General features: G+C 70.7%; 55 protein-coding genes and 1 tRNA gene (1 of these 56 only partly in view). 29 read left to right on the top strand and 27 right to left on the bottom strand.

Features of this window, described 5'->3' with window-relative positions; translation table 11 throughout:
* Positions 1-1,037, bottom strand: the 5' portion of a protein-coding gene (locus OHB21_RS02030) for an FAD-binding oxidoreductase (RefSeq protein ID WP_067510523.1). Its footprint begins 322 nt before the window's first position; the window shows 1,037 of its 1,359 coding nt (coding positions 1-1,037); the start codon lies at positions 1,035-1,037; its stop codon lies off the left edge, out of view.
* A 195-nt stretch (positions 1,038-1,232) separates the two neighbouring features.
* Here OHB21_RS02030 and OHB21_RS02025 point away from each other — a divergent pair, with 195 nt between their 5' ends.
* Together OHB21_RS02025 and OHB21_RS02020 are read left to right on the top strand one after the other, a co-directional pair.
* Entirely contained in the window at positions 1,233-1,547 is a 315-nt protein-coding gene (locus OHB21_RS02025) for a hypothetical protein (RefSeq protein WP_195125453.1), read from the top strand.
* Between the two features lie 167 nt (positions 1,548-1,714).
* Complete coding sequence (locus OHB21_RS02020) at positions 1,715-2,221, top strand: GtrA family protein (protein WP_195125452.1); 507 nt, start codon at positions 1,715-1,717, stop codon at positions 2,219-2,221.
* A 146-nt stretch (positions 2,222-2,367) separates the two neighbouring features.
* Here the strand turns inward: OHB21_RS02020 and OHB21_RS02015 are convergent, their stop codons facing one another.
* Genes OHB21_RS02015 through OHB21_RS02005 form a run of 3 tightly spaced genes read right to left on the bottom strand, consistent with a single transcriptional unit; the run spans position 2,368 to position 4,296 of the window.
* Positions 2,368-3,006 (bottom strand): Type 1 glutamine amidotransferase-like domain-containing protein, encoded by a 639-nt coding sequence (locus OHB21_RS02015; protein WP_195125451.1) that lies wholly within the window; start codon positions 3,004-3,006, stop codon positions 2,368-2,370.
* Between the two features lie 4 nt (positions 3,007-3,010).
* On the bottom strand, positions 3,011-3,850 hold the full coding sequence (locus OHB21_RS02010; RefSeq protein WP_084537788.1) for a maleylpyruvate isomerase family mycothiol-dependent enzyme: 840 nt from the start codon (positions 3,848-3,850) through the stop codon (positions 3,011-3,013).
* Positions 3,847-4,296, bottom strand: a complete 450-nt coding sequence (locus OHB21_RS02005) for an HIT family protein (RefSeq protein ID WP_195125450.1) — start codon at positions 4,294-4,296, stop codon at positions 3,847-3,849. Before OHB21_RS02005 ends, OHB21_RS02010 begins: the two co-directional genes overlap by 4 nt.
* Before the next feature lie 408 nt (positions 4,297-4,704).
* On the opposite strand from OHB21_RS02005, the gene OHB21_RS02000 reads away from it, so the two are divergent.
* From OHB21_RS02000 to OHB21_RS01985, 4 genes are all read left to right on the top strand, one after another.
* A complete protein-coding gene (locus tag OHB21_RS02000; protein WP_067510514.1) occupies positions 4,705-5,820 on the top strand; it encodes a Re/Si-specific NAD(P)(+) transhydrogenase subunit alpha in 1,116 nt (371 codons plus the stop codon).
* Positions 5,820-6,137: an NAD(P) transhydrogenase subunit alpha gene (locus OHB21_RS01995; protein WP_195125449.1), complete on the top strand. Its 318-nt coding sequence runs from the start codon at positions 5,820-5,822 to the stop codon at positions 6,135-6,137. Before OHB21_RS02000 ends, OHB21_RS01995 begins: the two co-directional genes overlap by 1 nt.
* A 3-nt stretch (positions 6,138-6,140) precedes the next feature.
* Complete coding sequence (locus OHB21_RS01990) at positions 6,141-7,559, top strand: NAD(P)(+) transhydrogenase (Re/Si-specific) subunit beta (protein WP_067510510.1); 1,419 nt, start codon at positions 6,141-6,143, stop codon at positions 7,557-7,559.
* A gap of 125 nt (positions 7,560-7,684) precedes the next feature.
* On the top strand, positions 7,685-8,812 hold the full coding sequence (locus OHB21_RS01985; RefSeq protein ID WP_084537787.1) for a DUF5925 domain-containing protein: 1,128 nt from the start codon (positions 7,685-7,687) through the stop codon (positions 8,810-8,812).
* A 329-nt stretch (positions 8,813-9,141) separates the two neighbouring features.
* Here OHB21_RS01985 and OHB21_RS01980 read toward each other — a convergent pair whose 3' ends face one another.
* A complete protein-coding gene (locus OHB21_RS01980) occupies positions 9,142-10,389 on the bottom strand; it encodes an MFS transporter (protein WP_232331782.1) in 1,248 nt (415 codons plus the stop codon).
* Between the two features lie 146 nt (positions 10,390-10,535).
* On the opposite strand from OHB21_RS01980, the gene OHB21_RS01975 reads away from it, so the two are divergent.
* The 5 genes from OHB21_RS01975 (at position 10,536) to OHB21_RS01955 (ending at position 14,167) form a co-directional block, all read left to right on the top strand.
* Positions 10,536-11,519: an AraC family transcriptional regulator gene (locus OHB21_RS01975; RefSeq protein WP_067510509.1), complete on the top strand. Its 984-nt coding sequence runs from the start codon at positions 10,536-10,538 to the stop codon at positions 11,517-11,519.
* Positions 11,520-11,568: 49 nt separating this feature from the next.
* Entirely contained in the window at positions 11,569-11,961 is a 393-nt protein-coding gene (locus tag OHB21_RS01970) for an acyl-CoA thioesterase (RefSeq protein WP_067510627.1), read from the top strand.
* A gap of 59 nt (positions 11,962-12,020) precedes the next feature.
* Entirely contained in the window at positions 12,021-12,380 is a 360-nt protein-coding gene (locus OHB21_RS01965; protein WP_195125448.1) for a caspase family protein, read from the top strand.
* A gap of 465 nt (positions 12,381-12,845) precedes the next feature.
* Positions 12,846-13,439 carry an alpha/beta fold hydrolase gene (locus OHB21_RS01960; protein WP_195125447.1) on the top strand — a complete coding sequence of 198 codons (594 nt, stop codon included), beginning with the start codon at positions 12,846-12,848 and terminating at the stop codon, positions 13,437-13,439.
* 167 nt (positions 13,440-13,606) lie between these two features.
* Complete coding sequence (locus tag OHB21_RS01955) at positions 13,607-14,167, top strand: GNAT family N-acetyltransferase (protein WP_067510504.1); 561 nt, start codon at positions 13,607-13,609, stop codon at positions 14,165-14,167.
* Positions 14,168-14,176: 9 nt separating this feature from the next.
* Here OHB21_RS01955 and OHB21_RS01950 read toward each other — a convergent pair whose 3' ends face one another.
* Together OHB21_RS01950 and OHB21_RS01945 are read right to left on the bottom strand one after the other, a co-directional pair.
* The gene (locus OHB21_RS01950) at positions 14,177-14,980 is read right to left on the bottom strand and encodes an SDR family oxidoreductase (RefSeq protein WP_067510502.1); all 804 of its coding nucleotides are present in this window, start codon (positions 14,978-14,980) and stop codon (positions 14,177-14,179) included.
* A gap of 47 nt (positions 14,981-15,027) precedes the next feature.
* Positions 15,028-15,522 (bottom strand): Lrp/AsnC family transcriptional regulator, encoded by a 495-nt coding sequence (locus tag OHB21_RS01945; RefSeq protein WP_067510500.1) that lies wholly within the window; start codon positions 15,520-15,522, stop codon positions 15,028-15,030.
* Between the two features lie 136 nt (positions 15,523-15,658).
* Between OHB21_RS01945 and pdhA the strand changes: the two genes are divergently transcribed.
* The 3 genes from pdhA to OHB21_RS01930 are packed head-to-tail and all read left to right on the top strand — an operon-like array spanning position 15,659 to position 19,050.
* On the top strand, positions 15,659-16,771 hold the full coding sequence (gene pdhA, locus OHB21_RS01940; protein ID WP_195125446.1) for a pyruvate dehydrogenase (acetyl-transferring) E1 component subunit alpha: 1,113 nt from the start codon (positions 15,659-15,661) through the stop codon (positions 16,769-16,771).
* Complete coding sequence (locus tag OHB21_RS01935) at positions 16,768-17,742, top strand: alpha-ketoacid dehydrogenase subunit beta (protein WP_067510496.1); 975 nt, start codon at positions 16,768-16,770, stop codon at positions 17,740-17,742. The genes pdhA and OHB21_RS01935 overlap by 4 nt, the downstream gene beginning before the upstream one ends.
* A gap of 24 nt (positions 17,743-17,766) precedes the next feature.
* Complete coding sequence (locus OHB21_RS01930) at positions 17,767-19,050, top strand: dihydrolipoamide acetyltransferase family protein (protein ID WP_067510625.1); 1,284 nt, start codon at positions 17,767-17,769, stop codon at positions 19,048-19,050.
* On the opposite strand, the gene OHB21_RS01925 is transcribed toward OHB21_RS01930, so the two are convergent.
* A complete protein-coding gene (locus tag OHB21_RS01925; RefSeq protein WP_067510495.1) occupies positions 19,028-20,236 on the bottom strand; it encodes a benzoate/H(+) symporter BenE family transporter in 1,209 nt (402 codons plus the stop codon). The two genes, OHB21_RS01930 and OHB21_RS01925, sit on opposite strands and share 23 nt — an antisense overlap.
* A gap of 171 nt (positions 20,237-20,407) precedes the next feature.
* On the opposite strand from OHB21_RS01925, the gene OHB21_RS01920 reads away from it, so the two are divergent.
* The gene (locus OHB21_RS01920; protein ID WP_067510623.1) at positions 20,408-21,214 is read left to right on the top strand and encodes a sulfurtransferase; all 807 of its coding nucleotides are present in this window, start codon (positions 20,408-20,410) and stop codon (positions 21,212-21,214) included.
* A 150-nt stretch (positions 21,215-21,364) separates the two neighbouring features.
* Here the strand turns inward: OHB21_RS01920 and OHB21_RS01915 are convergent, their stop codons facing one another.
* Both OHB21_RS01915 and OHB21_RS01910 read right to left on the bottom strand, forming a co-directional pair.
* Complete coding sequence (locus tag OHB21_RS01915) at positions 21,365-22,072, bottom strand: HNH endonuclease family protein (RefSeq protein WP_407675132.1); 708 nt, start codon at positions 22,070-22,072, stop codon at positions 21,365-21,367.
* Positions 22,073-22,185: 113 nt separating this feature from the next.
* Positions 22,186-22,548 (bottom strand): hypothetical protein, encoded by a 363-nt coding sequence (locus OHB21_RS01910; protein WP_067510490.1) that lies wholly within the window; start codon positions 22,546-22,548, stop codon positions 22,186-22,188.
* A gap of 231 nt (positions 22,549-22,779) precedes the next feature.
* Between OHB21_RS01910 and OHB21_RS01905 the strand changes: the two genes are divergently transcribed.
* Positions 22,780-25,566, top strand: coding sequence for a DEAD/DEAH box helicase (locus tag OHB21_RS01905; RefSeq protein ID WP_195125445.1), 2,787 nt, complete (start codon positions 22,780-22,782; stop codon positions 25,564-25,566).
* Complete coding sequence (locus tag OHB21_RS01900; RefSeq protein ID WP_067514309.1) at positions 25,563-26,330, top strand: SWIM zinc finger family protein; 768 nt, start codon at positions 25,563-25,565, stop codon at positions 26,328-26,330. Before OHB21_RS01905 ends, OHB21_RS01900 begins: the two co-directional genes overlap by 4 nt.
* 261 nt (positions 26,331-26,591) lie before the next feature.
* On the opposite strand, the gene OHB21_RS01895 is transcribed toward OHB21_RS01900, so the two are convergent.
* Positions 26,592-27,101 (bottom strand): LIC_13387 family protein, encoded by a 510-nt coding sequence (locus OHB21_RS01895; protein WP_067514308.1) that lies wholly within the window; start codon positions 27,099-27,101, stop codon positions 26,592-26,594.
* Positions 27,102-27,191: 90 nt separating this feature from the next.
* On the opposite strand from OHB21_RS01895, the gene OHB21_RS01890 reads away from it, so the two are divergent.
* Together OHB21_RS01890 and OHB21_RS01885 are read left to right on the top strand one after the other, a co-directional pair.
* Positions 27,192-27,719, top strand: a complete 528-nt coding sequence (locus tag OHB21_RS01890; RefSeq protein WP_113975318.1) for a TetR/AcrR family transcriptional regulator — start codon at positions 27,192-27,194, stop codon at positions 27,717-27,719.
* Complete coding sequence (locus OHB21_RS01885; RefSeq protein WP_369123287.1) at positions 27,716-28,510, top strand: helical backbone metal receptor; 795 nt, start codon at positions 27,716-27,718, stop codon at positions 28,508-28,510. The genes OHB21_RS01890 and OHB21_RS01885 overlap by 4 nt, the downstream gene beginning before the upstream one ends.
* Positions 28,511-28,527: 17 nt before the next feature.
* Here OHB21_RS01885 and OHB21_RS01880 read toward each other — a convergent pair whose 3' ends face one another.
* Complete coding sequence (locus OHB21_RS01880; protein WP_195125444.1) at positions 28,528-30,024, bottom strand: flavin-containing monooxygenase; 1,497 nt, start codon at positions 30,022-30,024, stop codon at positions 28,528-28,530.
* A 108-nt stretch (positions 30,025-30,132) separates the two neighbouring features.
* Positions 30,133-31,200 (bottom strand): amidohydrolase family protein, encoded by a 1,068-nt coding sequence (locus tag OHB21_RS01875; protein ID WP_195125443.1) that lies wholly within the window; start codon positions 31,198-31,200, stop codon positions 30,133-30,135.
* Between OHB21_RS01875 and OHB21_RS01870 the strand changes: the two genes are divergently transcribed.
* A complete protein-coding gene (locus OHB21_RS01870) occupies positions 31,199-31,600 on the top strand; it encodes a Dabb family protein (RefSeq protein WP_195125442.1) in 402 nt (133 codons plus the stop codon). The genes OHB21_RS01875 and OHB21_RS01870 overlap by 2 nt on opposite strands.
* 25 nt (positions 31,601-31,625) lie before the next feature.
* On the opposite strand, the gene icmF is transcribed toward OHB21_RS01870, so the two are convergent.
* Complete coding sequence (gene icmF / locus OHB21_RS01865) at positions 31,626-34,844, bottom strand: fused isobutyryl-CoA mutase/GTPase IcmF (protein WP_067514303.1); 3,219 nt, start codon at positions 34,842-34,844, stop codon at positions 31,626-31,628.
* Between the two features lie 186 nt (positions 34,845-35,030).
* On the opposite strand from icmF, the gene OHB21_RS01860 reads away from it, so the two are divergent.
* Complete coding sequence (locus OHB21_RS01860) at positions 35,031-35,177, top strand: hypothetical protein (RefSeq protein ID WP_195125441.1); 147 nt, start codon at positions 35,031-35,033, stop codon at positions 35,175-35,177.
* 56 nt (positions 35,178-35,233) lie between these two features.
* Here the strand turns inward: OHB21_RS01860 and OHB21_RS01855 are convergent, their stop codons facing one another.
* From OHB21_RS01855 to OHB21_RS01820, 8 genes are all read right to left on the bottom strand, one after another.
* Positions 35,234-36,049 (bottom strand): enoyl-CoA hydratase, encoded by an 816-nt coding sequence (locus OHB21_RS01855; RefSeq protein ID WP_269749376.1) that lies wholly within the window; start codon positions 36,047-36,049, stop codon positions 35,234-35,236.
* Positions 36,046-36,945 carry a 3-hydroxyisobutyrate dehydrogenase gene (gene mmsB / locus OHB21_RS01850; protein ID WP_067514302.1) on the bottom strand — a complete coding sequence of 300 codons (900 nt, stop codon included), beginning with the start codon at positions 36,943-36,945 and terminating at the stop codon, positions 36,046-36,048. Before mmsB ends, OHB21_RS01855 begins: the two co-directional genes overlap by 4 nt.
* Positions 36,942-38,027: an enoyl-CoA hydratase/isomerase family protein gene (locus tag OHB21_RS01845; protein WP_067514301.1), complete on the bottom strand. Its 1,086-nt coding sequence runs from the start codon at positions 38,025-38,027 to the stop codon at positions 36,942-36,944. The genes mmsB and OHB21_RS01845 overlap by 4 nt, the downstream gene beginning before the upstream one ends.
* Entirely contained in the window at positions 38,024-39,163 is a 1,140-nt protein-coding gene (locus OHB21_RS01840; protein ID WP_067514300.1) for an acyl-CoA dehydrogenase family protein, read from the bottom strand. The genes OHB21_RS01845 and OHB21_RS01840 overlap by 4 nt, the downstream gene beginning before the upstream one ends.
* A 5-nt stretch (positions 39,164-39,168) precedes the next feature.
* Positions 39,169-40,668, bottom strand: coding sequence for a CoA-acylating methylmalonate-semialdehyde dehydrogenase (locus OHB21_RS01835; RefSeq protein ID WP_195125440.1), 1,500 nt, complete (start codon positions 40,666-40,668; stop codon positions 39,169-39,171).
* A gap of 204 nt (positions 40,669-40,872) precedes the next feature.
* On the bottom strand, positions 40,873-41,829 hold the full coding sequence (locus OHB21_RS01830) for a DUF2157 domain-containing protein (protein WP_067514298.1): 957 nt from the start codon (positions 41,827-41,829) through the stop codon (positions 40,873-40,875).
* Between the two features lie 27 nt (positions 41,830-41,856).
* Positions 41,857-42,909, bottom strand: coding sequence for an Hsp70 family protein (locus tag OHB21_RS01825; protein WP_067514311.1), 1,053 nt, complete (start codon positions 42,907-42,909; stop codon positions 41,857-41,859).
* A 126-nt stretch (positions 42,910-43,035) separates the two neighbouring features.
* Positions 43,036-43,584 carry a MarR family winged helix-turn-helix transcriptional regulator gene (locus OHB21_RS01820; RefSeq protein ID WP_228790579.1) on the bottom strand — a complete coding sequence of 183 codons (549 nt, stop codon included), beginning with the start codon at positions 43,582-43,584 and terminating at the stop codon, positions 43,036-43,038.
* Between the two features lie 97 nt (positions 43,585-43,681).
* Between OHB21_RS01820 and OHB21_RS01815 the strand changes: the two genes are divergently transcribed.
* Positions 43,682-43,756, top strand: a tRNA-Cys gene (locus OHB21_RS01815).
* 105 nt (positions 43,757-43,861) lie between these two features.
* Here the strand turns inward: OHB21_RS01815 and OHB21_RS01810 are convergent.
* Together OHB21_RS01810 and OHB21_RS01805 are read right to left on the bottom strand one after the other, a co-directional pair.
* The gene (locus OHB21_RS01810; protein WP_324192053.1) at positions 43,862-45,139 is read right to left on the bottom strand and encodes a metallophosphoesterase; all 1,278 of its coding nucleotides are present in this window, start codon (positions 45,137-45,139) and stop codon (positions 43,862-43,864) included.
* Between the two features lie 287 nt (positions 45,140-45,426).
* The gene (locus tag OHB21_RS01805) at positions 45,427-46,098 is read right to left on the bottom strand and encodes a TetR family transcriptional regulator (protein WP_067514295.1); all 672 of its coding nucleotides are present in this window, start codon (positions 46,096-46,098) and stop codon (positions 45,427-45,429) included.
* A 200-nt stretch (positions 46,099-46,298) separates the two neighbouring features.
* Here OHB21_RS01805 and fabG point away from each other — a divergent pair, with 200 nt between their 5' ends.
* The gene (gene fabG, locus OHB21_RS01800; protein WP_228790576.1) at positions 46,299-47,069 is read left to right on the top strand and encodes a 3-oxoacyl-ACP reductase FabG; all 771 of its coding nucleotides are present in this window, start codon (positions 46,299-46,301) and stop codon (positions 47,067-47,069) included.
* Between the two features lie 137 nt (positions 47,070-47,206).
* Here fabG and OHB21_RS01795 read toward each other — a convergent pair whose 3' ends face one another.
* The gene (locus tag OHB21_RS01795; RefSeq protein ID WP_084538095.1) at positions 47,207-48,460 is read right to left on the bottom strand and encodes a PucR family transcriptional regulator; all 1,254 of its coding nucleotides are present in this window, start codon (positions 48,458-48,460) and stop codon (positions 47,207-47,209) included.
* A gap of 249 nt (positions 48,461-48,709) precedes the next feature.
* On the opposite strand from OHB21_RS01795, the gene OHB21_RS01790 reads away from it, so the two are divergent.
* The 6 genes from OHB21_RS01790 to OHB21_RS01765 are packed head-to-tail and all read left to right on the top strand — an operon-like array spanning position 48,710 to position 54,634.
* Positions 48,710-49,471 carry an ABC transporter ATP-binding protein gene (locus OHB21_RS01790; RefSeq protein WP_195125438.1) on the top strand — a complete coding sequence of 254 codons (762 nt, stop codon included), beginning with the start codon at positions 48,710-48,712 and terminating at the stop codon, positions 49,469-49,471.
* Entirely contained in the window at positions 49,468-50,187 is a 720-nt protein-coding gene (locus OHB21_RS01785; RefSeq protein WP_067513400.1) for an ABC transporter ATP-binding protein, read from the top strand. The genes OHB21_RS01790 and OHB21_RS01785 overlap by 4 nt, the downstream gene beginning before the upstream one ends.
* Positions 50,184-51,071: a branched-chain amino acid ABC transporter permease gene (locus tag OHB21_RS01780; protein ID WP_232331888.1), complete on the top strand. Its 888-nt coding sequence runs from the start codon at positions 50,184-50,186 to the stop codon at positions 51,069-51,071. Before OHB21_RS01785 ends, OHB21_RS01780 begins: the two co-directional genes overlap by 4 nt.
* Positions 51,068-52,108: a branched-chain amino acid ABC transporter permease gene (locus tag OHB21_RS01775; protein WP_228790573.1), complete on the top strand. Its 1,041-nt coding sequence runs from the start codon at positions 51,068-51,070 to the stop codon at positions 52,106-52,108. The genes OHB21_RS01780 and OHB21_RS01775 overlap by 4 nt, the downstream gene beginning before the upstream one ends.
* Positions 52,101-53,351, top strand: coding sequence for an ABC transporter substrate-binding protein (locus OHB21_RS01770; RefSeq protein ID WP_067513402.1), 1,251 nt, complete (start codon positions 52,101-52,103; stop codon positions 53,349-53,351). The genes OHB21_RS01775 and OHB21_RS01770 overlap by 8 nt, the downstream gene beginning before the upstream one ends.
* Before the next feature lie 26 nt (positions 53,352-53,377).
* Positions 53,378-54,634, top strand: coding sequence for a PucR family transcriptional regulator (locus tag OHB21_RS01765; protein ID WP_195125437.1), 1,257 nt, complete (start codon positions 53,378-53,380; stop codon positions 54,632-54,634).
* 59 nt (positions 54,635-54,693) lie between these two features.
* On the opposite strand, the gene OHB21_RS01760 is transcribed toward OHB21_RS01765, so the two are convergent.
* The gene (locus OHB21_RS01760) at positions 54,694-55,164 is read right to left on the bottom strand and encodes an SRPBCC family protein (protein ID WP_195125436.1); all 471 of its coding nucleotides are present in this window, start codon (positions 55,162-55,164) and stop codon (positions 54,694-54,696) included.
* Between the two features lie 67 nt (positions 55,165-55,231).
* Positions 55,232-55,660 (bottom strand): hypothetical protein, encoded by a 429-nt coding sequence (locus OHB21_RS01755; protein WP_147265950.1) that lies wholly within the window; start codon positions 55,658-55,660, stop codon positions 55,232-55,234.
* Positions 55,661-55,818 lie beyond the last annotated feature (158 nt).

The raw sequence follows: 55,818 nt of genomic DNA, 5'->3' as shown, positions 1-55,818 counted from the left end.
AGGTCGCCGAGGCGGGGCAGCGGCACCCCCACGTCCTCCAGCAGCAGCGGCCCGATCCGTTCCACGGCCGGGATGGCGAAGCGCCGCGCCGCCGTGAAGGCCTCGCCCTCCTCCGGGTCCTCGGTGTGGAAAACCTCGGTGGCCCCGGCCTTTTCGCACGCGGCGACCATGATCTCGGCCTCGCGTGCCGCGAACTCGCCCGGCGCGTCGGAGCGCGCGACCAGCAGCGCGGCCGCCGCGCGGTCCAGGCCCATGCGCATCTCGTCCTCCACGGCGTTGATGGCGACGGTGTCCATGAACTCGAGCATCGAGGGGCGCAGCGTTCCGGTGATGGCGAGGATGGCCTCGGTGGCGGCGGTCAGCGTCGCGAAACCGGCCACCACCGTGCTCTGGCGCGGTTGGGCGGGCAGCAGGCGCAGGGTGAGTTCGGTGATCACGCCGAGCGTGCCCTCGCTGCCGACGAACAGCTTGGTCAGCGAAAGTCCCGCGGAGTCCTTCAGGCGCGGTCCGCCGAGGCGCACCGGGGTGCCGTCGGCGAGCACGACCTCCATGCCCAGCACGTAGTCGGTGGTCACGCCGTATTTCACGCAGCACAGCCCGCCCGCGTTGGTCGCGGCGTTGCCGCCGATCGAGCACATCTCGAACGACGACGGGTCCGGGGGATACCAGAGCCCGTGCTCGGCGACGGCCCGCTTGACCTCGGCGTTGAGCAGCCCGGGCTGCACGACGGCGGTGCGGGTGACGGGGTCGACGGCGATGGCGCGCATCCGTTCGGTGCTCAGCACGATGCCGCCGTCCACGGCGGTCGCGCCGCCGGACAGGCCGGAGCCCGCGCCGCGCGGCACCACTGGGACGCGATGCGCATGGGCCCAGCGCAGGGTGGCGGCGACGTCGTCGGTGCTGGTGGCGCGCACCACGGCCAGCGGTGTACCCGCGTCGGGATCGCGGGCCCAGTCCTGGCGGTAGCCGGTCAGCAGGTCGGGATCGGTGAGTACGGCGCCCTCGGGCAGCGCGGCGGCGAGTTCAGGCAGGTCCACGCCCGTCAACGCTAGCGTTACCGGCCCGTAGGACGGTGGCGATTGGCGATTCACCCCGCGCGGGACCAGAATCGGCGGGGCAGGGGCTCGCCGCGCGCGGATCGGCCGTTGTCCGGACGGCGGACGGGTGCGGTGCACGGATCGTCGGGGTCCATTGTCCGGGGTCCTGCCTGATTCCCTACGGAGGATGACCGCATGGGGGATGTGACACCGGAGTACCGCGAGCTGGTCGCGGCCACGTTTGCCGGCGACTACGCCGATGGCGCCGTCGATCACGACGCGCTGCGCCGGATCCACGCGGGCGCGTTCGACCCGTGGTTGTCCGTGCTGGACCGCTCGGGCCTGTTCGACGCCCACGCCCTGGCCAACCTCGCCGAGCGCTGGCGCGCCGACCCGCGCGTCCTGATCGACGCCCTGCTGGCCGACGCCGACGACGTGACCCGCCGCCGCTGGCTGAGCGCGTGGAGCGCGCTGAACCAACCGTCGGAGTCGGCGAAGGACTACGCGTAGAAGTTGCGTACCGCGGTCGGACGCCTGCGATCTGGACGCATCAGGTTCCGGATGGCTGTGTTCGATCCGGTCCGGCGGGTCGGTGTGATGCGGCCGCACGGACGCGCCCTGCTCCCCGTTCGCTCACCGCTCACTTGCCCGACACCTGGCGCTGGCACGCTGGCCGCGTGCGCGATCTAACCGCCGCGACGGAGCTCGTCGCCGACCGCTTCACCCGGTGGTGTGAGCGCGTCGTCGCCCGTCTGCCGTGGGGGCTGGACCGGATCGTCGCGCCGACGTTCCTCGGTTTCGCTCTGCTCAACAGCTTCACCTTCGGCGTCGATCTGGTGCTGCTGACCCTGTTTCGCAGCGGGTTCGGCTGGCCGGTGCCGCTCTCGTTCACCGTCGCCTACGTCTGCGCGTTCTCGCTCGCCTTCGTGCTCAACCGCACCTTCAACTTCCACTCGCACGCGCCGGTCGGCCGCCAGGCCGTGGTGTACGCGGTGGTGGTCGCGATCAACTACGCCGCGTTCATCCTCGGCGTCGGCGGCGGTCTCGCCGCCCTCGGCGTGCCCTACCACCTCGCGCGCCTGGTGGCGGGCGGGTGCGAGGCGATCTACATGTACAGCTGTATGCGCTGGGTGGTGTTCCGGAAACGGGCACCGTACCGCGAGCCGGTCGGCGATCGCGCCTGACGCCGAGCCTGGCCGGCCACCGAGGTCCACGCCAGGGACGTTCGACGGCATACGCGTCAAACCTGCTCGCCGCCGGGCACTTTCGCGCGGACGGCCACATGGGTGACCGGCGCGGATGCCGCCGGCGCATCGCGCGCGATCCCGGCTCAGCGCAACAACTCCACCCGATCTCCCTCCACCACGACCACCTCCTCATCGGTGAGCGCCCAGTGCGGCACGCCCGCCGCCCGGTACTCCGCGGCGAGTGCGTTGCCCACCCCGTCGGGGTCGGTGGGGGAACTGATGTGCGGCACGATCCGGTGATCGACCAAACCAAGTCCGTCCCACCGGGGTTCGACACCGCACGCGGGCAGCACCTCCCCCGGATCGTCGGCCGTCTCCAGCCCGTGCAGATCGGGCGTGAGCACGCACGCCCCCGCGCTGTACCCCGCGTAGCAGAGCGCGTCGTCGGCCAGCAGCCGGGCGAACGCGAGATCTGCTCCGCTGCGGGCGAATTGGGCCCGCAGCACGAACGTGTTGCCGCCCCGCACCCACGCCAGCGGAAAGGATGACAGTCTGCGCTCCAATTCCGCACCGCGCCCGACGTATTCGCGCAGATCCAGCACCTCGGGCCGATACCCGAGGCGGCGCAACGGCACCAGGTCGCTGGTCACCGCCGACGACCACGCGGCCGGCCAGGCGTCGCAGGCGTTGGGAATCACCGCCACCCGTCCGCGCCCACCGGCCAGTTCGGCGAGCCGTTCCTCGTGCCCGCCGAACCGGTAGGACGCCAGGAAGAGTCGCACGGCGTCAGATGGTGAAGGCGAGGTTGCGCACCAGTCGCAGACCGAAATCGCCGTCGCCGGTGATCGCGATCCGGTCCAGGTGCTCGTCGGCCGTCGTCCGTCCGCCGCCGAGCCGCACGAAAAGCCCGGAGTCCAGGGTGATCTCGGTGTCGGCGGCGCCGTCGAAGCTGTCCACGTACGACGCGCGCTCGTCCACCGCGATGCGCAACGTGCGAGGCAGCGCGCCAGTCAGCTCGAACGCGATCCGCGAACCCTTCGGCGCCCGACCGCGTTTGACCACCACGCGCGGAATCGACGTGGCGAGTTCCTCGAACGCGAGCGCGGCGCGTGGACCGCCCTCCTCGACATCCGCGCCGAGCGCGTCGGCGATGTCGAGCTCGTGCATCCAGCAGTCGAACAGCCGCACCCGCATGAAACGCCCGTAGGGCACGCGCCCGATCGGTGAGACGGTCGGCACCGCCCACGCCTCGTCGTCGAGGTCGGCCAGTGCGGCCCGGCGCCGCTCGGTGACCTCGGCGAACACGTCGAGCAGCCGCGCGCCGGAGACCGGCCGGAACCGGTCCACCCAGATCTCGTTGAGCACGCCGACTTCGTTGCGCACGTGCGGGAGTTCGCGCGCGTCGCGCTCGGGTGCGAGCGGGTCGCGCGGCGGCGGTTTCTCCCCGAGCAACCACGATTCGGTGCCCACCACGTGCGCGAGCACGTCGAAGACGCTCCAGCCGGGCAGGGCCGTCGGCGTGCGCCAGCGGTCTTCGTCCAGCTCGGCGACCAGTGCGGCGAGCGCGTCCCACTGGCGGGAGAGCAGCCCGGTCAGTTCGGCCCGGTCGGGCGGCTGCTCGGTCACGCGCCGGGCTCCCCGTCGGTGGCCGCGAGCGCGGCGAGCCCGTCGCGGATGGCGAGCGCGGTGCTCTCCGGATCGTGCGGACGGCGCAGCAGCAGGCCCTTGGCGAAGGAGATCTTGTCGCCGTGGCGGCGCGGCACCACGTGCAGGTGCACGTGGCCGACGGTCTGGAACGCCGCCTTGCCGTCGTTGAGCATGAGGTTGGCGCCGTCGGCGCGCAGGGTGCTGCGGCGCACGGCCAGCGCGATCCGGTGCCCGGCCCGGAACAGGTGCGCGCCGAGTTCGGCGTCCAGGTCCTCCAGTTCGGTGGCGTGGCGCTTGGGGATGACGAGGGTGTGCCCGCGCGTGACCGGACGAATGTCCAGGAAAGCGCACAGGGTTTCGTCCTCGAAGACCTTCGTCGCGGGGGCCTCGCCCGCGACGATCCGGCAGAAGACACAGTCGTTCACACCCGCGACCATACGGCGCGCGAGTGATATGGAACACCCGGATCCCCCGCCCGAGCATGATGCACGTCACTCCGTCGCGGCTGGTCGGGCGGCTGACCAGTTCACTGACGTGGCGGTGCGCTACCCGCGCGTAGGTGCGTTCTGGACGCGCTCACCTGGGCCGACGACGATCATCTCGACCGGGTTCGCGAGGGTGACAGCCACGCGCCCGGTCGGCGGCGGGCGGCGGGCTCGGTGCGAATCCGGCATATGGCCGGAAACGGGCTCGGCGGTGTGACCGCCATCTCAACTAGGCTCACCGCAAGCCAGGTACAGTTGCGAGGATTTCAGGCCAACTTACTCGCGAGTAACTTAGCCTGATCGTCCCGTCGGTGGCCCTACAGCCAGCACGAGAAGGAAGTCTGACAAGTGGAGACAACGCAAAACGTCGGCGATTCGTCGCCACGCGGAGCGCGTGTCGGAGTCGTTCGCGAGTCCAACGCGGGCGAGCGGCGTGTCGCATTGGTGCCGAAGATCATCCCGACCCTGACCAAGCAGGGTGTGGAGGTGATCGTGGAAGCCGGTGCCGGACTGGGTGCGCTCATTCCCGACGAAGCTTACGCCGAAGCGGGCGCCACCATCGGTGATCCGTGGTCGGCCGAGGTCGTGGTGAAGGTCGCGCCGCCCAGCGACGCCGAGGTGGCCAAGCTGTCCGAGGGACAGACGCTCATCGGGTTCCTGGCCCCGCGCAACGCCGACAACCAGATCGGCAAGCTGAAGGCCGCCGGTGTGCAGGCGTTCGCCGTCGAGGCGATCCCGCGCATTTCGCGCGCGCAGGTGATGGATGCCTTGTCCTCGCAGGCCAACGTGGCCGGGTACAAGGCCGTACTGCTCGCGGCCGAGGAGTCGACCCGGTTCTTCCCGATGCTCACCACCGCCGCGGGCACCGTGAAGCCGGCGACGGTGCTGGTGCTCGGCGTGGGTGTGGCCGGGTTGCAGGCGCTGGCCACCGCCAAGCGTCTCGGTGGGCGGACCACCGGATACGACGTGCGCCCCGAGGTGGCCGACCAGGTGCGTTCGGTCGGTGCGCAGTGGCTGGACCTGGGGATCGACGCCGCCGGTGAGGGCGGCTACGCCCGCGAGCTCACCGACGAGGAGAAGGCCCAGCAGCAGAAGGCGCTCGAGGAGGCCATCAAGGGCTTCGACGTGGTGATCACCACCGCGCTCGTGCCGGGCCGTCCCGCGCCCCGGCTGGTCACCGCCGCCGCGGTGGAGGGCATGAAGCCGGGCAGCGTGATCGTGGACCTGGCCGGTGAGACCGGCGGCAACTGCGAGCTCACCGAGCCGGGCGAGACCGTGGTCAAGCACGGCGTCACCATCGCCTCGCCGCTGAACCTGCCCGCCACCATGCCCGAGCACGCCAGTGAGCTGTACTCGAAGAACATCGCGGCCCTGCTGGAACTGATGCTCGTCGAGGGCAAGCTCGCCCCCGACTTCGACGACCAGGTGCTCGCGGACTCCTGTGTCACTCGTGAGGTGAACTGATGTATACCGAGCTGCTCGCGAATATCGCGATCCTGGTGCTGTCCGGGTTCGTCGGTTTCGCCGTGATCTCCAAGGTCCCCAACACGCTGCACACGCCGCTGATGTCGGGCACCAACGCCATCCACGGCATCGTCGTGCTGGGCGCGCTGGTCGTGCTCGGCAAGGTGGAGGACCCCTCGATCGGGATCCAGATCATTCTGTTCGTGGCGCTGGTGTTCGGCACCCTGAACGTGGTCGGCGGCTTCCTGGTGACCGACCGGATGCTGGGCATGTTCAAGGGCAAGAAGCCCGCGGTGTCGGAGAAGGCGGGGCAGTAAGCCATGGACAATCTCGTCAACATCCTCTACATCGTCGCGTTCTCGCTGTTCATCTACGGCCTGATGGGCCTGACGGGTCCGAAGACGGCGGTGCGCGGCAACTGGATCGCGGCCGCCGGTATGGGCTTGGCCGTGGTCGCGACCCTGATCTCGGTGCGCGACACCGAGAACTGGATCCTCATCATCGCCGGTCTCGTGGTCGGTGTCGTGCTCGGTGTGCCGCCCGCGATGCGCACCAAGATGACCGAGATGCCGCAGCTGGTCGCCGCGTTCAACGGCGTGGGCGGTGGCACGGTCGCGCTCATCGCGTGGGCCGAATTCCTCGACACCACCGGGTTCTCCGCGTTCAAGCACGGCGAGGAACCGACCGTCCACATCATCATCGGCTCGCTGTTCGCCGCGATCATCGGCTCCATCTCGTTCTGGGGCTCGATCATCGCCTTCGGCAAGCTCCAGGAGATCCTGCCCGGCCGCCCGATCGGCATCGGCAAGCTCCAGCAGCCGCTGAACCTGCTGCTGCTGGTGGGTTCGATCGCCGCGGCCGTGGTGATCGGCATCGGCGCCGCCGACGGTGGCGCGCCCGCGTGGGTGATGGTCGTGCTGCTGGTGCTGGCCGGCATCCTGGGCCTGATGGTCGTGCTGCCCATCGGTGGCGCGGACATGCCCGTGGTGATCTCGCTGCTCAACGCGTTGACCGGTCTGTCGGCCGCCGCGGCGGGCCTGGCGCTGAACAACACCGCGATGATCGTGGCGGGCATGATCGTCGGCGCGTCCGGCACCATCCTGACCAACCTGATGGCCAAGGCCATGAACCGCTCCATCCCGGCCATCGTGGCCGGTGGCTTCGGTGGCGGCGGCACCGCGCCGGGTGCCGGCGGCGGTGAGCAGAAGCAGGCCAAGGCCACCTCCGCGGCCGACGCCGCGATCCAGATGGCCTACGCCAACCAGGTGATCGTGGTCCCCGGATACGGTATGGCCGTCGCCCAGGCCCAGCACGCGGTCAAGGAGATGGCGGCGCTGCTCGAAGCCAAGGGCGTCGAGGTCAAGTACGCCATCCACCCGGTCGCGGGCCGCATGCCCGGTCACATGAACGTGCTGCTGGCCGAGGCCGAGGTCTCCTACGACGCGCTCAAGGAGATGGACGACATCAACGGCGAGTTCTCCCGCACCGATGTCGCCCTGGTCATCGGTGCCAACGACGTCACCAACCCGGCCGCCCGCGAGGACTCCGCCAGCCCGATCTACGGCATGCCGGTCCTCAACGTCGACCAGGCCAAGAACGTGATCGTGCTCAAGCGGTCGATGAACTCCGGCTTCGCCGGCATCGACAACCCGCTGTTCTACGCCGATCACACCTCGATGCTGTTCGGCGACGCGAAGAAGTCGGTCGGCGCGGTCACCGAGGAACTGAAGGCGCTGTAGCTTTCTCGAAGGCAGTAGCGTTACTCGAAGGCACGGCCCTCCACCCGCTGGTGGAGGGCCGTTTCGGCGTTCTGGCCTGGTAATTCGGTGGACGCCGCGGCCACGGTGCGCCGATCATTGGCCAGATGTTGGAACGCAAGGAAGCCCTGCGGTTGATCGGTTCCGAGCCAGGCCCGCCCGATCCCGCCGACGAGCTGCGCTGGACCGTCTCGCTGGATTCGTCGTTCGTGCCGCGCGACGTGCTCGACGTGCTCGCGCTCTCGCCGTTCGTGCGGGGCGAGCAGTCGCGCAACCGGAAGCGGAACCTGGAGCGGGTGCGCGTCGACGCGCCGCTGTGCCCGCCCGGCGCGGTGATCGCGCGCAGTATCGACGACGGGGATTCCCGCTCCATCCTGGCGGTGGGGGAGGGCTGGACGCTGCGGGCCGACCGCTGGGCCGACCGGTCGGCGGTGCTCGAGGTCAACGCCGTCACCGACGAACTGGCCAATGACGTGCTGGACCGGGCGACCGAAGGCGCGGAGGAGCCGCAGGCGCGGTCCGACGGTATCGAGGTGGGGTTCTGGTACTTCCACCCGCAGGGGCCGCGCAGGCGTCCGCAGATGATCGACACCCCGGTCTGGCCGCAGATCCGGGACAACTACGCCGGGGCCGCCAGCGACGCGCTGGACCGGTTGATGGCATTGTCGCCGAAGGATATTCGCGGCCGGTTGCTGCTGCTGCACGGCCCGCCCGGCACCGGGAAGACGACCGCGCTGCGCGCGTTGGCTCGGGCGTGGTCGTCGTGGTGCCAGCTGGATTGCGTGCTGGACCCCGACATGTTGTTCAGTCAGCCCGGTTACCTGATGCGCGCCGCGACCGAGGTGGAGGGCGAGCCGCGCCGCTGGCGGCTGCTGGTGCTGGAGGACTGCGACGAGCTGATCCGCGGTGAAGCGAAATCATCGTCGGGGCAGGGGCTTTCGCGGTTGCTGAATCTCACCGACGGAATTCTGGGCCAGGGGCGCGACATCCTGGTCGCCATCACCACCAACGAGGACCTCTCCCGCTTGCATCCCGCCGTCACGAGGCCGGGCCGCTGCCTGGCGCAGCTGGAGATCGGCCGCCTGAACCCGGCCGAATCCGCCCGCTGGCTCGGCGGGGACCACCCCGCCGTGTCGGGCGACGGTGCCACGTTGGCCGAGCTGATAGCGCTGAGAGATGGGACTGATCCCATTGACTCCGTCGCTGAGACGCCCGACGCGGGGATGTACTTGTAGGGCGCGGCCCGCCCTCATCACGCTGTCGCCGAGGTTCTGCGCCGACCGCAACCGATGCGTGCCGCATATTTCGCGAGAAGCTCGCGCCAGACCGATCGAAGTCGAGTGTTCGGGGATGACGGCCGTCGGCGTGCGTCACGGTGGGCTGCGGCGGCTGTGCCGCAGGCGTGTGGCCGGAATGATCACTTCCCGTGTCGCGGTGAACGTGGGTCGGCCGGGCCATAGGCGGATGCTCCGGGTGAACTGGTCGGCGCGGGAGCGGGTGGCGTGGCGGCACTCGGTCGGGAAATACCTCACGATCCGCTGTGCGCACGGCGGACGCGCCGGACTCAGTGGACGTCGTCGGATACCCCTGCGTCCGTGACCTTTTCGGTCCGCGTCAACGCCTGCGCGGGTGCGACCACGTGGGCCTTCCACCCGGACAGCGCGATCGCGATCATCGGGACTCCGAAGGCGGCGGTGAGCGGAATCAGTTCCGTGAGCCAGCCGATGATCGCGGGCCCCGCCAGCAGGCCGAGGTAGCCGATCGCGAAGACCCGCGCCATATCCGTTGCCGCGGTGGATGTTCCGAGGTTGCCCGCGGCGGTGAAGATCTGCGGGACCATGCCCGAGAGGCCCAGCCCGCACAGCGCCCACCCGAGCAGGCTCAGCGGCACCCAGGTCGACAGCATGATGACGGCGAGCCCGAGGGCCGAGAACAGCGCCCCGTATCGGACGACCGCGACGGGGCCGAACCGCGCGCTCACCCGGTCGGCGGCGAAGCGGCCCACCGTCATCGTCACCGAGAACGCGCCGAACGCCAGGGCGGCGGTGGCGGCGCCCACCCCCAGATGCTCGCCCATCTGCAAGGTGCTCCAGTCGGCGGCCACGCCCTCGGTGAGCAGCGCGGCGAACGCGATCATGGCCAGCGCCAGCACCTTTCGCCTGCGCGCCGAGTCGGTGGCGGCGACCTCGTCGGGGTGCGGTTCGGCGACGTTGTCCGGCTCGGTCTTGGCCGTCGCGCGGGTGTCGGCGAGCAGGCGTGGCACACTCGCGGCCACCGCGCACAGGCACAGCGCGGACGCGGCGATGAGGGTCACGCGCACGTCCCAGCCCGCGCGCAGCGTGGCCGCGCCCACCAGGGAACCGACCAGCCCGCCGCAGGAGAACAGCGCGTGGAACGCCGACATGATGGGCCGCCGGTAGGCCCGCTCGACGTGCACCGCCTGCGCGTTCATCGACACGTCCAGCGCGCCGTTGCCGAATCCGAAGCCCGCCAACGCCAATGCCAGCCACACGGGTCCGGTGGCGAAGCCGGGCCCGAGCACGGCCAGCGACGCGGTGACGGCGGCCGCGCCCACCAGGCGTCTGCTGCCGAACCGGTCGGCCAGTGGCCCGGCCAGCCGCATTCCCACGATGCCCGCCCCCGCCATCACGAGGATGAACATGCCCAGGGTGGAATGCGACACCCCCGTCCGATCGGTGATGACCGGGATGTGGACCACCCACATGGCCAGCAGGAAGCCGTTCAACCCGAACACGGTGAACACGGCCGCCCGCGCCACTCGAACCCGTCGCTCGATCGAAGTAACCGGCACCGTTTCGACGGTACCGGGATGAATCGTGAGGCGCCGCGAACGGCAGGCCCCCCGAAATGATGGGCAGCCTGGCTGTCGCGGGTTCGAGTCGAGACGAATCGAAAACGAATCGCCCGCCGACATGCGCGCGCGTCTACCCTGGACACGTGGACGCCCTAGCCAGTCTGCTCGAAGGTCCCCGTGCCCGGGGCGCGTTCCTGATGTGTTCGCTGCTCGATCCGCCCTGGTCGCTGCGCATCCAGGACGAAGCCCCGCTCACGGTGCTGTCCATGGTCCGCGGCTCGGCCTGGGTCTTCCCCGATCCGCCCGCGAACCCCCGTGCGGCCCAAGCGGACTCGGCACCGTGCCGGCTGGAGGCCGGGGATGTCGCCATCTTTCGCGGCCCGCACCCGTACACCGTCGCCGACGATCCCGCGACGGCGCCGCAGATCGTCATCCATCCCGGGCAGGTCACCACGACGCCCGACGGTGAGATCCTGTGCGAGACCTTGAGTCTCGGCGTCCGCCAGTGGGGCACCGATCCCGACGGCGCGACCGTTATGGTCACCGGAACCTACGAGTCGGCGGGGGCGGCCAGCCAGCGATTGCTGCGCGCCCTGCCGCCGGTCGCGGTCTTGCGCCGCGGCGACTTCGACGGCCGGATGGTCGACGTGCTCGCCGACGAGGCCACCAAGGATCTGCCCGCCCAGGGCGCCGTGCTGGACCGGCTGCTCGATCTGGTGCTCATCACCGCGCTGCGCGCCTGGTTCGCCCGCGCCGACGCGCCCGCCTGGTACCACGCCTACGGCGATCCGCTGGTGGGCAAGGCCCTGCGCCTGCTCCAGCACAATCCGGCCCACCCGTGGACGGTGGCGAGCCTGGCCGAGGCGGTCGGCGTGTCCCGCGCCGCGCTCGCGCGCCGGTTCACCGAGCTGGTGGGCGAGCCGCCGATGGCCTTCCTCACCGAATGGCGGCTCGCGCTGGCCGCCGACCTGCTCCAGGAGTCCGACGCCACCGTCGAGGCGATCGCGCGCCAGGTGGGCTACGGGTCGGCGTTCGCGCTGAGCACCGCGTTCAAACGGCACTTCGGGGTGAGCCCGCGCGACCACCGGCAGGGCGGCGCGCCCGCCGAGCTGTCCTCGACCGGGTGAGGCTATCGTCGGCCGGGTGACGCAGCAGCAGTATCCCGTGCTCTGGCCGATGCCGACCCGCTGGGCCGACAACGACCACTACGGCCATGTCAATAACGTGACCTACTACTCGTACTTCGACACGGCCGTGAACGCGTGGCTGATGAGCGCCACCGGCACCGATATCCGGGAACTGCCCGCGCTCGGCGTCGTCGCCCAGACCTCCTGCCAGTACCTCGGCTCGATCAGCTTCCCCGACGAGCTGCGCGTCGGCCTGCGCATCAGCCGCCTCGGCCGCTCCAGCATCACCTACGACCTGGCCATCTTCCGCGTCGCGGGCGACGACCTCGATCTCGCCGCCACCGGCGTCTTCGTGCACGTCTACGTCGACCACGAAACCCGCAAGCCGGTCGAGATCCCCGCCGTCATCCGCGAGGCCGCCGCCGCACTCGTGGTGGACTGACGCGCCGCGTTTCGGCGCAAAGTCTCGCGGCGCGCGGCGCGCGCCAGCACACTGGTGCCATGACTGCCATGACGACCGGGCATCGGCGGGCGGCGGTCTGTATCGGCGTGGACCGGGTCGGCGGGCTCGATCCCCTGACGGCCGCGGCCTCGGGGGCGGCGGCGATGGCGGCGTGGGCTCGCGCGCAAGGCTGTACGGTCGCCCCGCACACCGACCTCGAGGGGCCGGTGCATCGGCGCGAGGTGCTCGCCACCATCAAAGCCCTTGTCGACGAGCGGATCTACGACCAGCTGATCGTCTATTTCGCCGGGCACGGGCTGCTCTCCGCGCCCGGGGTCGAACCGACCGATTGGCAAGCTTTTTCGACTACGCCGGCGCGCTGTCGGCCTCGTCGGACTACAGCTGGTACCGGGACGTGACTCCGGCCTACATCGCGGTGCGGAGCGCGGCGGTCGCGCACGTCACGGTCGTAGGGTGGGAACTCGCCGACCAGCGGGGCGACGGTGCCGACGGGACTGTGCTCGCGCTCATTCCGGCTCACCCGGACGCGGGAGCGCGACGCGCCACCGATGGTGTACTCCAATTCGGCGACGGCACAGCGACATTGGTCAGCGTGGTACCGGCCGGTCGACGGCCGTGGTGGTGGATCGGGGCCGCGTCGTGGCGATGGACTATGGCGCCGCTGTTGTGCCGCGTCCGGCGGCATTGGGCAGCGCCCCACCCGGTTCCGAGCCGCCTGTCGATCCCGCAGTGCTTTTCGCGGCCAGACGCGCGGGCCTGGTGGACCGCGCCGAACCGGGCCTGCCCGACGACGTCGCGGCGCGCGGCCCCGTGACGGGCTGCCGAATTACGGTGCCGCCCAACGCGCCATCCTCGCCGACGTCGTGGCCGCGGCGGGCGTCACCGAGGAACAGATCGTTGCGGAGTTGGACGCCGTGGGCAGTCGCGATCCGCAGAACTGGGGCTGGGTGCTGGCGGCGCGGGTGCTGTCGCGGATTCCCGGTCTGGACGCCCGCGTGATCGACACCTGGCTGCGCGACGTGTCGCTCTACGTCACCGACGAGGCCGTGCGGCGGGCGGTGCACCAGGTCGTCGAGGCGGAACTCGGAGACGAGCCGTTCGTCGCGGTGGGGCATTCGCTCGGGTCCGTGGTGGCCTACAACGTGCTGCGCTCGGCGCACCGCCGCGGGCCCTGCCGCGGGCTGATCACCCTGGGCTCGCCGCGGGGTATCCCGTCCATTCGCGGCAGGTTGACCGCGCCGGTGAACTATCCGCACCGGCTGGCCGCCTGGTTGAACGCGTTCGACCAAGCCGATATCGTCGCGCTGCGTCCGCTCGATACCGAGTTCTTCCCCACCGACCCCCTGATCGAAAACCACGGGGGCGTCGCGAATTTCACGGACAACCGGCACGGGATCGAGGGCTATCTGGCCGACGGCGTGGTCGCGAAGCGGATCGCCGACCTGCTGCGAGCGTGATCCGCCGCCGGACGCGCGGCGCGGAATTCGGGTGCACCGGGAACAGGATCGAGGGCTCTCCGCCGATCGCGCCGTGACGAGCCGAATCGCGGGACTGCTGGGCTCGTGACGGGCGCGGCCCGGAAACTCGATTGTCGAACCCGCGTGCCGGGGGCCACCATGGGGTGATGGGCATCGTGGCGAGCACCGAATTGCCGCAGCGGATCGACGTGGGCGATCTGCTCGTCCGCCGGTGGGCGGACCCGGGCGATCTGCTGCCCCGGCTCGAGGCGGTCAACGCATCCTTCGATCTCCTCCATCCGTGGATGGAATGGCTCGCCGAGCCCGCGACAGTGGAGAGCCAGCGCGCGTTCGGCGAAGCCGCGGCGCTGAGCTGGCCCGCCGCCGACGGCAGCTGCAACTACGGCATCTTCGACGCCGGGGGCGCGGTGGTGCTGGGCGGGATCGGCGTGCACGCCCGCAGCACGGCGCAGGTGCGGGAGATCGGTTACTGGTGCCACGCCGCGCACACCGGGCGCGGCATCATCACCCGCTGCGCCGCCGCGCTGACCGACCTCGCGCTCGCGCTGCCCGGCGTCGAGCAGGTCGAAATCCGTTGTGACGAGGCGAATGTGCGCAGTGCGGCCATTCCGCGGCGGCTCGGGTACCGCTTGGCGCGCACCGAGCCGCGCGCGATCGAGGCGCCCGCCGAGTCGGGGATCACGCAGGTGTGGGTGCGGGAGCGCTGACCGGGCGGCTCACCCGCGCAGCGCGTCCTGGAAGCGGCGCATCCCCGCGAGCCAGCGGTCGTAGTCCGAGCCCTTGAACCGGTACATGTCGAGCACTTCGGGGTGCGGCAGGATCAGGAACCGTTCGTCGGCGACGCCGTCGACGATGTCCTCGGCCACGCGCTCCGGGGTGAGCACCGCACCCGCCGTCGTCACGGCCTTGATCGCGAGGGCGGCGGCTTCCGCGTCGTCCGGAATCAGGTCGCCGCTCAGGAGTTTCGTGTCCACGCCCATCGGGCACACGCAGCTGACCCGAATGCCCTTGTCGCCGTAGGTGACCGAGAGCCACTCCGCGAAACCCACGGCGGCGTGCTTGGTCACCGAGTACGGCGCGGAACCGATCTGAGTGAGCAGCCCGGCGGCCGACGCGGTCGTCACGAAGTACCCGGCGCCCCGCTCCACCCAGCCAGGCACCAGCAGTCGGGCCGCGCGCACGTGGGCCAGCACGTTCACCTCGAGCGCCGCCGACCACTGCTCGTCGGTGCTCTCCAGTCCGGGACCGCCCCCGATTCCCGCGTTCGCGAAATACAGGTCCACGGGCCCGAATTCGGCCTCGGCGCGTTCGATCAACGCCAGGATCACCTGCTCGTCGGCCACATCGCCGCCCACCGCGACGGCGTTCGCCCCGATCCCGCCGGCCACCTCGGCGGCGGCGTCCGCGTTCAGGTCCGCCACCACGACCCGCGCCCCGCCGTCGACCAGCCGTCGCGCCAGCGCCGCCCCGATGCCGGCCCCCGCCCCCGTGACGATCGCGACCTTGCCCGAAGTCTCCATGCCCCGACAGTAGTAGGACCGCGCTCCGGTCCGGGCGGCCCCGCGCGTCAGTTCGAGCCGGCGAGGCGGTCGAGGAGCGGCGCGGTGCGCGGGCCGACGAGTTCGCGCATGACCAGCGCCATATTGGTGCGCTCCACGCCGGGGATCTTCAGGATCTGGCCCGCGATGCGGTAGAGGTCGTCGGCGTCCCTGGCGACCACGCGGACGGTGAGGTCGGTCAGGCCGGTCATACCGCAGACCTCGGTGACCTCCGGGACCTCGGCGAGTTCGTCGACCACCGAGTCGAGGCGGTGCTGGTCGACGACCACCGCCACGAAGGCCGCCAGCGGGTAGCCGAGCGCGCGCGGGCGCACCCGCTGTTCGAAGCTGCCGAGCACGCCGCTGGACTCCCAGCGCGACAGGCGCGCCTGCACGGTGTTGCGGGAGAGTCCGAGGCGATTGGCCAGCTCCACGCCGGTCGCGCGCGGGTTGGCGACCAGTTCGAGCAACAGGCGGGCGTCGGTGGCGTCCAATGTCGCCTCGGCGGGGTCTTTACTGGGCATACAACGCAGTATGGCACCACACGGGCGGTCGGATTTGAGCATTCTGCCCATCCGCCCGGAGGCCACTTGCGCAGTCCGCTTTCGCGTGGATGCTGTGAGGTAGGACACATGCACCCGGTGGAGGAGGCGATCCACGATGGCCGAGAAGCCCGCGTACCCGGTGCAGCTGGTGCAGCCCGACGGCCGCCGCGTCCTGGACCGCGAACACGCCGCGCTGGTTGCCGACATCGGCCCCGACCGGCTGCGCGGCCTCTACGAGGACCTGGTCGTCACCCGCCGCATCGACACCGAGGCAACCGCCCTGCAACGCCAGGGCCAGCTCGGGCTGTGGCCGCCGATGCTCGGCCAGGAAGCCGCCCAGGTGGGGTCGGCGCGCGCCCTCCACCCCGACGACTACGTGTTCTGCAGCTATCGCGAGACCGCGGTGGCGTACTGCCGCGGTGTCGCGCCGCGCGATCTCACCCGGCTGTGGCGCGGGGTCGCGCATCACTGCTGGGACCCGGACGCGGTCAACATGACCAACCCGAACATCGTGGTCGGCGCGCAGGGCCTGCACGCCACGGGCTACGCCTACGCCGCCCACCTCGACGGCGCGGAGATCGCCACCGTCGCCTACTTCGGCGACGGCGCGAGCAGCCAGGGCGATATGGCCGAGGCGATGGTGTTCGCCGCGAGCTGGAGCGCGCCGGTCGTGTTCTTCTGCCAGAACAACCACTGGGCCATCAGCGCGCCGGTCCGCGTGCAGAGCGCCACGCCGATCGTGCGCCGCGCCTACGGCTACGGCATGCCCGGCGTCCAGGTCGACGGCAACGACGTGCTCGCGGTGCTCGCCGTCACCCGGCAGGCCGTGGCGCGCGCCCGCGCCGGCGGCGGCCCGTCGCTCATCGAGGCCCTCACCTACCGCATGGGCCCGCACACCACCGCCGACGACCCCACCCGCTACCGCTCGGCCGCCGAGACCGAGGAGTGGAAGCGCCGCGATCCGATCGACCGCGTACGCCGCCTGCTGGAGCGGGAAGACCTGTGGGACAGCGCTTTCGAGAGCGCGGTGCGCGAGCGCGCCGACGCCGTGGCGCACGAACTGCGCACCGCCACGGTCGAGATGCCCGACCCCGCGCCGTCGGCGCTGTTCGACCACGTCTACGCCACCCCGCACGCGCCGCTCACCGAGCAGCGCCGGGAATACGCGGAGTACCTCACCGGCGACCCCGGGGAGGTACCCGCGCGAGGAGAAGGAGTCCGGTCGTGATCACCACGTTCGCCCATGCCCTCAACGCGGGTCTGCGCCGCGCGCTGGAGGACGATCCGAAGGTCGTCCTGATGGGCGAGGACATCGGCAGACTCGGCGGTGTCTTCCGCGTCACCGACACCCTTCAGAAGGATTTCGGCGACAACCGGGTGGTCGACACGCCGCTGGCCGAATCCGGCATCGTGGGAACGGCTTTCGGCATGGCGCTGCGCGGCTATCGGCCCGTGTGCGAGATCCAGTTCGACGGGTTCGTGTATCCCGCGTTCGACCAGATCGTCTCCCAGGTGGCCAAGATCCACTACCGCACGGGCGGCAAGGTGACCGCGCCGCTGACCATCCGCATCCCGTTCGGCGGCGGAATCGGTTCCGTGGAGCACCATTCCGAGTCGCCCGAGGTGTACTTCGCGCACACCGCCGGACTGCGCGTGGTGTCGCCGAGTTCGCCCGCCGACGCGTATCACATGGTGCGGCAGGCGATCTCGCTGGACGATCCGGTGATCTTCTTCGAGCCCAAGCGCCGCTACTGGGACAAGGCGGAGGTCGATTTCGACGCCGAGCCCGACCTGCCGCTGGACCGGGCGCGCGTCTGCGTCCCGGGTACCGACGCCACGCTCGTCGCCTACGGCGGCACGGTCGCGACGGCTGTGGCCTCGGCGAAAATCGCTGCCGAGGAGGGACATTCGATCGAGGTGATAGATCTGCGCAGCCTCTCGCCGATCGACTTCGAGACCGTCGAAGCGTCGGTCGCCAAGACCGGCAGGCTCGTCGTGGTGCACGAGGCGCCGGTGTTCGCCGGGCTCGGCGCGGAGATCGCGGCGCGCGTCACCGAGCGCTGCTTCTATCAGCTGGAGGCGCCGGTGCTGCGCGTCGGCGGGTTCGACATCCCCTACCCCCCGGCTAAGCTCGAGAAGCACCATCTGCCCGATCCCGATCGCGTCCTCGCCGCGGTCGATCGAACGCTCGCCGCCTGACGGCCCGATCCGAGAGGTGTGCACGTGGACGACGACGCTCACGTCCTGGAGTTCCGGCTACCGGATCTGGGGGAGGGGCTCGCCGACGCCGAACTCGTGTCGTGGTCGGTCGGCGTGGGCGACACCGTCGAGCTGAATCAGACCATCGCGGAAGTGGAGACGGCCAAGGCGGTGGTCGCGCTGCCGTCGCCGTTCGCCGGGCGGGTCGAGGAACTGCTGGTGGAGCCGGGGCAGACCGTGCCAGTGGGGGAGCCGCTGATTCGCGTGCGCGTGGCGGCCGCGCCGGAGAGCGACGGGCGCACGGCGGTGCTGGTCGGCTATGGGCCCGAGGAGGAGACGGTGTCGCGACGGCGTGCGGCGCCGGTGCAGCCTCGCAGCGAGGGAGCGCGCGCCGCCGCCACACCGGCCGCGCGGAAACTGGCCAAGGAACTCGGCATCGACCTGTGGTTCGTGGCCGGCTCCGGACCGGACGGCGCGGTGACGGTCGAGGACGTGCGGGGCGCGGTGCCGGTGTCACCGCCCGGCACCCCGGCCAAGGTGAGCGGAAATGCCGTCGTGGAGACCTCCGTCGCGGAGAACCGGGGCGCCGGGGTGATCCGGCCCGCCGCGCGCGAGGAGCGCACGCCGATCACCGGTGTCCGCAAGCGCACCGCCGCCGCGATGACCGCCAGTGCCAGGCAGATTCCGCAGGCGAGCGCGTTCGTCACCGTCGATGTGACGGCCTCGATGGAGTTGCTCGACCACCTGCGCAGTACCGCGTCCTTCGCTGAGCTGACGCTCACTCCGCTGGCACTGGTGGCGAAGGCGACCTTGGCCGCGATCGCGGAATACCCTGGTGTGAACGCCTTCTGGGACGAGGCCGCGCAGGAGATCGTCACCAGGCACTACGTGAACCTGGGGATCGCCGTCGCCACCGATCGCGGCCTGTTGGTGCCGAATCTCAAAGAGGCGCAGTCGCTTTCACTGCGCGAACTCTGCCGGGAGATCGGCTGGCTCGCCGAGACCGCGCGTTCCGGGAAGGCGACGCCCGTCGACCTGCGCGGCGGGACGTTCACGCTCACCAACGTCGGGGTGTTCGGCGTGGATGTGGGTGTGCCGCTGGTCAATCCGGGGGAGTCGGCGATCCTGTGCCTCGGCGCGATCCGGCGGCGGCCCTGGGTCGTGCGCGACGAGCTCGCCGTGCGGTGGGTCACCACGCTCGGCCTCAGCTTCGACCATCGGCTCATCGACGGCGAACTCGCCGCCCGCTTCCTGGCGACGGTCGGGGAGTTGCTGGAGGACCCGCTCACCCTGCTCGGTCGCGCGTGAGCACCCGGCGGACCGCCAGCCCCGCGACCAGCGCCCAGAACGCCGCGCCGATGCCGAGGAACGCCACTCCGGAGGCGGCGATCAGGAACGTGACGATGCCCGCCTCGCGATGCCGTTCGGCCGACAGCGCACCGGCGAGCGCGGACGCCAGCACGCCGAGCAGGGCCAGGCCCGCGACGGTTTCGACGGTGCCCTCCGGCGCCGCCGCCACCAGCGTGACCAGTGCGGCCGATCCGAGCCCCAGCACCAGGTAGGTCGCGCCCGCCGTGCAGGCGGCCACCCAGCGGCGGCGCGGATCGGGATGGGCCGAGGGCCCGGCCGCGAGGGCGGCGCTGATGGCGGCCAGGTTGATGGCGTGCCCACCGGCCGGCGCGCCCGCGAGGGTGCCCAGACCGGTGACGGTCATCGCCGCGCGCCACGGCACCGCGTAGCCGAACGAGCGCATCACCGCCGCGCCCGGGATGTTCTGCGAGGCCATGGTGACGATGTAGAGCGGGACGGCGATGCCGATCATCGCCTGCCAACTCCAGTGCGGCGCGGCGATGTCCACCGTCGGGGCCATCGCGGCGAGGTCGAGGTCGTGGTGGCCGGCCGCGATGCCGACGCCCGCGCCGACGGTCGCCACGGCGAACGCCCCGATCACCGCCCACGTCGGCGCGAACCGCCGCAGGACCAGCCACACGAGGATCACCGGGATCACCACGGCGGGGCTCACCGGCAGCGCACGGACCGGCGCCAGGCACATCGGCAGCAGCACCCCGGCCAGCATTGCCTGCGCGATCTCCACCGGAATGGCCGCGATCAGGTCGCCCAGCCGCCGCCACAGACCGGTCAGCACGAACAGCGCGCCGGTCAACGCGAACGCGCCGAGCGCGGCCTGCCACCCGCCCGCCACCGCGCCGGTCCCCGCCAGCAGCGCCGCGCCCGGCGTAGACCACGCCAGCGTGATCGGCATCCGGTACCGCACGCTCAGCACCACGATGCCGACGCCTTGTGTGACGCAGAGCGCGAGCAAGCCGGACGCGGCCTGCGCGGGCGTCGCGCCCACCGCGCTGAGCCCGGCCAGCACCACCGCGAACGAACTGGCGAACCCGACGAGCGCCGTCACGGCCCCCGCCCCGATCGCCTGCGCGAGCCCGGCGCGCTCCTCCTCCGGCGCGCGCGTCGGCGACGAAACTTCGGTCATTGCCGCATCCTGCCGCCGTGGGGGAGCGCTGTCGCCTGCCAGTGCGCCGAAACTGGACCGAATGGGGGAGTGGGTATGCGGCGGAGTGCCCGCGCGACCGGTCCCCGATGCGTAGGGTGGACGGGTCGGCGCGCGTACGGGACTGGACTAGGAGCTGGGTTGGGCGCGGTACTGATCTCTGCGGAAGAACTTCGGGAAGCGTTGGCGGACAAGAAGTTCCGCCTGCTGGACGTGCGGTGGGCGCTGGGTGATCCGGATGGTCCGCAGCACTACCTGGCCGGGCACATCCCCGGCGCGGTGTTCGTGGACCTGGAGACCGAACTCGCCGCGCCGCCCTCGCCCGCGCGCGGCCGCCACCCGCTGCCCGACATCACGCACCTGGAGAAGTGCGCGCGCTCCTGGGGGATCCGTGCCGGCGATCCGGTGGTCGTCTACGACGCGACCGGTGGGATGGCGGCGGCGCGCGCCTGGTGGCTGTTGCGCTGGGGCGGCCTGGCCGACGTCCGCATTCTCGACGGCGGCCTGCCCGCGTGGACCGTCGCGGGCGGCGACCTCGCCACCGGCGCCGAGTCCGACCCCGAACCGGGCGACGTGGAACTGCGCGCGGGTGGTATGCCCGTCGCCGACGCCGACGCCGTCGCCACCTGGCCCGGTGTGGTCCTCGACGCCCGCGCCGCCGAACGCTACCGGGGCGAGGTCGAACCCATCGACCCCAAAGCCGGCCACATCCCCGGCGCCCGCAGCGCCCCCACCTCCGAAAACCTCGATGCAGATGGCAAGTTCCTCCCCGCCGAAGCCCTCCGCACCCGCTTCGCCCCGTTCACCCCGGGCCCCATCGCCGTCTATTGCGGCTCCGGCGTCACCGCCGCCCATCAGATCGCCGCCCTCGAGTCCGCCGGCATCCCCGCCACCCTCTACCCGGGCTCGTGGTCCCAATGGTCCAACGACCCGAAACGTCCCGTAGCCACCGGCGACTGACCGAGGTGAATAAGGGGCCAATCGCCGCGGGTCGTGCGAGGGGTCGGTGGTGACCTGCGGAGATCTGATGAATCAGACGTGCGAATGGCCGCGAGGGGCGCGGCTGAACCTGGTGCCGGCGGTGGGCGTTGGATGCCCCGCTCTGCGGCGTCAGGGGCAGGTGCGGGCGATCTTGGTGAGGGCTTCGTGGTCGGCGGTGGTGAGGGGGAGGTCGTAGCGGGTGGCGACGGTGAGGTAGCGGCCGGCGAAGTAGCAGTGGTTGGGGCGGGAAGGTGGTAGCCAGTCGGCGGGGGTGCGGTCGCCTTTGTCTCGGTTGACCGAGGCGGTGGTGGCCACGAGGTTGGTCTCCATGTCGTTGGCGAACGCCCGGCGCCGGGCCGGGGGCCAGGTGGAGGCGCCGAGATCCCAGGCGGCTGCCAGCGGGAAGAGATGGTCGATCTCGACCTCGCGGGCGCGGGACTTGTCGAACGTAACGGCGTCGCCGGTGTAGGGGTCGTGGAAGGTGCCCGATTCGACCACGCAGTCGCGGGTGCCCGGCCGGAACCGCACCTCGCGCAGTTGGGCGGCGAGCACGTTATTGCGGGTGTCGCAGCCGTCGTGCCCGCCCGGCGCGTCGTGATCGTCGGACCACGACGGGCCGAATACACACCCCTGCCCCGACCGGCACCCCCTCTCGTACCCGCCGGGCCGAACCCGCTTCTCCACCACCCGCACCCCCGCCAGCAACCCCTCCACCTGCGCCCGTGTGGGACTTCCCGGCGCGGGCGTCACCCACGCCCCGTCCCACCAGGCGCACCCGGCAGCACCCAGCACCAGCGTGACCAGCACGGCGAACAGACGGGCGAGAACCGGGCGCACGCAGCCAGTTCTACACGCGCACCCCGACAAGGACGGCCGCCTCCGGCGTGGCGCCCCACGGCACGCCGGACACGCCGCTCACGCCACGCCGCAGCGGCCCTACCTCGCGCCCCTCACAACCAGGCCCGCGCCAGCAGATCATCTCCCGCGATCTCGCTCGCGCGCGGTGGGAATCTGGTCGCCGCGATCGATTCGGTGTGCACGCCGTCGTGCCCGATCAGCCAGGAACCGCCGCGCTCCTCGCACTCGGCGATCTTGGCGAACGTGGTGAGCAGGAACGTGACCGCCTCACGCGGATCGAGGGTGCGGGCCAGGCGCTGGGATTCACCGGGGCGCGAGAGATCCAGCCACACGCCGGACTGTCCGTCCAGCCGCATGCCGACGATCTTCCCCGCGTCGACGAAGGTGAATTTTCGGCGCTCCCACGGCGTGGTCGGCGTGAAGCTCTGCTCGAGTACCTGGAGCAGAATCGTCATGCTGCTGCCCTCCGCTTCCTAGAAGCTTGCTGCGGATTACGACTCGTGACCAGCAATTACCCCAGTATGTTCCACTTTCGCCCGCTTGGCGACCGCCGCGCCGCCCACCGGAAATCGTCCTGCCCCGTGCAGCGGTGGCCGTGAATTCCGGCGGTCCGCGACGACGAAGACCGCGCCCGCCGGATACGCCGGCCGTACGGCGGTGTCGGACCGGCCTGCTTGGATGGATGGATGCTGCACGGACTGTGGTCTCCCGGGTCCGGTCTGCTGCTGTGGACCGAGGGCGAGGTGCCCGCCGGTGTGCCCGACCCGCTGGGCGCCCGGCTGCGCACCGCGCGCTTCCGGCACCGCGCCGAGGTGCTGACGCCGCAAGGTCCGGCCGAGGTCCCTGCCCTCGCGATGGCTCCCGCGGCGGCGGCGAACGCCCTGCTCCAGCGTCTTCCGGCCGAGAGCGTCGCGGGTGACCTGCGCTTCCTGGCCCACGTCGCGCGCGGCATCGAGCGCTGGGCGCGCGCGGGCCGCGTCGTCCCCGAACTGCGCCGCGCCGACGGGCAGTGGTGGGTGCGGTGGCGCCTGGTCGGCGGCGCGCGGCAGCGGGCTTGGCTCGCCGAACTCGCGGCCGTGGCGCCGCCGGCGCTCGCGGTGGCGGGGCGTCCGGCGGCGGTGCTCGCCGACTTGGTCGCCGAACTCACCGACCCGATCGCCCGCGAACTGGCCGACGCCCCACCCCCCGTCCACCCGCTGCTCGCGGCCCTGGTCGGCGACCAGCCGCTGGACTCGGGCAGCCACCAGCTCGCCGACACCCTGGAACGCTGGCGCACCAGCCTCACCGCCGACGAACCCGAACTGGTCCTGCGCCTGTGCGAACCCGACGGTGAACCCGCCGCCGAGGACGACCCGCCGCTGTGGCGGCTGGAGGTGTGCCTGCGCGTCGAGGGCGAGGCGCCCACCCCGGTTCCGCTCAACGGCGACCCGGCCCTCATCCGCACCGCCGTCGACAAACTCGGCGCCGCCCAGCGCGCCTACCCGCGGCTGCGCGACCTCCCCGGCGACCCGTACAGCATGGACCTGCTGCTCCCCACCGCGGTGGTGGCCGACCTGGTCGCCCACGGCGTGCACGCCCTCCAGGAGGCGGGCGTGCGCTTGCTGCTGCCGCGCGCGTGGAACATCACCGAACCGTCGCTGCGGCTGCGCGTGGAGAGCGCGGTCCCGGCCGCCGAGAGCACGGTCGGGATGCGCGGATTGGTCCGTTACCGTTGGGAATTGGCGCTCGGCGGCCACGTGCTCAGCCCGGCCGAGATGGCCCGGCTGATCCGCGCGAAGTCCGATCTGGTGCGCCTGCGCGGGGAGTGGGTGCAGGCCGACCACAAGGCGCTGGCCGCGGCCGCCCGCTACGTCGCCGCGCACACCGACGACTCCCCGATCACCCTCGCCGACATGATCGGCCGCCTCGCCACCGACCGCGTCGACCGCGTGCCGATCACCGAGGTCACCGCCTCCGGTTGGGTCGCCGACCTGCTCGACGCCGACCGCGATCGCGCGCCCGTCCCCACCCCGGGCGGCCTCAAAGCGCAGTTGCGCCCGTACCAGCGGCGCGGCCTGACCTGGCTGGCCACCATGAGCCGCATCGGGTGCGGCGCGATCCTCGCCGACGACATGGGCCTCGGCAAGACGGTGCAGGTGCTCGCGCTGCTCGTCCACGAACGCGAGAACGCCACGGAGGCAGTGGGTCCCACGCTGCTGGTGTGCCCGATGTCGGTGGTGGGCAACTGGCAGCGCGAGGCGGAGCGCTTCGCCCCCGGCCTGCGCGTGCTCGTGCATCACGGGTCGGGTCGGCGCACGGGCGAGGATTTCGCCGCCGCCGTGGGCGAGGCCGACCTGGTGCTCACCACGTATTCCTTGCTGGCCAGGGATTTCGAGGAACTGAGCGGACGCGACTGGGAACGCGTCGTACTGGACGAGGCGCAGCACATCAAGAACGCGGGCACCAGGCAAGCGCGCGCCGCCCGCGCGTTGCGCGCGCGACATCGGTTGGCGCTCACCGGAACTCCCGTCGAGAACCGGTTGGAGGAACTGCGCGCCTTGCTCGATTTCGCGATGCCGAAACTGCTCGGCAGCCCGCAGACCTTCCGCGCGCGCTTCGCCGTGCCGATCGAACGCGAAGGCGACCAGAACGCGCTGGCGCGACTACGTTTCGTGACGAAGCCGTTCGTGCTGCGCCGGGTGAAGACCGATCCGGCGGTCATCGAGGACCTGCCGGAGAAGCTGGAGATGACCGTCCGCGCCAACCTCACCGTCGAGCAGGCCGCGCTGTATCAGGCGGTGGTCGAGGACATGCTGGACAAGCTCGAGAGCGCGAAAGGCATGGCGCGCAAGGGCGCCGTGCTCGGCGCGCTGACCAGGCTGAAGCAGGTGTGCAATCATCCGGCGCACTTCCTCGGCGACGGGTCGGGCGTGCTGGGGCGGGGCAGGCATCGCTCCGGCAAGCTGGCGCTGGTGGAGGACGTGCTCGACGCGGTGCTCGCCGACGGCGAGAAGGCGTTGCTGTTCACTCAGTTCCGCGAGTTCGGCGAGCTGATCACGCCGTATCTGACCGAGCGTTTCGGCGCGCGGGTGCCGTTCCTGCACGGCGGCGTGGACAAGCGCCGCCGCGACGAGATGGTGACCGGGTTCCAGTCCGAGGACGGTCCGCCGCTGATGTTGTTGTCGCTCAAGGCCGGTGGCACCGGGTTGAACCTCACGGCCGCCAATCATGTGGTGCACCTGGACCGCTGGTGGAATCCGGCGGTGGAGAACCAGGCCACCGACCGGGTGTTCCGCATCGGTCAGCGGCGTGCGGTGCAGGTGCGCAAGCTGGTGTGCGTGGACACCATCGAGGAGCGGATCGACGAGATGATCAACGGCAAACGCCGCCTCGCCGATCTGGCGGTGGGCGCGGGGGAGAACTGGATCACCGAGCTCAGCACCGACGACCTGCGCGACCTGTTCACCCTCGGCGCGGAGGCGGTGGGGGAGTGAACGATTTCGACGATTTCGGCAAGTACGGCAAGCGCAGGCCGGTGCGCGGCGGTGTGGCGGCCAAGAGCCGCCGCGGCGGTTTCGGGCGCACCTGGTGGGGCAAGGCGCTGATCGACGCCGTGGAGGCGATGGCCGAGCCGGGCCGGCTGGCGCGCGGGCGCACGTACGCGCGGTCGGGGCAGGTGGTGAACTACCGGATCGAGCCGGGCGCGGTGGTCGCGGAAGTGCAAGGGAGCCAACCGCGTCCGTTCACGTCGGTGTTCGCGGTGCGGCCGTTGCGCGCCGAGGAAGTGGAACTGCTGATCGACGCCATCCGGGGTGCGCCGGGCATGCTTGCGGCGATCGCGTCGGGCGAGCTGCCGCCGGAACTGGGCCCGCACCTGCTGCCCACCACCGCCGCCGAATTGGACTTCAGCTGTTCGTGTCCCGATCCCGGCTGGCCGTGCAAGCACGTGGCCGCGGTCTGCTACCTGGTGGCCGAACGCCTCGACGAGCGCCCGCGCGAGATCCTGACGTTGCGCGGACTCGATCTGGACACCCTCATCGCGGGCATCGAACGCGAATCCCCCGACGCCGTGGCGGCGGATCTGTACGGTGACGAGCTGGTGCCGCCCGACCTCCCGAAGGTCGAATACCGTTCGGCGGTAGACGATCTGGACCCGGTGTTGTTGCGCAAGGCGTTGCGCACGAGCGCCGAGGAGGAGTCGGTGGCGGCCACCGGCGCCCGCGAACTCGACGCGCTGTACGAACGTTTGCGCCGCTGAGCCGGACTCGCCGACGAGCGCCGGAAAGGCGCTGCGCACCAAGGGAATTCGATCCGCGCTCGGTCGGCGGGCGCACTGGTGTCCGACGACCGAGCGGATCGCCCGGCTGTTCCGCCCCGCGGTCTGCGGGTCGCGGGGGCGGACGGTGGCGCGGGAAATGGCAGGCACCCGGCAACGAGGCCGGCCGCGCCGCCGGGCATCGTCGGGCGGATCCCGCCCGGGGCGCTGGTGGCCGGTGCGTCTCGGCGCCGGGTGCCACTTTCAGTGTGCGCCGGCGGCGGGCTCGGGGATACGCCCGAGCGCTGTCCGCCCACTGCCCTTGTGCTGCCCTGCCACCAGGACGGCCGCGAAGCACAGCGTGGCCAGTCCGGCGAAGACGATGACAGGCTCGGGGAAGTAGAGGCAGGCGATCCAGAACGTCGCGCCCGCGGCCGCGAAACACAGCGCGTTGAACGGCGACCAGCGCCCCAGCAGCTGCGGCGCGGCGCGCGCCGCGACCATGGCGAGCAGCGCGAACAGGATGGCGAACACGGCCATGCCGACGCTGTAACCGGTGTTGAGACCGAACACGGTGACCTCCCGCCCGCCCTCGAACATGGGCGTGGTCGCCTGCCTCGACAGCTCGTTGATGGTCTCCTCGGCGGGGGTGTCGGCGCCGTTGAAGACGTGGATCATCAGCAGATGCGCGACGCCGATGACGGCGAGCAGGGCGGCGCCCGCGGTGTGGGCGGGCAGCGCCCAGCGAACGGTGGTGGTGGATGAGTCGGACATGGCGTCCTCCGGGGATGGGCTTCCGAACTACCTGCAGAACAAGCTCGGATTCAGCGTACATAACAAAATTTATGTTATAGACTGGCGGCCGTGGCGGGCAAGACCTCATGGCTGGCATCCGGACTGACGATCCTCGGCGCGGCGGGGCCGACCGCGCTCACCATCGACCGCCTGGTCGCCGAGACCGGTCTGAGCACCGGGTCCTTCTACCACCACTTCGCCGGCATGTCCGGCTTCAAGCAGGCGCTGCTCGCGCACTTCGAAGAGGCGCAGACGCTGCGCTACATCCGCGAGGTCCGCACCGCCGACCACCTCGCTCCGCGCGGCCGTCTCGACCTGCTCATGGATCTGGTGCTCGCCGACGGCGAACCGGCCCGCCTCGAGGTCGCGGTCCGCGCGTGGGCGCTGGACGATCCGGTCGCGGCCGCCGCCAAGGAGCGCGTCGACGCGACCCGCCTCGCTTTCCTGCGCGAACTGCTCGCCGAGGACGGCTACGAACCGGACGCCGCCGAACGGACCGCGCAGATCCTGTACCTGCTCGTGCTGGGCGCGGGCAATATCCTGCCGGAGGTGCCGCCCGAACAGCTCCGCGTCCTCTACAGCCAGGTGCTGCCGTGAACCACGCACGGCGCGAAGAACTTTCGATGCTCGACGATATGGGCACCGCGGTCCGCATCGCGCGCCCCGTGCGCCGGGTGGTGTCGCTCGTCCCGTCGTTGACCGAGTCCCTGGCCGTGACGTGCCCGGACCTGCTTGTCGCCGCGACCGAATGGTGCACGCACCCGGCCGATCTCGCGGTGGAGCGCGTGCGCGGAACGAAGAACCCGAACGTGCGGCGCATCGTGGAACTCGCGCCCGATCTGGTGCTGTGCAACCACGAGGAGAATCGCAAACTCGACGTGGAACGCTTGCGTGAGGCGGGAATCCCGGTGTGGGTCACCGTGATCGAGACCCTCCGGCAGGCATTCGACTCGCTGGGCCGTCTCTTCGCCGACGCACTGGGAGTCGCACCGCCCCAATGGCTCTCAGTCGCTGAGAAGTCTTGGAAGGAAACACCTTCCGCCCCGGTGCGCAACACTGTGATCCCCGTGTGGCGCGACCCGTGGATGGTCGTCGGCCGTGACACCTTCACCGGCGACCTCGCCCGCCACCTCGGATTGCGCCTGGTGCACGCCGACCGCCCGGACCGCTACCCCCGCCTCACCCAGGACGAACTGGTCCGCGAAGTCGACCTCGCGGTCCTGCCCGACGAGCCCTACGTCTTCACCGAAGACGATGGCCCCGAAGCCTTCCCGGGCATCCCGGTCGCCCTGGTGCCCGGCCGCCTTCTCACCTGGTACGGCCCCTCTTTGGTCACCGCCCGCGCCGAACTGACCGCGCGCATCGCGGCGGCCGCGCCGCGCGGTTAGGTCCTGTCGTCGAGGATCTACGACGCGAATCGGTAGTCGTCCAGATCGAAATGCCCACTGCGCCAAGCCGCTTCGACGGTCGTGGACGGCCGCAGCGGCACATCCCCGTGCTTGTCGAAGTAGTAACTGTTGGACACCGCGCACGAATCCTGCCAGAACACCTGCCCGCCGCGGCGCGCCAGCATCTCCCGGAAGAACCGGTCGTTGGCCTCCTCGGTGACCTCGACCAGGGTCGCGCCCTCGTCGCGGGCGTGGGTGAGACAGCGCAGGATGTGGCGCACCTGGTTCTCGATGAGCGCGAAATACGACGACCCGTTATAGCCGTAGGGACCCATCACGGAGAAGAAATTCGGAAAGCCGGGCACGCTCACACCCTCGTAGGCCTGCAACCGGTGCTCGTCCCACCACTTCTCGAGATCGCGCCCGTCGACGCCGCGCAGGTCGTAGGTGGGCATGTTGCCCGACTCCATCACCTTGAACCCGGTGGCGAAGATGATCACGTCGACCGGGTGCTCGGTGGCCGCGGTGCGTACGCCTTCCGGCGTGATCCGCTCGATCGGATCGGTCTCCAGGGTGACGTTCTCGCGGTTGAACGTGGCCAGGTAGTCGTTGGAGAAGCTGGGCCGCTTGCAGCCGAGAGCGTAACGGGGCGTGAGCTTTTCGCGTACCTCCGGGTCGCGCACCTGCCTACGCAGGTGGGCCAGCCCGAGCCGTTCGCCGAGCGCGGCCGCGGGCACCGAGCTGTGGTAGTGCGCGGCGACGGGGAAGGTCAGCTCCACGAAGGTCTGGCTGACCAGCCGGGTCACCGTGCGGCTGCCCGGCACCCGCAGCGCCAGGCGCAGCGGCGCGGGCAGCGGCAGGTCGGGGCGCGGCAGGCACCAGATCGGCGTGCGCTGGAACACCGTCAGGTGCGCGACCTCCGGCGCGATCTCCGGGATCACCTGCACCGCCGACGCGCCCGTCCCGATGATCGCCACGCGCTTGCCGCGCAGGCTCTGCCCGTGGTCCCAGCGCGAGGTGTGCATGGTGCGGCCGGCGAAGTCGGCGGCGCCGGGGATCTCGGGCAGTTTCGGGCGGGTGAGCACGCCGGTCGCGCTGATCACGTAGCGCGCGGTGAGTTCCTCGCCTGCCTCGGTGCGCAACACCCACACGCGGCGGCCCTCGTCGAACTCCGCGCTGGTCACGGTGGTGCCGAAGTGGATGCGCGGGCGCAGGCCGTGCTTGTCGACGCAGGACTCGGCGTAGGCCTTCAACTCCCGGCCCGGCGCGTACACCCGCGACCAGTCCGAGCGCTGATCGAACGAGAACTGATAGCTGAACGACGGAATGTCCACCGCCACGCCGGGATAGGTGTTCCAGTGCCAGGTGCCGCCCACGCCGTCGGCGTCGTCGAGGAGCACGAAATCCTCGAAGCCCGCCTCGCGCAGTTTGATCGCGGCGCCGATTCCGGAGAACCCGGCGCCGACAATGACGGTCTCGTACGCGCGCCCGTCCAGGGAATCGGTGGACGTCATCGTCGCTCCTTCCCGATGCCCGCCGCGCGCGGAGCGGTCCACGCGGTGTGGCAGCACCTGCCCTCAATTAGGCGCGGCGGGTCGGGCGTTGTCAACGGCCCCGGCGGGCTACTCCGGCTCGACGCGGTACACCCGGCGCGCCGTCTCGCGGAAGACCCGCACCAGGTCGTCGAGCTCGGCGCCCTGGTTCGTGAGCGACTCCGCGACAGCTCGCACGCTGTTGCCCACCGAGGTGATCGGCCGGTCCACCGGGAAATTGGAGCCCCACAGCAGCCGCTCGGCACCGAACACGTCGTAGGCGTGCGCGATCATCGGCCCGATCCGGTCCACCAGTTCGGAAACCGGCGTCGGCGTGCCGCGCGGCGGTACCGGGTGGCCGAGGATCGGCATGGTCAACCCGCTCACTTTGGCCACCGCGTTCGGGTGCTCGGCCAGCGCGCTGAGGTCGTCGCGCCAGCGCAGGAACAGCTTTCGCCGCTCGCCGGGGTTGGCGCCGGTGTGTTTGCCGACCTTGCCGAACAGCCCGGCCGGTGTGGCGAGGTGGTTCAGCACGATGGTGACCTCGGGGTAGCGGCGGGCCAGGGCGGTCACGTCGGGTAGCTGATGCGAGTACACCCACGCCTCGAACGAGAGTCCGCGCTCGGCGAGTTCGGCGAACCCGTCCAGGAAGCGCGGCGAGGTGAGCCCGCCCTCGGCGTGGTCGAAGGAGCGCACGTCGGGGTCCGGGTGCCGGGCGATCATGGTGCGGATGCCGCGGAACACCGGCGAGGCCGACCGGTGCGCGTCCAGCAGCGCCGCGAAACCGTCGGCGGACGGGTCGGCCGAGCCGATCACCGCGCCCAGCCGGGGTGTGTCGATGCCGAACGGCAGGCTCTCCACCCAGCGGGTCTCGTCGGCCTTCGCGCCCGTCCACTCCACCTCGATGTGCACGATCGCGTCCACGGGCACCGTGCCCGCGTCGGTGCGGTAGTCGGCGGGCAGGTAGGGATGCATATAAGCCGTTGGGTCACCGACGAATTCGCGGTCGCGGCGCGGGGCGAGGTGCGCGACGAGGTCGAGCGGCAGCGGCAGGTACCGGAACATCCGGGCCAGCGTGCTGAAATCGCGCGGCGTCGTCAGCGGGTCCCACTGGTGGATGTGCGCATCGATGACGCGAAGGTCGCCCAGGTCGTCCATGGGCGCGATTGTCACACGCCGCGCCGCCCGCGCGAGGGCGGATTCACCGGCCGGTGTGTTCGGGCCCGCAGGCGCACAGGAAGGTGCGCACCGCCGCCGCGGCGATCGCGGCGCGGTCGGCCGGGGACTCGGCGCCCCGGAGGAGGGCTACACGCACGGGTTGGTCGTCGCGTTCGACGATCTCGACGCGCTCGAGCGCTACCTCTACGACCCCGTCCACCTGGCGGGCGATCCCGAGATCCTGCCCTACTACGGCCGGATGCGGGTCGGTCCCGCCATCACCGACGACCCCGATCCGGACCTGCTGGCCAAGATCGGCGCGCTGCACGAAGCCAAGCTCGCGAAGTACCCGGAATGGGCCCCGCTCATGGACTCCATCCCTGAAGTCCGAATCTTCTGACGCGCCAGGGATTTCCGGGCGCGGTTCATACGTTGCGGCGGTACTGTCCGCCGACGGTGAAGAACGTCTCGGTGATCTGCTGGAGGGTGCAGACGCGCGCGGCGTCCATCAGGACGTCGAAGATGTTGTCGTCGGTGCGGGCGACGGCGTCGAGCCGGGCCAGCGCCGCATGTGCCGCGTCGCGGTGGCGGTCACGGAATTCGCGCACCCGGCGCAGCTGAGATTGTTTCTCTTCCGCTGTGGCGCGGGCCAGTTCGAGCTTGCGGTCCGGCTCGCCGTGCGGATTGCGGAAGGTGTTGACGCCGATGATCGGCAGGCTGCCGTCGTGCTTGCGGCGCTCGTACAGCAGGGACTCGTCCTGGATCTTGCCGCGCTGGTAGCCGGTCTCCATGGCGCCGAGCACGCCGCCGCGCTCACTGATCCGCTCGAACTCGCACAGCACCGCCTCCTCCACCAGGTCGGTGAGTTCGTCGATGAGGAAGCTGCCCTGCAACGGATTCTCGTTCATCGCCAACCCCCACTCGCGGTTGATGATGAGCTGGATGGCCAGCGCGCGGCGCACCGAATCCTCGGTGGGCGTGGTGACGGCCTCGTCATAGGCGTTGGTGTGCAGGCTGTTGCAGTTGTCGTACACCGCGATCAGCGCCTGGAGCGTGGTGCGGATGTCGTTGAAGTTCATCTCCTGCGCGTGCAGGGACCGCCCCGAGGTCTGGATGTGGTACTTGAGCTTCTGCGAGCGCTCGTTCGCCCCGTACCGGTCGCGCAGGGCGATCGCCCAGATGCGCCGCGCCACCCGGCCGATCACCGAGTACTCCGGGTCCATGCCGTTGGAGAAGAAGAAGGAGAGATTCGGCGCGAAGTCGTCGATGCGCATCCCGCGCGCGAGATAGGCCTCCACGTAGGTGAATCCGTTGGCGAGGGTGAAGGCGAGCTGGCTGATCGGGTTCGCGCCGGCCTCCGCGATGTGATAGCCGGAGATCGAGACGGAATAGAAGTTGCGAACACCGTTGCGCACGAACCACTCCTGGATATCGGCCATCATGCGCAAGCTGAACTCGGTGGAGAAGAGGCAGGTGTTCTGGCCCTGGTCCTCCTTGAGGATGTCGGCCTGTACCGTCCCGCGCACGGTCGCCAGCGTGCGGGCCCGGACCTCGGCGGCCTCCTCTTGTGTCGGTTCGCGCCCGTGCTCGGCCGAGAAGCGTTCCAGCGCTTGGTCGATGGCGGTGTTGAGAAAATACGCCAGGATTGTCGGGGCGGGACCGTTGATCGTCATCGACACCGACGTGGTGGGCGCCGTGAGGTCGAAACCGTCGTAGAGCGCCTTCATATCGTCCAGCGACGCCACCGAGACGCCCGAGGTGCCCACCTTGCCGTAGATGTCGGGCCGCTCGTCGGGATCGCGCCCGTACAGCGTGACGGAGTCGAACGCGGTGGAAAGCCTTGTCGCCTCGGCGTGTTCGGAGAGCACCTTGAAACGCCGGTTGGTGCGGAACGGATCGCCCTCCCCGGCGAACATGCGGGCCGGGTCCTCGTTGTCGCGCTTGAACGCGAACACCCCCGCCGTGAACGGGAATCGGCCGGGCAGGTTCTCCGCGCGCAGGAAGCGCAGCAGTTCCCCGTGGTCGGTGTAGCGCGGCAGCGCGACCCGCGCGATGCCGCTGCCGGACAGCGACTCCCGGCGCAGCGGCGTGCGAATCTCCTTGTCGCGCAAGCGAACCACTTGCTCGTCACCGCTGTAGGACTCGACCACCGACGGCCACCGCGCCAGGAGGTCGGCGTTCTCGGGAGTCAGATCGCGCCGCGCCGCCTCCAGCAGCTCGGCCACGGCGGTGTCGCCGGGCAGCTCGGCCAGCACCTGCTCGAGTCGCTGCACGCGCTGCGCCGCCCGAGCCTGCTCGGCGGTCGCGCGGTGGTAATCGCGCACGGTTTCGGCGATTTCGGCCAGGTAGCGGGTGCGCGCCGGCGGGATGAGCTGCGCGAACCGGGTCGAGGTACGGGTGTCGACCCTGGGCAGCGTGCCGGGCTCCACGCGCAGGCCGTGCTCGGCGAGCAGCGCGACGAGATGCTGGTAGAGCGCCGTCACGCCGTCGTCGTTGAAAGTGGCGGCGCTGGTGCCGAAGACGGGCATGTCCTCGGGGTTCGCGCCGAACGCCTCGCGGTTGCGCACCAGTTGGCGTGACACGTCGCGCACCGCGTCGGCCGCGCCCCGGCGCTCGAACTTGTTGATCGCCACCACGTCGGCGTAGTCGAGCATGTCGATCTTCTCGAGCTGGGAGGCCGCGCCGAACTCCGGCGTCATCACGTACAGCGACACGTCCACGTGGTCCACGATCGCCGTATCGCCCTGACCGATGCCCGGCGTCTCCAGGATCACCAGGTCGTACCCGGCGGCCCGGCAGGCGGCGACCATCGTGTCGAGGTCCTGTGGCAGTTCACGATTCCCGCGCGTGGCCAGGGACCGGAAGAAGACGTGCGCGCCGTCGAGCGCGTTCATCCGGATGCGATCGCCCAGCAGCGCGCCGCCGCCGCGCCGGCGCGTGGGGTCGATGGCGAGCACCGCGACGCGGAGCTTGTCCTGCTGGTCCGAACGCAGCCGGCGAATCAATTCGTCGGTGAGCGAGGACTTTCCGGACCCGCCGGTGCCGGTGATGCCGAGTACGGGCACCCGCCGCGACCGCGCCGCGCCGAGCAGACCGTCGCGCGCCGGATCAGGGAGCGCGTCCTGTTGCAGACAGGTGATGGCCCGCGCCAACGCCGCCCGCTCCCCGGTGAGTACCGCATCCAGCGCGGGCGGCTCGGTGGACAGGTCCACATCGCACGTGCGCACCAATTCGTTGATCATGCCGGGCAATCCGAGCCGCTGGCCGTCCTCGGGGGAGAAGATCCGCACGCCCGCCGCGGCGAGGCGCTCGATCTCCTCGGGCACGATCACCCCACCGCCGCCGCCGAAGATCCGGACGTGCCCCGCGCCCGCCTCTTTCAACGCCGCGGCCAGGTACTCGAAGTACTCCACATGCCCGCCCTGATACGAGCTGACCGCGACGCCCTGCACGTCCTCCTCGATGGCGGCGGCTACCACTTCGTGCACGGCCCGGTTGTGGCCGAGGTGGATCACCTCCGCGCCCTGGGATTGCAGGATGCGCCGCATGATGTTGATCGCCGCGTCGTGGCCGTCGAACAGCGCCGCCGAGGTCACGAAGCGCACGGCGCGGACGGGGGAGTGGAGCGCGCTGTGATCGGCCACGGGAACCCTCCGATGAGTCCTTCAACGCCCAATACTAGGACGTCAAACCATTCTACGGTGACCGGCATCACAGTGTGGGAAACCGCCGCGCAACGGTTGTGTTCGGGGCGAGTGAAACCCGCGACGCGCGGTCACAGCCGCGCTCCAATGGACGGCGGGACCGATCCCCCCGTGGAGGTAGCGCCGATGAGCGTTCGAATCGCACGCGGATGTGCACCGCGCGGCCGGCGGACGAAGGCCGACCGCACCCGGCGGGTGCTGCCGAAGCTGAGCGTGGGCGGGATACCGCTGCTCGGTGTGGAGTGGCTGGCCGTGGGCGGTGGACTGGGCTGAGAACACGAACGGCGCGTGCCGCACCGGGTGGGTGCGGCACGCGCCGGTGCGCGCGGTCAGCGGTTGGTGAACTTCGCCGGGCGCTTCTCCACGAAGGCGGTCATGCCCTCCTTCTGGTCTTCGATGGCGAACAGCGAGTGGAAGACCCGCCGCTCGAAACGCAGGCCCTCGGCGAGCGTGGTCTCGAAGGAGCGGTTCACCGACTCCTTGGCGATCATGGCGACCGGCAGCGACATCGAGGCGATGGTCTCGGCCACCTCCTGCGCGGTGTCGAGCAGTTCGGCGGCGGGCACGATCCGCGAGACCAGCCCGGCCCGCTCGGCCTCCTCGACGTCCATGTTCCGTCCGGTCAGCACCAGATCCATCGCCTTGGCCTTGCCGATGGCGCGGGTCAGGCGCTGCGAGCCGCCGATGCCGGGGATGACGCCGAGCTTGATCTCGGGCTGGCCGAACTTGGCGGTATCGGCGGCCAGCAGGATGTCGCAGATCATGGCCAGCTCACAGCCGCCGCCCAGCGCGTAGCCCGCCACCGCGGCGATGGTGGGCTTGCGGAAGTTCGCCAGCCGGTCCCAGCGCGCGAAGAAGTCGTTCATGAACATGTCCATGTACGACTGCGGCTGCATCTCCTTGATATCGGCGCCGGCCGCGAACGCGCGCTCCGAGCCGGTAATGACCACCGCGCCGATCCCGTCGTCGGTCTCGAGCTCGTCGAGCGCGGCGATCACGTCGTCGAGGACCTGGGCGTTGAGCGCGTTGAGAGCCTTCGGCCGGTTCAGCGTGATCCAGGCGACCCGGCCCTTGCGCTCCAGCAGGATCGTCTCGAAGGTGCGCCCGCCCGGCTCGTCCACGGAATCGCTGTGCGATGCAGTCACTGGTCCACCTCGTGCTCGGAACGGTTACGAACATCGGTGACGATAGCGGAGAAGTCCTTGCCCGCATTCTCCTGGTTGAACCGCGTGTAGATCTCGGCGGCCAGCGCGCCGAGCTGCCCGTCGACGCCGTTGGCGCGCAACGCGTTCGCGGCCAGGCCGAGGTCCTTGGTCATCAGCGCGGTGGCGAATCCCGGCTGGTAGTCGTTGTTCGCGGGGCTGGTCGGGACCGGACCCGGCACTGGACAGTAACTGGTCAGCGCCCAGCTCTGGCCCGACGCGGTGGACACCACGTCGAAGAAGGACTGGTGGCTCAGGCCCAGCTTCTCTCCGAGCACCAGCGCCTCGGAGAGCGCGACCATCGAGATGCCGAGCAGCATGTTATTGCAGATCTTGGCGGCCTGGCCCACGCCCGCGTCGCCGCAGTGCACCACCTTGCCGCCCATCACCTCCAGCACCGGCAGCCCGGCGGCGAAATCCTCCGCCGCACCGCCGACCATGAACGTCAGCGTGCCCGCGGCCGCGCCCGCGACACCGCCGGAGACCGGGGCGTCCAGGGCGCGATGCCCGGCCGCGACCGCGCGGGTGGCGGCCTCCTTGGCGTCGGCCACGTCGATGGTGGAGCAGTCGATGAACAGCGTGCCCGGCGCGGCGGCCGGCAGCAGTTCGGCGTACACGTCGAGGACGAGTTTGCCGTTGGGCAACATGGTGATCACGATCTCGCGGCCCGCCGTGGCGGCCGCGGCGGTGTCCACCACGGTCGCACCGTCCGCGCGCGCCTGCTCCTGGGCGGCGGGCACCGGGTCGTAGGCGAGCACGTCGTAGCCCGCCTTCACCAGGTTGGCCGCCATGGGCGCGCCCATGTGGCCGAGTCCGAGGAAACCGATCTTCTTGGTCATGGCTGCTGCGCCTCCGGTGCCGCGAGTCCGAGTTCCGAGTCGCCGAGCCCGGCGAAGTACGCCGCCACCTGATCCTCGGTCACCTCGGCGAGGGTGGCCGGATTCCACTTCGGGTCGCGGTCCTTGTCGATCACCTGCGCCCGGATGCCCTCCACCAGGTCGTGCGAGGCGAGCGCGGCCACCGAAGCCCGGTACTCCTCGTCGAGCACCGGTTCGAGGGCGGGCAGCGCGCGGGCGTTGCGCAGCGAGCGCAGCGTGACCTTCAGCGCCACCGGGGATTTGGCGAGGATGTCGTCGGCGGCGCGCTGGGCGTCGGCCGCGTCGTGGGCGCGCAGCCGGGCGACGATCTCCTCCACGGTGTCGGCGCCGTAGCAGGCGTCGATCCAGCCCGCCTGGGCGAGCAGCGCGGATTCCGGTGCGGCCGTGGCGAATTTGCCGATGGCCACCTCGGCGGTCTCGGTCGCCAGCGTCTCGATCAGCGCCGGAATGTGCTGGGATTCCACGTAGTAGTCGGCGAAACCGGTCGCGATCGCGTCGCCCGCCGTCATCCGCGCCGTGGTGAGCGCGACGTGGGTGCCGATCTCACCCGGCGCGCGCGAGAGCAGATAGGTGCCGCCCACATCGGGGATGAAACCGATACCGACCTCGGGCATCCCGATCTTCGAGCGCTCGGTGACGATGCGGTGGCTGCCGTGCCCCGACAGCCCGACACCGCCGCCCATCACGATGCCGTCCATCACCACGACGTAGGGCTTGGGGTAGCGGGCGATGAGCGCGTTGAGCACGTACTCGTCGCGCCAGAACCGGCCCGACGGCGAATCCGCGCCCGTCGCACCGTCGTTCGCGCTCGCCTTGGCGTCGTGGTAGATCGCGACGATATCGCCGCCCGCGCACAGGCCGCGCTCACCGGCGCCGGTGACCACGACGGTGCGCACGTCGGGATCGTCCGCCCAGGCGCGCAGCGCCTCGGAAATGGCCAGCGCCATCGGATGATTCAACGCGTTGATGGCCTTGGGCCGGTTCAGCGTGATCAGCCCGAGGCCGCCGCGCTTGTCGATGAGGACTTCGGGTTCGCTGCTCATGCTGCTCCTACGACCGAGCGGGCGACGACCACCCGCATGATCTCGTTGGTGCCCTCGAGGATCTGGTGCACACGCAGATCCCGGACGATCTTCTCCAAGCCGTATTCGGCCAGGTAACCGTAGCCGCCGTGCAATTGCAGGGCCTTGTTGGCGACCTCGAACCCGGCGTCGGTGGCGAAACGCTTGGCCATGGCGCACAACTCGACCTTGTCGGGGGCGTCCGCGTCCAGCGCGGCCGCCGCCCGCCACAGCAGCGTGCGGGCCGCCTCCAATTCCGTGCGCATATCGGCCAGTTCGAATTGCAACGCCTGGTTCTTCAGCAGCGGCGCGCCGAACGCGTGCCGCCCGGCCAGGTACGGCACGGTCTTGTCGAGCGCGGCCTGCGCCCCGCCCACCGAGCAGGCCGCGATATTGAGCCTGCCGCCGTTGAGGCCGTTCATGGCGATGCGGAAGCCCTCGCCCGCGCCGCCCAGCAGGTTGGCCGCGGGCACGCGGGCGTCCTCCAAGATCACCTGGCGCGTGGGCTGGGCGTTCCAGCCCATCTTGCGCTCGTTCGGCCCCACCGTCAGTCCGGGAGTGTCGGCGGGCACGATGAACGCCGAAATACCGCGCGCCCCTTCGTCTCCCGTGCGCACCATCATGACGTAGACGTCGTTGGCGCCCGCGCCGGAGATGAACTGCTTGGCCCCGGTGAGGACGTAGTCGTCCCCGTCGCGCACGGCCTTGGTGCGCAACGCCGCCGCGTCCGAGCCGACGCCCGGCTCGGTGAGCGCGTAGCTGCCCAGCAGTTCCATCGCCGTGAGGCCGGGCAGCCAGCGTTCCCGCTGCTCGGGCGTGCCGTAGGCGTCGATCATCCAGGCGGCCATGTTGTGGATGGAGATGTAGGCCGCGATCGACGGACACCCGGTCGCCAGCTGCTCGAAGATGCGCGCGGCGTCGAGCCTGCGCAGCCCCGAGCCGCCCACGTCCTCGCCGACGTAGATGCCGCCGAGCCCGAGCGGGCCCGCCTTGCGCAGCACGTCGACCGGAAAGTGTTTCTGCTCATCCCATTCCAGCGCGTGCGGCGCCAGGAATTCGTCGGCGAACTGGCGCGCGGTGTCGCGGATCGCGCGCTCGTCGTCGTTCAAGGTGAACATCGGGCTCATTCCATCGTCGGGATGACGAACGCGTTGGATTCCTTCAGCCCCGCGGGCCAGCGCTGCGTCACCGTCTTGGTCTTGGTGTAGAAGCGGATCGAGTCCGGGCCGTGCTGGTTCAGATCGCCGAACCCGGAGCGCTTCCAGCCGCCGAAGGTGTAGTACGCGATCGGCACCGGGATGGGCACGTTGATGCCGACCATACCGACCTCCACGCGGGCCGCGAAGTCGCGGGCGGTGTCGCCGTCGCGCGTGAAAATCGCGACGCCGTTGCCGTATTCGTGCTCGTTGGCCAGGCGCAGGCCCTCCTCGTAGTCCTTCGCGCGGACCACGCTCACCACCGGGCCGAAGATCTCCTCCCGGTAGATCCGCATGTCGGCGGTGACCTTGTCGAACAGGGTCGCGCCCACGAAGTAGCCGTCCTCGGCGCCCTCGACGGTCAGGCCGCGCCCGTCCACCACCAGCTCGGCCCCCTCATCGATGCCGATCTGGACGTAGTTGTTCACCCGGTCCACGCCGTCCTTGCCGACCAGCGGGCCGAAATCGGCGCCAGGATCGTCGGAGCGGCCCACGTTGAGCTTGTGCACCCGCTCGGTGAGCTTGGCGACCAGCCGGTCGGCGGTCTCCTCGCCGACGGGCACCGCCACCGAGATGGCCATGCAGCGCTCGCCCGCGGAACCGTAACCGGCGCCGATCAATTGGTCGGCCACGTCGTCGAGATCGGCGTCGGGCATGACGATCGCGTGGTTCTTCGCGCCGCCGAAACACTGGGCGCGCTTGCCGTTCGCGGTGGCGGTTTCGTAGATGTACTGCGCGATCGGGGTGGAGCCGACGAAGCCGACCGCCTTGATCCGGGGATCGTGCAGCAGGGTGTCGACGGCTTCCTTGTCGCCGTTGACCACGTTGAACACGCCGGCGGGCAGACCGGCCTCGAGGAAGAGCTCGGCCAGCCGCAGCGGCACCGAGGGGTCGCGCTCGGAAGGCTTGAGCACGAAGGCGTTTCCGCACGCCAGCGCGGGACCGGCCTTCCAGAGCGGGATCATGGCGGGGAAGTTGAACGGCGTGATGCCCGCGACCACGCCCAGCGGCTGGCGCATGGAGTAGACGTCGATGCCGGTGCCCGCGCTCTCGGTGTACTCGCCCTTGAGCAGGTGCGGGATGCCGGTGGCGAACTCGATCACCTCGAGGCCGCGCTGGATGTCGCCCTTGGCGTCGGCGAGGGTCTTGCCGTGCTCGGACGACAGCAGCGCGGCGAGGCTGTCGATCTCGTCCTGCACCAGCGTCAGGAACTTCATCAGCACCCGCGCCCGCCGCTGCGGGTTGTAGGCCGCCCAGACCTGCTGCGCCTCGGCCGCGTTGGTGATGGCCGCCTCGACCTCGGCCTTGTTCGCCAGCGGCACCCGCGCCTGCACCTGGCCGAGATTGGGGTCGAACACGTCGCCGAACGCGCCCGACGCGCCCGCCACGTGCTGTCCACCGATGAAGTGTGTGAGTTCCCGAACCATGTCAGCCCTTCTGTTCGTCGATGCCGCCCCGGTATGCGGTCATCCTATAGTTGGACATCCAAGTAAATAATGGGCGGGGGCCGAATGTGACCCATCCCACTGGGAGGTCAGTGCGGCGGGAACCCGGAGATCGCGCCCCGCACGGGCGGCCCTTCACCCCGGTGATCGGTCATGATCCGCCCGGAGCCGACGCGAGGCGCGGATCTACTCCGACCGGGACGAGCGGGTCAGCACGATCGCGCCCGTCGTGAGCACCACGGCCCCGACCAGCAGCAACAGGACCGGTCCGAGCAGGCCGTCGGTGTGCTCGGCGATCAGTTGTGCGACGGCCAGCGCGACCGACCCCGCGCCGCCGATCATGAGCACGGGGGAGCGGTCGGTGGCGTAGAGGGCGAAGCAGACCACGGCGACCACGCCGGTCAACGCGACGGTGAGCAGCAGATCGTTCGTCCACGCCATCTGCGCGCCGACCACCGAGACCACGACCGCGATGGCGTACCCCGCCCAGTCCTCGATGAACGCGTCCGCCCTGGTCAGCGCGAACCAGACGAGCCCGAGCACGAACAGCGCCACCCCGTGCCCCGGGTCGCGCAGACCGAACACGTCGCCGACCAGCCCGCTCGCGACCGCCACCGAGAAACCCGCGCAGGCCAGCATGCCCACCACCGACGGGATCGCCAGGTAGCCGATCACGGCCGCCACCAGCCCCGCGCTCACCGCGATCACCCACGACGTGTCGTTGCCCGAATCGTCCAGACCGGCCCCGACGGCCCCCGCCACCGCGGCCGCCGCCAAGGCGAACAGCACCGCGGCCAGCCGCGTGCGCACGGTCGAGGTGAAGGCACGGCCGAACAACGCGTCCCGGCCGGCCAGCGCCACGCCACCGCCGATGAGCCCGATCGTCACCACGGCCAGCACCGCCACGCGTCCGGCGCGGGCGAGATCGTCCCAGGACGCGGCGAGGAACAGCAGCACGCCGCCGAGCACCAGGCCCGCGCCCACGTACGCCGCGATCTCGGCGACCAGTTTGCCCGGCGTCGGCCGGGCCGCGTCCTCCTCGGCCGCGAGGGCGGCGAGCACGGCCGCGCGCTGGTCCTCGCCGAGGACGCCGTCGTCGGTCAACCGCCGCAGCGCGGCCTCCACGCGTCGTTCGTGCGCCATCGGCTCAGTATGGCGAAGACGGGGGTCTCAGTTGCCCGAGAAGCCCGGCGTGCCGACCTCGAACTGGGTCGGCGTGCCGCCGCCGGGCGGTGCGGCGGGCGTCCGCTCGACGGCGAGCAGTCCCGCGACGGTCGCGCCCAATGCCGCGGTGACGGCGACAGCGGCGACCACCTTGCGCCGCCCGGCGTGCGACGGCGACAGTCCCGGCAGGCCCGCGCCCGCCCGCAACCGCGCCATCCGCACCACTCCCGACGTGCGTTCGGCGGCCAGCAGCACCGCGCCGCGCGCCGACACGTACTCCGGTTCCGGGTCGTACACCACCGGCAGATCGATGAGCTCGGCCAATTCGGCCCGCACGCTGGGGCTGCGGGTGCACCCGCCGAGCAGCACCAGCGCCTGCGGCCGCACGCCCGTCTCCTCGATGAGCTGCCGCACGAACGAGGCCGAATGGTGGATGCCCGCCGCGCACAGCTCGGCCAGATCGCTGCGGGTGACCACCGCGCGCCCGCCCGAGCCGGGATCGAGCGCCGTCACCACGCGCGCGCTGCTCAGCGCCTCGCGGTGCCTGCGGCTGGTCACCCGGTCGGTGAGCACGCCGTCGCGGGCCAGTTGCCAGCGCAGCAGCGCGTCGTAACCGTCGCCGCCCAGGACGGTACTGCGCTTACCGGACAGGATGGCGTCGGTGTGGCAGTCGGCGTGGGTGACGGTGAGCCCCGACGCGCCGAGGTCGTAGAGGATGACCGTTCCGCGATCGGGCAGCTGTCCGGTGAATCGCAGGTAGCGCAGCTGGGCGAGGGGTTCGTCGACGATGGTGATCCGCTCGCGGCCGGCCGCGGCGCGGATCGCGTCGGCATGTAGAGGGCAGCGGCAGGTCACGGCCGTGCCGGTGATGATCTCGTCGCGGCGCTCGGCGCTGGCGCGCATCCGGCGGATGGCGTCGAACACGGCCTCCTCGACGCTGCCGCCGGCGCGGCGGGGCACGTGGCACCGGTCGATGGCAGGGAGATGCGGCTGATCGGAATGCGTCAACATCGCACGCGCGCCGCCAGCGCCCGCCGATACCCCCAGGACCAGCACCATGGACTCCATGGTGGACCCTTTCGCCCGCGCTGCCAAGGCGACGCCGCCGCGAATTCGCCCGGAGGATGCCGGAGTGTTACCCGATGGACGCGCGCGAGGCGTATCGGACCGTCCGGTATGGCGGGCTCAGCGGCGTTCGGCGCGCCAGTGGGCCGGTTCGCCCCCGGCGTCGAAGTCACCCGCCGCGTGGCGGAATTCCGCCAGCAGCTGCAGCAGGGTGTGCAGCCGGTCCGACGGCAGGCCGGGCTGGGCGAACACCTTCGCGTTCAGCTGCTCGGTCGCCTCGGCCACCAATTCCCTTCCGGCGTCGGTGATCTCGATGAGCGTGGCGCGGCGGTCGCTCGGATGCGGCACGCGCACCACCAATCCGGCCGCCTCCAGCCGGTCGACGGTGTTGGTGACGCTCGTCGGGTGCACCTGCAACCGTGCGCTCGCCTTGGCCATCGGCAGCGCGCCGGTCTTGCTGAAGCTCAGCAGCATGAGCAGTTCGTAGCGGGAGAAGGTCAGGCCCGTCGGTTTGAGCGCCTCGTCCACCCGCGCCATCACGATCTGCTGGGCGCGGACCAGCGACGTCACGGCCGCCATTCCGTCGGCGACATCGCCCCAGCCGTGGCCGACCCACTGGCGGTGGGCCTCCTCGATCGGGTCCAGCGGGAGCGGTCGTGGCCGGGACATGCCCCAGATCATCGCACGAGCGCGCGCCGGGCCCTTTCGATCATGGTGAGCGCAACCCTGGCGCGCGTGCCCGAGTTGCACCATTCTCGGTGGTGAGGCGGGCGTGGCTGAGTGGTTGAGGCAACGGTCTGCAAAGCCGTTTACGCGGGTTCAATTCCCGCCGCTCGCTCCAGTAAGGGTGCGCCGTCCGCCGGTGCCCCGGTCCGGACACCGCCACTTCCGGATCGGAGTGCCGGCGGATTTCCCTGTCGAAAAGGCCTGCGGGGGTGGGTTGTTCTCAGCGCAGACCCGAGAAATCCCGCGCCACAACGTGATTGCGGTCGGCGAACGTGCCGAGCGCGTATTCCGGCAGGAACCCGAAGTATTGGCCGCGCGTGGTGGCGCTCCACTGGCGGGCGTGCGCGGTGCGGGTCTTGTGGAAGTTCACCATGTAGCCGCCCTCGTAGATCCGCAGCAGCCCGTAGCCGCCGGGGTACTCCTTCACCGCCGCCACCTCCAGGAACTCGACGGCGATGGGCGCGTCGGGCCGGGTGCGGCGATTCCGGTGGGTGTGGCCGCTGTGGTGCAGGAAGACGCCGGGTGCGCGCTCGTAGGTGCGCTGAAGGGCGGTCGCCGACGGGCCGTCGAGCACGAAGCCGGGGCCCGCGATGTTCGTGAGCCCCGACTCGGTGGTCACCGGGTGGTGGCTGAACATCAACGTCGGGCGATCCGGGTCGGCGCGCAGGATCTGGTCGAGGTGGTCGAGTTGCGCGGGGTCCATGCGTCCGCCCGCGCCGTCCAGATCGGCGGTGTCGAGGCCGACGAGGCGCAACCCACCCAGTTCCGCCGTCACCAACTGCTGACGGGGCGCGAAGAGATCGCCGAAGCAGTCGCGGTACTCGCCGAGCGGCGCGCAGGCCGCGTACTCCTCGCCCCGGTGCGGGCGGTCGTGGTTGCCGCGCACCGCGAACCAGTCGCGGCCGAGCGTGCCCCAGGTGTCGAGTTTCTCGCGGACGGAACGGGTTTCGCCGGGGCGCGCCTCATCGGTGAGGTCGCCGGCGACGATAAGCGTGTCCACCCCGCGGGTGCGGGCGTCGCCCAGCAGCGCGTCGAGCATGACGTCCGGGTACGGCGGCAGCTGCGGCACTTGCCGGAACCCGGGCGGGAATCCGCCCACGAGCAGGCCGCTGACCTCCTCGCCGTAGTGCACGTCGTTGGCCAGCGCGATGGTGCGCAGCAACCGGCCCGCAGGCGGCACCAACGTGGTGAACTCACCCGTGACTTCCGGTGTGCCGGGCGATCCCGTCACCAGCGACGCGGCCGGCGTGGCGCGCGCACCCTGCGACCACGCCTCGAACTTGTATCGCCGCCCCGGCTCCAGCCCGTCGATCTCCGCGTAGTGGAACGGCGTCGGCTCGGGATCCTCGAACACCTGCGGCGGGGCTCCCTGCGCGTCGGCCGGTCCGAGCCGCACTTCGGTCCCGGTCGCCACCGGCTGCCCGTTCGCGCTGGTCGTCCAGGTCAGCACCGCCGAGGTGTCGGTCACCGTGACGACCTCGATATCCGTCGCCACCACCGGAACGCCTTGCCCCCGAGCCGAACCCACCCCGGCCGCGGCTCCCACCGCGAGCCCGGCGACCGCGCCCAGCACCGACCTCCGCGATACCCCGCAGCAGTTCATGCCGGCGAGGGTAACCGAACCGAATGAACACCCCGCATCCGCCGAAACCGCGACCCCCTGGCGCGTCGTTGCCGTACCGTGACCGCCATGTGGACCCTCGTGCCCCTCTCGATCGTCAGCAGCGTCATCATCGCCATCGGCTTCGCCGTCGGATTCCCCGAGGACTGAACGGCTTCCGATGATCAGCGCGCGGCGTCGGGGGTGGCGCGCCGCCGGGCCCGGCGTTTCCCCAGTGCGGCGAACTGGGTCTCCAGACCGTCGAGGAACGCCGTGAGGCCGAGTTCGAAGCTCTCCGCGTCGATTTCGTCGGCCTTCTCGCGCAGCAGATGCGCCCGGTCGAGGTGGGGGTAGCGGTCCCGGTAGAGGTCGGCGTCGTCGGCGAAACCGCGCGAGAACGAACCGACCGTCGAACCGAGCACGAGGTACCGCGTGGCCGCGCCGATCATGGTCGCGCGGCGCGGCGGCCAGCCCGCGCGGACCAGTCCGCCGTGCACGGCGTTCGCGGCGCGCAGCGCCCCGTCGCGGTGTCCGGGGCCGGAAGTGGCCAGGTACGGAACGAAATTCGGATGTGCGGCCAGCGCCGCCCGGAACGAGCGCGCCCAGGACGCCAGCGCCGCCCGCCAGGCGCCGCCCTCGAACGCGGACGCGTCCACGTGGCTCATGATCTCGCGCGCGATGTCGTCGAGCAGGTCGTCCTTGGTGGGGTAGTGCCCGTAGAGCGAGGCGGCCCGCACCCCTAGTTCGGCGGCCAGCTTGCGCATGGACAGCTCGGTGAGACCGTCGCGGTCGATGAGCGCCAGCGCCGCCGCGCGAATGCGGTCGCGGCTCAGCAGGGGCACGCGCGGCCTCGCCATCGCCCATCTCCTCCTCGCGTCACCGGACCCGGTCGAACCCAGCACCGGGGGCCGGACCGCTTGTTTACCGAACATCGTTAGGATAGCGTGCTCGACCATAACCTAACGCCGTACGGTTTCGGGCCGCCGCGAATATCGCCGGAGTTCTTCCACCGGATTCGGCCGCGCTCTCGGACCCGACCACGAGGGAGTGAACTACGTTGTCCGGCAATGACATCGACCGGCGCCGTGTCGCGCTGGTGACGGGCGCGGCCCGGGGCATCGGCGCCGCCGTGGCCGCCCGCCTGGCCGCCGACGGCGTCGCGGTCGCGCTGGCCGACCTGGACGAAGCCGCCTGCGCCGAGCGCGCCCACGAGATCGCCGCCGCGGGTGGCACGGCGTTCGGGCTCGGCTGCGACATCACCGACGAGGACCAGGTCGCCGTCGCGTTCGAGCGCGCCGCCGACGCGCTGGGGCCGGTGAACATCCTGGTCAATAACGCGGGCGTGCTGCGCGACAACCTGCTGTTCAAGATGTCGGCCGACGACTGGGACACGGTCCTGGCCGTGCACCTGCGCGGCGCGTTCCTGTGCTGCCGCGCCGCGCAGCGGTCCATGGTCGACCAGGGCTACGGCCGGATCGTCAACACCTCGAGCGTCTCGGCGCTCGGCAACCGCGGCCAGGTCAACTACGCCGCCGCCAAGGCGGGCATCCAAGGCCTGACCCGGACCCTGGCCATGGAACTCGGTCCGTTCGGCATCACCGTCAACGCCGTGGCGCCCGGATTCATCGCCACCGAGATGACCGCGCGGACCGCCGCCCGCCTCGGCCTCACGGCGGAGGAGTTGCAGGCGAAGACCGCCGAGATCACGCCGCTGCGGCGGGTCGGCGAGCCCGAGGACATCGCGAACGTGGTGGCCTTCTTCGCTTCTGACGACGCCGCGTTCGTCACCGGCCAGACCCTCTACGCCGACGGCGGACGCCGTCTCTGAGACCCCCGTGCGCAGAACAGTTTTCGACCCTGATCACGAAGCGTTCCGGAGCCAGAGCCGTCACCGAGTACTTGATCGCGCGCCGCTACGCCGACAACCGAGGCACAGCCACGACGGCGCCGGTGCGGTGACGATGATCATCGCGAAGGACGTGTGGACGTAGCGCCGGGTGGCGCGAGCAGGTCGATCGCGACGAGCAGTTCCACCAGGTCCGCGACGCGGCGCACGTCGCGGCCCGTGAGTTCCTGGATGCGGCGCACCCGGTACTTGGCCGTATTGTGGTGCACGCGAAGGTGTTCCGCGGCCGCGCGCAGGTTCATATCGGCCTCGGCGAAGGCCCGCACGGTGGCGGTGAGCATCCCGCCGCGCGCGAGGTCGTCGGCCAGGGCGGCGCCGATACGGGTGTCGACCAACCGGCGAGCCGTGTCGTCGGCGCGCAGCATCAGGTAGCGCAGTGGCGTCAGCGTGGGCAGCGCCAGCACGCCCCCGGCCTGCGGCAGCAGGTCCAGCGCCCCGCGCGCCTCCTGGTAGGCGGCGGGCAGCTGGGCGGCCTCGGCCGCCACGGTGCTCACACCCAGCGCCACGGTGACGCCCTCGGCGCGCAGCCTGTCCCCCGTGTCGCGCAGCCGGTCGCACAGGTCCTCGGCCGAGCCGTTGCGCCCGAGCGCCGGGATCGCGACGATCTCCCCGCCCCGCACCACCGAGAGCGTGCGCAGGCCGTTCACGCCCGTGCGCGCGATCGCCGCCGACACCTGGTGTCGGGTGCTGTCGGTGGCGTCGAGAACCCGGCCGGTCACCACCACCATCGTCCCCGGTTCGTCGGTGCCGAGGCCGTGCGCGGCTGCGGTGGCGTACTGCGGCCCGCGTTCGGGGAACGCGCCGTCGAGCAGCGTCTCCACCAGCTCCCGGGCGTCGCGTCCGGCTTCCTCCGAAAGGTATTGCTGGAACTCGAGATACGCGTTCGCGGCCTGCGTGCTGATCAGATCGCAGTACCGGGTGAGCGGTACGACCATGGACAGCGCGGCCTCCCGGCCCGCCTCCGATGCGCCCGCGTAGTTCATCAGCGACTGCCACATCGCGTGCTGGCCGAGCCGGAAGGCGTTGATGTAGTCGACCAGGGTCAGCCCGGCCTGCGCGCGCCGGGCCGCCGCGTGGCGGGCGTAGGCGACGTCGTCGGCGGTGATCTTACGATGGTCGAGCAGGGCCGCCAGCCCCGTCCGGCACAGCCGGGTCAGCTGGTCGTGCACGTCGGCGAGGAATACCTCGTCGCGGTCGGCGTAGGCCGGGATCTGGGCGATGATCGCCCGCAGGCCGGCATCGGCCATGTCGTGGGCGTGATCGAACACCTCGCCGACGATTCTGGTGCGCTCGGCCAGCATCGTCTCCGACACCGGACCCCGGTGTGATCCGGCTGACATACCCGGCGATTTATCCATGGACCGGCCGGTGTGTCAACACGCCGTTGGTCGCCCGCGCACTGTCCGCCGTGGACAAACCGGCGCGGCGAAAATGGTCCTCGGCGTCCGATGTGGCCCCCGAGCTGCGATTTTACGCTGACCGTGTCCCATTCACCCGGCGCTGTCGCGCCGACGGCCCCAGGTACGCCCGCTCCCACGTCTCGGACGCGGGCCGGAGGACACATGCTGCTCGAGATATCCCGTCTGACGCTGCGCTTCGGCGGCATCTCCGCCCTCTCCGACGTCGGCGTCGCGGTCGCCGCGGGCGAGATGGTCGGCCTGATCGGCCCGAACGGCGCGGGCAAGACCACCCTGTTCAACTGCGTGACCCGCCGCTACACCCCGGACCACGGGGCCGTGGTCTTCGACGGCACCGACCTGCTCACGATCCTTCCGCACGCGCTGGCCGGGATCGGCATCGCCCGCACGTTCCAGAATCTCGGCTTGTTCCCGCGCATGTCGGTGCGCGACAACGTGCTCGTCGGTGCGCACCATCGCGGCGGCGCGGGGTTCGGCACGGCCGGGTTGTGGCTCTCGCGCGTGCGCCGGCAGGAACGCGCGTTGCGCGCCGAGGTCGAGGAGGTGCTGGCGCGGCTCGACCTCGTCGAGGTGGCCGACCATCCGGCCGCGGGACTGCCGTTCGGCACGCTCAAGCGGGTCGAGCTGGCCAGGGCGCTGGCCGTGCGCCCGCGCCTGTTGTTGCTGGACGAGCCGGTCAACGGCCTCAGCCACGGCGAGGTGGACGAATTCGCCGCCCGGCTCGCGGCCCTGCGCGCCGACCTCGGGCTGACGGTGCTCGTGGTGGAACACCACATGGGATTCGTGATGGGCACCTGCGACCGCGTGGTCTGCCTGGACCGGGGGAGCGTGATCGCCGAGGGCGCACCGGAATACGTGCAACGCCACCCCGACGTGGTCGCCGCCTACCTGGGCACCGCCGCATGACCGCGTTCCTCGCCGTCACCGATCTGCGCGCGGGCTACGGCGACGCTCGAGTGCTGCACGGTCTGAGCTTCACCGTGGCGCGGGGCGAGATCTGCGCGATCCTCGGCCCCAACGGCGCGGGCAAATCCACGCTCCTGCGCGCGCTCAGCGGCATGGTGCGCACTGAGGGCTCCATCGAGTTCGACGACGTCGACATCGCCAGGCGCAAAACGGAATCCATCGCCAGGATGGGTGTCGCCCACGTACCCGAGGGGCGCGGCACCTTCGCCCCGCTCACCGTCGAGGAGAACCTGCGCCTCGGTGCCTACACCCGGCGCGATCGGGTGCGCTCGGCGGCGGATCTGCTGCGCGTCTTCGACTTCTTCCCCGTGCTGAAAGAGAAGCTGCGCGAACCCGCGGGCGGGCTGTCGGGCGGCCAGCAGCAGATGCTGGCCATCGGCCGCGCCCTCATGCTGCGCCCGCGCCTGCTGCTGCTGGACGAACCGTCCCTCGGCCTGTCGCCGCTGGTGACCAGAGAGCTGTTCGACATCGTCGGCGCCATCAACAAGGAGGAACGGATCACCGTGATCTTGGTCGAACAGAACGCGCATCTCGCGCTCGGCATCTCCCATCGCGCGCACGTGCTCGAGACCGGGCGGATCGTGTTGTCGGGCACCGCCGCCGACATCCGCCGCGACAACAAGGTCGCGGAGTCCTACCTCGGATACCGGGTGTGACCGTGGCCGGATTCCTACAGCAGGTCATCGAAGGGATCGGCGCGGGCGCCCTCTACGCGGGGCTCGCGCTGGCGCTGGTGCTCATCTACCGGTTCACCGGCATCGTGAATTTCGCCCAGGGCGAGCTGGCCATGTTCTCGGCGTTCCTGGCCTGGCAGTGCACCGAGGCGGGGCTGCCGTTCTGGGTCGCGCTGCCCGTGACGCTGGCGGTGTCGTTCGTCGCCGGAATGCTCATCGAACGGGTGGTCATCCGGCCGGTCGAGGGCGGGTCGGAGCTGACCGTGGTGATCGTGACCGTCGGCCTGTTCTTCGCGGTGCACGCCGCGGCGGGCTGGATCTGGTCCTACCAGGTCAAGGCCTTCCCGAATCCCTTCCCGGACGGCGCTTTCCGCGCGGGCGGGGTGACCGTGGGCTGGGGCAGTCTGGGCGTTATCGCCGTCGTGTCGATCGTCATGGCCTGCCTCTACGTGTTGTTCCGCTACACCGGGATCGGCTTGGCGATGCGCGCGGTGGCGTGTAATCCGCAGTCGGCCGAGCTCGTCGGCATCCGGGTGGGTGCTGTGCTCGGCCTCGGCTGGGGTCTGGCCGCCCTGGTCGGCGCGGTGTCGGGGGTGCTGTCGGCGCCGCTGCTGTTCCTCGAGCCGAACATGATGGCGGGCGTCCTGATCTACGCCTTCGCCGCGGCCACGCTCGGCGGATTCGACAGTCCGGTCGGCGCCGTGGTGGGCGGGTTGATCGTCGGCGTCGCGGAAACCCTCACGGGCGCCTACGTCGACGTCATCGGCACCGAACTGAAAATTGGTGTGCCGTTGGCGATCATCCTCGCCGTCCTGCTGATGCGCCCGCAGGGACTGTTCGGACGGGCGGCGGTGGAGCGGGTATGAGTGAGATGGTCACCACCACTCCCACACCGGAAGTCCCGGCAGTCGAGCGGAACTCACTATTGTCCGGGCTGTTGGCCCGTAAACAGCTTCTACTGATCGGGCTGCTCCTGGCCGCAGCGTGTGTCGCGCCGTTCCAGCTCACCCCGTTCCACACTTTCCAGCTCGCCATGGCGCTGGTGTACGTCACCGCGCTGCTCGGGCTGAACCTGCTGGTGGGCCAGGCCGGTCAGATCTCGCTCGGGCACGGCGCGTTCCTCGCGATCGGCGCCTACACCGCGGCCGTCATGATGGATCGCTGGGATACGCACTACGCCTTGACCATTCCCGTCGCGGCTGTGGTGACCTTCGTGCTGGGGTTCGCCCTGGGCGTGCCCGCGCTGCGGCTGCGCGGGCTGTATCTCGCGCTGGTGACGCTGTCCATCGCGATCTTCCTGGTGCCGCTGCTCAAGCGATTCGAGTCCGTCACCGGTGGGTCCATGGGGCTCACGCTCGACAAGCCGAGCCCGCCCGCGTGGACCGGGCTCGCCGAGGACCAGTGGCTGTACTTGCTCGCCCTCGTCGTCGCCCTGGCCGGGGTGGTCGTGGTCGCCGGTGTGCGGCGGTCGCGAGTGGGCCGGGCGCTCAACGCCATTCGCGACAACGAGACCGCGGCCGAAGTCATGGGCGTACGCGCGGCGCACTACAAGACGCTGGCGTTCGCCTGGAGCGCCATGCTCGCCGGTGTCGCGGGTTGCGTCTACACCTGGGTCATCGCCTACGTCTCGCCCGACTCGTTCGCCGTCACGCTGTCGATCACACTGCTGGCCGGGCTGGTGGTCGGCGGGCTCGGTTCGCTCTGGGGACCGGTGCTCGGCGGATTCTTCGTGATGTACGTGCCCGGGTTCGCCCAGGACGTCAACCAGGCCGCGCCCGGCGTCGTGTTCGGGCTGTCGATCATCGCGGTCATGTATCTCGCGCCGGGCGGGCTCGCCGGGCTCGCCGAGCGCCTCACGCGCCGGGTCGGGTTTCTTCTCCGGAAAGGCAAAGACAATGCTTGACAAGGTGATCAGGGCCGGCATGCTGGCCGCGGCGGTGCTGCTGACCGCCACCGCGTGCGGCGGACGCGGCGAGGGCGCGGACACACTCGGCTCGGGCGACTGCCGGGGTCAGCAGGTCACGGGCATCACCGACACCACCATCAAACTGGGTGGGGTCTATCCGCTCTCGGGACCGGCGTCGGCGTACGGGGAGATGCCCAAAGGCGTTCGGGCGTACTTCGATTACGTGAACGCCGAGCGCGGCGGCGTCGCAGGCCGCCAGGTCGAATACCTCGTGCGTGACGACGGCTACCAGCCGCCGAAGACGGTCGAGGAGACCCGCAGGCTGGTCGAGCAGGACCGGGTGTTCGCGCTCTTCCAGACCCTCGGCACGCCCACCTCCTCGGCCGTCTGGGATTACGTCGGCCAGCAGGAGGTCCCGCACGTGTTCGTCGCAGGCGGTGCGACGAAATGGGGCGCCGACACCGATCATCCGTGGACGATCGGCTGGCAGCCGAGCTACCGCGCCGAGGGGCGCGCCTTCGCCGAATACGTGCGCACGCACCGCCCCGGCGCGACGGTCGCGGTGCTCTACCAGAACGACGACTTCGGCAAGGACCTGCTCGACAGCTTCCGGGAGTCGGTGCGCGACAGCGATATCCGCATCGTCGCAGAGCAGAGCTACGCGGTGACCGATCCGACCGTCGATCCGCAGCTGCGCAATCTCGCCACCTCGAAAGCCGATGTGCTGCTGAACTTCTCGACGCCGAAGTTCGCCTCGCAGGCGCTCGCCGCCGACGCTCGCGACCCCGGGTGGAATCCGCTGCACATCGTGTCCATGGTGGCCAACTCGCGCACCGTGCTCGAACCCGTCGGCTTCGCCAACGTGCAGGGCGTGGTGAGCGCCGCCTTCAGCAAGGACCCCGCCGACCCGCAATGGAACGACGATCCCGGCATGCGGCTCTACAAGGAGAAACTCGCCGCCTACGCGCCGGACGCCGATCCGGCCGACCAGTACACCTCCGTCGGCTGGGCCGCCGCGGAGAGCTTCCACAAGGCGATGGAGTCGGCGACCTGCCCCACGCGGGAGGGGTTGCGCGACGCCGTGCGCAACCTGTCCGACGTCGAGATCGGCCTGTTGCAGCCCGGTGTGACGCTGCGCACCGGGCCCGGTGACGGGTTCCCGATGGAGGCCATGCGCATCCAGCGATTCGAGGGAGATCGCTGGGTGCTCACCGGCGAACTGATCGACACCGCCGAATGATCCAGAACCGAATGCCGGAGCCGCGCATGATCAGTCAGCCGTCCACCCTCGGTGCGCCCGTGAAAACCCTCGCCGCCGTTCCGATCTCGGATCCATTGCGCGACACGCGCGGTCTGGCGTATCGCCTGGTCGAACGTTTCGCGGAGAAGTTCGCGCCCTGCGGGGTGCTGCCGGGCGATGTGCTGCGCGGCGAGATCACGGCGGTGACCAGGGCCTGCCTCGAGTTCGTGCAGGGGGCGCTGGAGGGCTACGACACCGCCGAGAAGCTGGAGCGCGTGCGCCGGGCGGGCGCGGACTGGGCGCGCGAGGGGATACCGATCGACGTCATCCACCGCGCGGTGCACGAAGGGTTCCGGATCGGCCTGGACCTGGTGCTCGACGCGGCGGCGCCGGCGGACCTCGCGCGCCTGGTCGAGACCGTGCGCAGGCTGCTGGCCTGCCAATCCGTCGTCGACGCCGCCTTCGCCGACTCCTACGTGCGCGAACATCGCGCCGCGGTGGCCGAGCACCACGCGGCCGTGCACACCGTGGCCTCCGCACTGCTCGCCGGGCAGCCCGCGGCACCGATGGTTCGCGCGGGCGGCATCGCCATCGCGGACTCGTATTTCATTCTCGCGATGGACATTCCGAAGCACCCCGACGAACAGCTGAGCCGCGTCGACCAAGTGGTCGCGCGGCGCAAGCTGCGGCGGGTGCAATCCGAACTGGCGGTGCGCTGCTCGGGACGCGCCCTCTCACTGCTCGGCACCGGCGGGGGCACGGTGCTGCTGCCTGCGGCCGGTGTGACGCCGGAGGTATTGGACGAGTTGGTCCGAGGGCTGTCCTCGGCGGCGCAGGTGCCACTCACCGCGACCGTGCTGGAGGCCGAGACCCCCGACATCCCGGAGGCGGCCGAACGGGCGCACGAACTGCTGGACATGGTGCAGCGGCTGCGCAACGCCCCCGGCCTCTACCGCTTCGACGACTTGGTGGTCGAATACCAGCTCACCAGGCCGGGGCCGGGCCGCGAACGCCTGGGCGAAGTCCTCGATCCGCTCGACGACCGGCCGGAACTGCTGGAAACCCTGCGGCTGCACCTCGGCAACGACCTCAGCAGGCAGCGCACCGCCCGCACTCTGGGCCTGCACGCCAACACCATCGACTACCGGCTCCGGCGCATCGCCCAGCTCACCGGCTTGGATCCGGCGCAGTCCTCCGGGCTGTGGTACCTGCGCGCCGCCCTGGTGGCGCGCAGCTACCGCAACGCCGAAGCCGGTGTCGAGATGACCAGGGCCAGGGCCTAGAGCCGCCCGCCGCCACCGACGAGTCACGGGGGTGAACACGCAGTCCGAGTACCCCGGAACTACACCGACTCCGCCCGTGCCTTCAGCCGATCCAGGGTGACGCGGATGTGCTCGGCGTTCGCGGCGGCCCGGTCGTTCACACCGGTGAGCAACCCGCCGAGCCGGTGGAACCACGTCGGCCGCCGATCCCAGGTGCTCTCGATGACCGCGGTACCGGTCGCCGTGGGCGTCAACTCGTAGCGCCAGTGCGCGATGGGCAGCGGACCGGAGTCCACGTCGAACGCGAACGCCCGCCCGGGTTCCGCCTCCGTCACCGTGCAGGTGGTCGACCACCGCCGCCGGCCATTCCGATTGCTGCCCTTGAACTTCGCGCCCTCGGCGGCCGCCCCACCCCTGACCCACCGCATCGCCGTGGCCTCCTCGGCGACCTCGGCGAGCACACCGAGATCCGTGATGAGTTGGTACACGGCATCCGGTGCGGCCTCGATCTCGATGCGCGCGCTAGCGCTGGCGGGGGAGGAGACGGTCATGGGTGGATGGTAGCCGGGCGGTCCGGATCTCAGGGTTCCCAACCGCACCACGGGTGCCCGGAAATGCTCACGGAAGCGGCAGGCAGGAACTGCCGGTGTTCACGCCCCGCCCGACGACGTCGACGGTCACGTACCTCGCGGAGGTGACCTGGCCGGGCTTGAACTGCTGCGCGAAGACGTTCTGTCGGCCGACGTACGCGGGCGTCCACTCGAACGTCGCCGTCCCGCTCTCCGGGTGATAGACCGCGACCCCGAGCCGCTCCCCAGTCCCCGGCACCGGCCCACCACTGATCCCGACGGTCACCTCACCGGCCTCGGAAACCGGCGCGTCCACGTCCACCGTCACGGTGTAGACGCACCCGGTCCGCAACCCTTCGGCGGGCTGCTCCACGGTCACACCGGTGACCGCCGCCGACGCGTTCGGCGCGGTCCCGATCAGCACCGGAACCGCCCCGAGCACCACAGCGAGGCCGACTCGGCGAATACGAACGTTCATGGGGTCCTCTCCCTCGACGCAGCCGACCGCACCTGTCCCGCCCCACGATGCCAGCCGAGGAAGATTCTCGTCGCGCATCAGGGGAGATCTGTTCGAAGGGCTTAGCGCCGTCCGCCGCCACCGTCGAGCCACGGCGTGAACGCGCAGTCCGAGTACCC

Origin of the sequence: Nocardia puris (genome assembly GCF_036051655.1) — a bacterium.
Classification (GTDB): Bacteria; Actinomycetota; Actinomycetes; order Mycobacteriales; family Mycobacteriaceae; genus Nocardia; species Nocardia puris.
The sequence above is the reverse complement of the archived record's forward strand: the minus strand, read 5'-3'. Positions and strand labels throughout refer to the sequence as shown.

Bases quoted from the DNA above. Each gene is read 5' to 3' on its own strand.
- OHB21_RS02025 (WP_195125453.1), top strand. From the start codon at position 1,233: ATGGGGGATGTGACACCGGAGTACCGCGAGCTGGTCGCGGCCACGTTT.
- OHB21_RS01995 (WP_195125449.1), top strand. From the start codon at position 5,820: ATGTATACCGAGCTGCTCGCGAATATCGCGATCCTGGTGCTGTCCGGG.
- OHB21_RS01990 (WP_067510510.1), top strand. From the start codon at position 6,141: ATGGACAATCTCGTCAACATCCTCTACATCGTCGCGTTCTCGCTGTTC.
- OHB21_RS01985 (WP_084537787.1), top strand. From the start codon at position 7,685: ATGTTGGAACGCAAGGAAGCCCTGCGGTTGATCGGTTCCGAGCCAGGC.
- OHB21_RS01970 (WP_067510627.1), top strand. From the start codon at position 11,569: ATGCCGACCCGCTGGGCCGACAACGACCACTACGGCCATGTCAATAAC.
- OHB21_RS01965 (WP_195125448.1), top strand. From the start codon at position 12,021: ATGACTGCCATGACGACCGGGCATCGGCGGGCGGCGGTCTGTATCGGC.
- OHB21_RS01955 (WP_067510504.1), top strand. From the start codon at position 13,607: ATGGGCATCGTGGCGAGCACCGAATTGCCGCAGCGGATCGACGTGGGC.
- OHB21_RS01950 (WP_067510502.1), bottom strand. From the start codon at position 14,980: ATGGAGACTTCGGGCAAGGTCGCGATCGTCACGGGGGCGGGGGCCGGC.
- OHB21_RS01945 (WP_067510500.1), bottom strand. From the start codon at position 15,522: ATGCCCAGTAAAGACCCCGCCGAGGCGACATTGGACGCCACCGACGCC.
- pdhA (WP_195125446.1), top strand. From the start codon at position 15,659: ATGGCCGAGAAGCCCGCGTACCCGGTGCAGCTGGTGCAGCCCGACGGC.
- OHB21_RS01925 (WP_067510495.1), bottom strand. From the start codon at position 20,236: ATGACCGAAGTTTCGTCGCCGACGCGCGCGCCGGAGGAGGAGCGCGCC.
- OHB21_RS01910 (WP_067510490.1), bottom strand. From the start codon at position 22,548: ATGACGATTCTGCTCCAGGTACTCGAGCAGAGCTTCACGCCGACCACG.
- OHB21_RS01905 (WP_195125445.1), top strand. From the start codon at position 22,780: ATGCTGCACGGACTGTGGTCTCCCGGGTCCGGTCTGCTGCTGTGGACC.
- OHB21_RS01895 (WP_067514308.1), bottom strand. From the start codon at position 27,101: ATGTCCGACTCATCCACCACCACCGTTCGCTGGGCGCTGCCCGCCCAC.
- OHB21_RS01880 (WP_195125444.1), bottom strand. From the start codon at position 30,024: ATGACGTCCACCGATTCCCTGGACGGGCGCGCGTACGAGACCGTCATT.
- OHB21_RS01870 (WP_195125442.1), top strand. From the start codon at position 31,199: ATGGGCGCGATTGTCACACGCCGCGCCGCCCGCGCGAGGGCGGATTCA.
- OHB21_RS01875 (WP_195125443.1), bottom strand. From the start codon at position 31,200: ATGGACGACCTGGGCGACCTTCGCGTCATCGATGCGCACATCCACCAG.
- OHB21_RS01860 (WP_195125441.1), top strand. From the start codon at position 35,031: ATGAGCGTTCGAATCGCACGCGGATGTGCACCGCGCGGCCGGCGGACG.
- mmsB (WP_067514302.1), bottom strand. From the start codon at position 36,945: ATGACCAAGAAGATCGGTTTCCTCGGACTCGGCCACATGGGCGCGCCC.
- OHB21_RS01845 (WP_067514301.1), bottom strand. From the start codon at position 38,027: ATGAGCAGCGAACCCGAAGTCCTCATCGACAAGCGCGGCGGCCTCGGG.
- OHB21_RS01840 (WP_067514300.1), bottom strand. From the start codon at position 39,163: ATGTTCACCTTGAACGACGACGAGCGCGCGATCCGCGACACCGCGCGC.
- OHB21_RS01835 (WP_195125440.1), bottom strand. From the start codon at position 40,668: ATGGTTCGGGAACTCACACACTTCATCGGTGGACAGCACGTGGCGGGC.
- OHB21_RS01830 (WP_067514298.1), bottom strand. From the start codon at position 41,829: ATGGCGCACGAACGACGCGTGGAGGCCGCGCTGCGGCGGTTGACCGAC.
- OHB21_RS01825 (WP_067514311.1), bottom strand. From the start codon at position 42,909: ATGGTGCTGGTCCTGGGGGTATCGGCGGGCGCTGGCGGCGCGCGTGCG.
- OHB21_RS01820 (WP_228790579.1), bottom strand. From the start codon at position 43,584: ATGTCCCGGCCACGACCGCTCCCGCTGGACCCGATCGAGGAGGCCCAC.
- OHB21_RS01805 (WP_067514295.1), bottom strand. From the start codon at position 46,098: ATGGCGAGGCCGCGCGTGCCCCTGCTGAGCCGCGACCGCATTCGCGCG.
- OHB21_RS01790 (WP_195125438.1), top strand. From the start codon at position 48,710: ATGCTGCTCGAGATATCCCGTCTGACGCTGCGCTTCGGCGGCATCTCC.
- OHB21_RS01785 (WP_067513400.1), top strand. From the start codon at position 49,468: ATGACCGCGTTCCTCGCCGTCACCGATCTGCGCGCGGGCTACGGCGAC.
- OHB21_RS01775 (WP_228790573.1), top strand. From the start codon at position 51,068: ATGAGTGAGATGGTCACCACCACTCCCACACCGGAAGTCCCGGCAGTC.
- OHB21_RS01770 (WP_067513402.1), top strand. From the start codon at position 52,101: ATGCTTGACAAGGTGATCAGGGCCGGCATGCTGGCCGCGGCGGTGCTG.
- OHB21_RS01765 (WP_195125437.1), top strand. From the start codon at position 53,378: ATGATCAGTCAGCCGTCCACCCTCGGTGCGCCCGTGAAAACCCTCGCC.
- OHB21_RS01760 (WP_195125436.1), bottom strand. From the start codon at position 55,164: ATGACCGTCTCCTCCCCCGCCAGCGCTAGCGCGCGCATCGAGATCGAG.
- OHB21_RS01755 (WP_147265950.1), bottom strand. From the start codon at position 55,660: ATGAACGTTCGTATTCGCCGAGTCGGCCTCGCTGTGGTGCTCGGGGCG.